This window comes from Desulfovibrio sp., from assembly GCF_018379785.1.
GTDB lineage: Bacteria > Desulfobacterota > Desulfovibrionia > Desulfovibrionales > Desulfovibrionaceae > Desulfovibrio.
The window spans coordinates 1-51,357 of sequence record NZ_JAGZUV010000016.1 but is presented as its reverse complement, the minus strand read 5'-3'; the positions used below and the strand labels follow the sequence as shown (position 1 = coordinate 51,357).

Sequence of the window (51,357 nt, the reverse complement as noted above, 5' to 3'; positions counted from 1 at the left end):
CTCGATATGACAAGCTGGATGTCATTTTCCTTGCTTTTATCGTTTTTGCTCTCATCGTCGAGGCTCTCAAATAGTGTTAACAGGCCCTAGAGCATTTCAACTTTGAAATAGTTGGAATGCGAGGCGGTGAGCAAACCGAGCCGCCCGCCGCAACGCGGCGTGGATTCAGTCGAAGACCGCATTCTTCGGCTGAATGAACCTTTGGAACGTGTAGCGTTTCAAAGGCAATCTGCTCCAGGTTCAGTCCCGCCGGTTTTTTCGAAACAGGGCCATGTATTCCTGATTTCCCTTGGGTCCTTTGACGGCGGCGGGCAGCACGCCCTCGCAGTCCAGATTCAGGTTGGCCGCGCAGAAGGCCAGAATTTTGTCCACCGCGCGCCGGCGGGCGGCTTCGTCGCGTACCACGCCCTTGACTGTTTCGCCGGGCCCCAGCTCGAACTGGGGCTTGATCAGCACAGCCGCCAGACCGCCGGGCTTCAGCCAGGTCATGCACGGCGGCAGCACCAGCGTCAGGGAAATAAAGGAGACATCCGCCACCACCAGATCCACGGCTTCGGGGATCAGTTCCGGCGGCGCGTGGCGCAGGTTCACGCCTTCCAGACTGATCACCCTGGCGTCGGCGCGCAGTTTTTCATGCAGCTGATTGCGGCCCACGTCCACGGCGTAGACCCGCGCGGCCCCGCGCTGGAGCAGGCAGTCCGTGAAGCCGCCGGTGGAGGCTCCGGCGTCCAGGCAGACCATATCCCTCACGTCCAGATGGAAGTGGTCGAGGATGGTCAGCAGCTTGTAGGCCCCACGGCTCACGTAGCGTTCGCTTTCCAGCAGGGCGAAGCGCGTTTCCGCGGGATAGGGGTGGCCGGGTTTGGGCACGCGCTGCGGCGGCGCGCCGGGCGGCAGCAGGGACTCGCCGTCCGGCCCCGTGGGCGAAAGGACGATCTGACCGGCCATGATCAGGCGGCGGGCCTGCTCCCGGCTTTCGGCCAGGCCCTGTTCAAAGGCCAGTTGGTCGGCGCGCTGACGCTTGTCTTTGGGCATGGGGCAGATATAGCCGCTCGGAGCCGCGCTGGCAATGGCGGTCCGCCCGCCTGATCCCGGCGCGCACGGCGCTTGCCAAGCGACGAAAAGAGGTCTATATATGTCGTCCCTGTCTGATATTCCCTTCAGGCAGAGTAAAAAAATTGCGCGGCGTCCGTAAAGGTCAGGCCCGTGCCGGTCCATTCCGGCAAGGCGGGCTGCTCGAAGCCGGGTCCGGCCGACTGCGACGAGGTTCTGTCATGAAAAAAGACATCCATCCCAAAGTGTTCATGGCCACCATTACCTGCGCCTGCGGCCACGAGGAGCAAGTGCTCTCCACCAAGGGCGAACAGGTGCATGTGGAAGTCTGCTCCGCCTGCCATCCTTTCTTCACCGGCAAGCAGCGCTTCCTGGATACGGCCGGCCGCATTGACCGCTTCCGTAAAAAGTACGCCAAGTTTGAGCAGAAGTAAGCGCGGACCGGCCGGACGCATGCGTTTCGCCCCGCCGCCGGGCCTTGTGCCCGGCCTGCTGGCCCTTTTGCCCTGCCTGACGGCCGACTGCCCCCCGGTGGGCGGTCAGGCCGTCATGGAGGGCGTGATGATGCGCAACGGCGATACCTATGGTCTTGCCGTGCGCCGTCTGGACGGCGTCATTCGCGCCCAGCGGCTGCCCTGGTTTTCCCTGACCCGCCATGCCTGGCTCAAGAAGCCCTTTGTGCGGGGTTTTCCGGTTCTGCTGGAAACCCTGGTCAACGGCATCCGGGCCCTGAACCGTTCGGTGGAAGCCGCGGCCCAGGGCGAGGAGGAAGAGCTTTCGGGCTGGCATCTGGCTTTGAGCCTGGGTCTGGCGCTGGTCATGGCCATCGCGCTTTTTGTGGTGGCCCCGCATCTGCTGTCGCTGATCATGCTCTGGCTGCATTTGGGCGGCGACGTGGAAGGGCTGTCCTTCCATCTCTGGGACGGCTTCTTCAAGTGTTGCATCTTCATGGGCTATATCCGGCTGATTTCCTATGTGCCGGATATCCGTCGCGTGTTCCAGTACCACGGGGCCGAGCACAAGACCATCCACGCCTTTGAGAGCGGGGGCGAGGTCAGCGCGGCCGGCGCCGCCCGCATGAGCCGCCTGCATCCGCGTTGCGGCACCACCTTTCTGCTCTTTGTGATCTGCATTTCGATCATTCTGCACGCGGTGCTGGTGCCCCTGCTGTTGATGATTTACACGCCCCAGAGCGCGGTTGCCAAGCACGCTCTGACCATCGTCTTCAAGCTGTTGCTCATGGTGCCCATCAGCGCCCTGGCCTACGAGCTGATCCGTTACGCGGCGCGCATGCCTGACGGCTTCTGGGCCACGCTGCTGCGCGCGCCGGGTCTGGCCCTGCAACGCCTGACCACCTACGAGCCGGACGAAGCCCAACTGGATGTGGCCGTGGTGGCCCTGCGCGAGGCCCTGGGGCCGGACGCCGGGGACAACATCCGCACCGCGCCGTATACGGAAGCCTGACTTCTCACCCGCGCCGGGATAGAGCAGATTGCCTTTGAAATGCTCTGATCCGGCGCGCGGACATTCCGGCCCTTTGCCGTGCGGGCCGTTGCCGCGCCCGCCAGGGGCCCGGCGGGGCGTATTTTGTTCTTTTTCATCTTTTTGCAGTGCGTGTTGGAGATCGTGTATGTTCGCCAAACTGGAAGGCCTTGAAAAGAAATATATGGAGCTGGAAGAAGCTCTGGCCCAGCCCGACGTGTTCAACGATCAGGAGCATTACCGCAAACTGACCAAGGCGCATGCCGATCTGCGTGAGATTGTGGATCTCTTTCGCAGCCACCGGGCCCTGCAGCAGGAAATGGCTGAAAACAAGCAACTGCTGCACGACGAGGATCCGGATATCCGGGATATGGCGCATGAGGAAATCCGCAGGGCTGAAAGCGAACTGCCCCGGATTGAGCAGGCCCTGAAAGTGGCCCTGCTGCCCACGGACCCTCTGGACGAAAAGAACACCATTCTGGAAATCCGGGCGGGCACCGGCGGCGAGGAGGCGGCCCTGTTTGCGGCGGATCTCTTCCGCATGTACACCCGCTATGCCGAGCTTCAGGGCTGGAAGGTGGAAATCATGAGCGAGTCGCCGTCCGAATCCGGCGGCTACAAGGAAGTCATCTGCCTGATCGCCGGCGACCGGGTCTACAGCCGACTTAAATTTGAAGCGGGCACACACCGGGTGCAGCGCGTGCCCGCCACCGAAACCCAGGGCCGCATCCACACCTCGGCGGCCACCGTGGCCGTGATGCCCGAAGCCGAGGAAGTGGACGTGGAGATCCGGCCCGAAGATCTGCGCATCGACATTTACCGCGCTTCCGGCGCGGGAGGCCAGCACGTCAACAAGACGGAATCCGCCGTGCGCATCACCCATCTGCCCACCAACACGGTGGTCACCTGCCAGGATGAGCGCTCCCAGCATAAAAACAAGGCACGGGCCATGAAGGTGCTGGCCTCGCGCATTCTGGCCGCCGAGCGTGAACGCCAGAATTCCGAGCTCTCCGCCGACCGCAAGGCCCAGGTGGGTTCGGGCGACCGCTCCGAACGCATCCGCACCTACAATTTCCCGCAGGGCCGCTGCACGGACCATCGCATCAACCTGACCCTGTATTCCCTGGACAGGATCATGGAAGGCGAGCTGACTCCGCTGTTCGATGCCCTGTCCACGGCGGCGCAGACCGAGGCGCTCAAGGCGCAGGCCGAAGACTAGTACCCAGTAACTCATAAAGTTACGGGGTACTGGCCGCCGGACGAAAGTCCGGCGCGCCGCCGCAGGCGGCATGAGCGAGCCGAAAACCGCGTTTTTCGACGCAGTGATCTGCACACAGAAAACGAAGTTTTATGTGTGACATGGTACTAGGCTCAGCCCTCATTAAAACGCCGTCCGCGAAAAGCCGCCTTTTATGTTGGGCCGCCGTTGCGCGGGGTTCATGCCGAAGGCCGTTGCTGCTCGCCGTCGCCATTGGCCAGGAGCTTCTCCAGCAGTTCCATGAGCTTGTCGTTTTCAAGCGGCTTGGCAAGATGGCCGTTCATGCCGTTGGCCAGCACCAGGTCCACGTCTTCCTTGAAGGCGTTGGCGGTCAGGGCGATGATCGGCACGCTTCGGGCATCGGGCCGGTCCATGGCGCGGATGGTTTTGGCTGCGGCGTAGCCGTCCATCCTGGGCATCTGCAGATCCATGAGAATCAGATCATAGAAGTTGACGGGCGAGCGCGCGAACATCGCCACGGCTTCCGTTCCGTCCACGGCCTCATCCATCCGCAGACCCAGGTTCGAAAGCTGTTCAATGACGATGATGCGATTTATCTCCACGTCATCCACGAGCAAAATGCGTTTCCCCGTCAAGGCCGCCGGGCTTTTGCCGGGGGCTTCCCGCTGTTGCGGGTTGTTGTCCGCTTCCTTGAGCCAGAGCGAGAATGAAAAGGCGCTGCCCTTGCCCGGCGTGCTTGTGACGGCAATGTCGCCGCCCATATGCCTGATGATGCTTTGGCTGATGGAGAGCCCGAGGCCCGTGCCGCCGTAGGCGCGGGCAATGTGGGTGCCGCCCTGCTCAAAGGGTTTGAACAGGGTCTTGAGCGTTTCCTCGGCAATGCCCACGCCGTTGTCCTGAACAAGGAAGGAAATCAGGCGCTCGCCCCGGCGTCTGTCTTCCTGGCGCACCCGGAAAAGAATTTCCCCGAGTTCCGGCGTGAACTTGGCCGCATTGCCCAGCAGGTTGATCAGCACTTGCCGCAAGCGCAGCGAGTCCGCCTTCAGATGCGTGGCTGCAATGCCTTCCATGGCAACCTTGAAGGTGATGTTTTTCTCCATGCAGCGGGGACGGATAATACTTTCCACGCTGCCCACGAGTTTGGGAAGCGCGAAATTGTCTTCGCTCAGTTCTATCTTGCCCGCCTCGATTTTGGAGATGTCCAGAATGTCGTTGAGCAGGCCCAGCAGATGGTGCGAGGAAACCTCTATCTGATTGGCGCAGTTCAGCAGTTCACCGGTGGGGCTGCCCGCGTGCAGTTTTTTTCTGGCGATGTTGGCCATGCCGATGATGGCGTTCATGGGCGTGCGTATTTCATGGCTCATTCGGGCCAGGAAAGCGCTCTTGGCCTCGTTGGCCCTGTTGGCCGTGGCGCAGGCCTCCTGCAATTCCGTCTGGATCCGGCGCAGTTCCTTCTCCACGGCGACCCGCTGCGAAACGTCGCGGGCTACGCCCAGCAGAGCCAGAACCTCGCCTCCGGCATTGAATTGGGGGATGCGCACCACATCCATATTTTCGCTGTGCCCGTCGGCGAAATGCACGGTTTCCTCGGTATACAGAGGCGCGCGCCCTTCGATGGCCGCCCGGAAATTCTCCTGCGAGCGGGCGGCGACCTCCGGCGGGAAGACGGCGGACGCGGGCAATCCGCGAATTTCCTCGGGCGTTTTATTCACCAGGGCCGCAAAGCGCGGGTTGACCGCCTGGTAGTTGCCCTCCTTGTCCTGGTACCAGAGGATGTCCGGTGAATTGACGAAAATGGTTTCCAGCAGGGCGCGTTGTCGCTCAATGTGTTTCTGCTCCTCGATAATGGCGGTAACGTCGGCGGTATGGACAAGATGGCCCGTGGCCACGCCCCGGCCGTCCGTCAGTGTTTCGGCCCGGCCCTGATAGTAGCGGCCTTCATGCAGGAGCACCTCCGGCTCTTTGCCGCGCGCCAGGCATGCCAGCGGGCAGAAGGAGGTGCCGGGAGGGAAGATGGTGTTTTCCGCATAGGGCTTGCCCACCACATCTTCCAGGGATTTGCCGATCAGGGCGAGCCCGGCCTCGTTCATGTACACCAGCCTGCCCGAGAGATCGACAATGCTGAGCGGGCCTTTGTCGCTGTTCACCAGGCTGTCGGCCAGGCCGTCGAAGGAGTCGGACAGGGCCCCCATTTCATCCTTGACAGGAGCGCGAAAACGGAATTGCCGCTCGCCCGCGCGGAAGCGGGAGATGCCCCGGACCATCTGCGCGATGCGTCTGGTAAAGACCGAGGCCATCCAGATGGCGATGAGAATGACCAGCACGGACATGAGCGTTGTGGAAACGGACAGGCTCGTGGCGGTCTGCCAGAGGTTTTCGCCGATGGCCCGGTAGGTGTCTTCGGAAACGGCGGAAAGTTCCTCATCCGTGGCGTTGACGAGGTCTTGCAGGGTGGCCTGCGTGGTCATGGCCGGGCGGTGGAATTCGTCCAGTCCCGCGCCCACGGCCACAAAGCCGAAGCCCCGGCGGCTGTTGCCGTACTGCCCGGTATAATAGGGAATGGCCGCCGCGGTGTTCAGCTTCCACAGGCCGCTCCATAAAATGCGGAAGGAGCCCGAGCCCCCGTCCTTGGTCAGGTCGAACCAGCCGGTACACTGCGGCGCGAAATTCAGGTAGCGGCAATCCAGGCCCACCAAGCCCCGGCGGGTCAGCTCGGCCGCTGGTTTCTTGCTGTTGGACTGGGCCTGGAAAGTGGGCACATCCTCGATGAATTCGGCATAGCTTTTGCCGCTGGCCTGCCATTCCTCATAAATATGCTCTTCAAGCCAGGGAACCTGCGGGTCGCCGGTTTCGGGATCATAACCGGCGATGGAGTGATGGCGGGGATGGCAGATGCTGCGGCCCTTGTGGTCCCAGATGAAGGCGTAATTGCCTTCAAAGGCGTCGGGCAGTTCCGTGTAGCGCTCAAGCGTGGGGGTCAGCCTGTCCACGAATTCCATGAGATGGTCATGGTCCAGAGCAAGGGTGACGTAGCCCGCAATCGCGCCGTCACGCACCACGGGCGTGGCCCAGCGCACCAGGCCCTTGAAGCGTATGCCGTTGGGATTTTCCTTGCCGGCGTAAGCCTGCTTTTCCGGGTCATAGGGGATATGGCGGGCCCTTGTATTGCCTGGCGTGTACATGCCGATGAAATTCGTGCCCACATATTGGCCGATGACGTCGGAAACGTAGATTTCGCCGGGTCTGAGTTTTTTGAGTTCCGCGAAATAACTTTCCGCCCTGACAAAGGTATTGCGCTTGTCGGCGATATTTTTGAGCGTTGGGGACAAAAGCGGCGAGGTGGTCACCTTGAGGCGCTCCATGCCGTCGAGGCCCACAAAGGTCATTTCAAGATACAGGGGGCGGGATTCACATTCAAAGCCGTCGGGCGGCCGGTAGTGGAAGCTGTAGTCGTTTTCCTCAATGGAGGAGGTGATCTGCGGCGCGGGCGGCGGCGGGTTTACCCGTTGCCAGGAGCGCCCGTTGGCCGCCAGCTCCCACTGGCCGGGCTTGACGAGGCGGCCCAGCCTTTGGGCCGTGAAGTTGCGGTACAGGGCTTCATCCGGCGGGAGAGTGGCGGCAAAAAGGATGTCCGCGTCGCGGTGATACAGAAAGTCGGCCACAGCGCGGGCCGTGTCGGTGGTCATGCGTTCTATCTCGGCGGTGGCCCGGTTGTCCAGGGCCCGCACCGTGTCGTTGACCGCGATTTTGCCGGTATGGTCAAGGGCCGCCACGGCCTTGCGCGAGATTTCCGCCGTGCGGGCTTTGAGCTCCTCGCCGAGCTCCTTGGATTGCATCCAGGCCAGGAGGGCGAGCAAAACCAGAGGCAAGACTTTGATGGCCGCAAACAGGCTGATAAGTTTAGCGCGCATGCCCACGCCGAGATCCGCCAGTTTTTTTTCAAGGCGTGTCATCAAAGGCAGTCGTTTCGGGTCCACTTCGGGAACCTCCATGTGGCGTCAACGGGTAATCAATGGAGAATACTGAGAAAATGCGTGAAGGGCGGAATAAGACAGAGGCGTGGCTAGAGGGTTGGCGCGGAGAGTTATTGTACCCTCATAGGCCGAAAGTTGTTTTTCCGCAAGAGATGCGGGAAAAGCCGGAGAGCAGTTGTTCTTGCCCGCTTTGAGCCGCCTTCAGGAGACTCGGTTGAGGCGGCCCGGAACGCGGACGCGCCGTGCCCGGTTGTGGCGGGCACGGCGCGCGGCGCGATAAAAGGATGTGAGAGGGAAGTTCAGTCGTCTTCGGCAATGACGGCGCTGCTCCTGACCGACGCAAGCCGCAGATCCTGGATGGCCCGATATTCTTCCGAGGCGAAGCAGGCCTCCAGCGCGGCTTTGCCCGGAAAACGGATCACAATCACCCGGTCCGGACGCCAGTCTCCGGCAAGGTGCGCAAGCCGTTCGGTCCGCACCAGATAGCGGCCGCCGTGACCCTCCACGATGGGCCTTACTTTCTCGATATAGGCGTCATAGAGCGGACGGGAGGCCGGATTGCCGAGCTGGATGCTGGCTATGAAAAATGCCGCCATGTCCGATTCCTCCCTGGCCTGCATACCTAATCAGGCATTGGTCTTCTTGGTTTCGGCGGACAGGCCCTGGCCCGGCTTGATGATCTTGGTCATGGTCGCCACCATGCCGGCGGCGTCGGCCACGTCGGCCGGGATGATCATGCTGTTGCCGGTCTTGGCCAGTTTGCCGAATTCGTTGATGTAGGCCTCGGCCAGCCGGAGTTGGGCCGCGGCCACGCCGTCGTTGCCCAATTGGTCGCCCACGATGCGGAGACCCTCGGCCGTGGCCGTGGCCACGGTGCGGATCTGGGCGGCCTCGCCCTCGGCCTGGTTGATGATGGCCTGCTTCTGGCCCTCGGACTGGGCGATGGCCGCCGCCTTGGCGCCTTCGGCCCGGTTGATCTGCGACTGCATTTCGCCTTCGGATTCGGCGATGGTGGCGCGCTTTTCACGTTCGGCGCGCATCTGCTTCTCCATGGCTTCCATGACCGTGGCCGGGGGCGTGATGTCGCGGATTTCATAGCGCAGCACCTTGACCCCCCAGGGCGCGGTGGCCGCGTCCAGGGCTTCCACCACTTCCTGGTTGATGCGGGTGCGCTCCTCAAAGGTCTTGTCCAGTTCCAGCTTGCCGATGACCGAGCGCAGCGAGGTCTGAGCCAGCTGGATGGCGCCCCATTCGTAATCGGAAATGCCGTAGGCGGACTTTTCCGGCGTGATGACCTGGAGGTAGAGCACGCCGTCAATGTCCACGCTGACGTTGTCGCGGGTGATGCAGGTCTGCTTGGGCACGTCCAGAACCTGCTCCTTGAGGCTGCGTTTGTAGGCCACCACATCCACAAAGGGCAGCAGCAGATGAAAGCCCGCGTAAAGCACCTTGTGGAATTTGCCCAGGCGTTCCACCACGTAGGCGGACTGGTTGGGCACCACCACGGCGGTTTTGATCAGAACGATGATGACCAGTACCGCCAGCAGGAACAGCCAGCCGAACTGGCCGAAGGATTCAAAGAGGGACATAGGCGCTCCGGAATGGTTGTACGTGAAGGGAAGGGCGGCAGGTCGCAGGGCAGGGGCCTCTGAACGTTAGTCTTCCGGCCTCTTATCCGCCGTGATGATTCGTCAAAACCAGCCTTTGCTCCGCTCCGGCGGAGTAAAGGCGGCGTTGTCAATGCCGGGAAGGGACGCCGCCATCAAAATTAACCTATTGAAACGACGTCAGGCAGATCACATTTTGATGGCATTTTTCAGAGCCTTTCAAAGGCAATCTGTTCTGGAGACGTCCGTCCCACGGCTGACCGGGTTTAGATTTACTCTCCCGAAGGGCCGTCGAAAGGGATCACCCGCAGCATCAGCGCATCGCCGGGCTGGGTGCCGAGCACGCGAACCGGGCGGCCCTCGTGGATTTCCGTTTCCGCCACGGCCCGCCAGAAGCTGCCGTCAATGCTCACTTCGCCCACTTCTCCGGGGCGCAGGGTCTTGCTGACCGTGCCCACGCGGTTCGCCAGGGGATGGGCCGGGGCATGGCCGCCCTGGTCATCAACCCGGTGGGCCCGGCCGCCGAACACGGCGCGCAAATGGCGGCGCAGAAAAAGCAGAGTGAACAGGGAGACAAAGATGAACGTCACCAGCTGCCAGTTCAGGGAGAGACCCAGCAGCGCGACGCAGGCCGTGACCCAGGCCCCGGCGCCGAAAAAGATCAGCACCAGGGTCGGGGCCATCAGCTCAATAAGCAGAAAAGCGAGACCCAGCAGGAACCAGAGCAGAGGCGCGCTCATGCCGCGCTTCCCTGGCCCGCGTCAACTTTGCGAATGTCAATTTTCAAAGTTAATCCGCTCTTGTTGATCCGTGGCCACGCGTCTACTGCTGCGGGCCCTGGTCGATATCGATGATCCGTGCCTGCAGCCAGACATAGGCGTCCACTTCCTGGCCTTTTTCGGGCTCAAAGTCGCCCAGCACCATTTTGGAGACATAGAGCGCCAGGCGCATGGGCTCGCGATTTTCAAAGGGGAAGCTCAGGTACAGGAGTTTGACCGGCATTTTTTCCAGCCGGCAGTCCTGGACTTCCTCAATGACGGCGCGCAGCTGATATTCGCAAAAGCGGCGGCCGGGCATGATCATGTGGCGGCCCGCCACCTTGACCTTGAGCGGCGGCACGTCCAGACGGGATGCGCCGGGGTTTTCGGCCAGCCAGGCTTCGGCGTAGGCTTCAAATTTCGGGCCCTGGGTGATGGTCACTTCGTCCAGCAGGGCCTTGCGCAGGCCGTAGGCCAGACCGGCCAGCAGAAACGTGTGGGTGATGCCGGGCGTGAGGTCGTCGCGGTCCCGCCCGTAGAGCGGGTCAAAGAACCACATGGGATTCTTGCCCTCGATCATGCTCACGGCCACGTTGGCGCCCAGCCCGTTTTCCCAGGGGTGGGCTTCTTCCACGGTCAGATCGTTGGGCAGGCCGTCCAGCAGGGGCACGGCGCTGACCGGGGCCAGCTTGCCGCCTTCCTCTCCGGCCACCAGCACCGAGGCGCGCACGGGCTGGTCCTGGGGCCAGGCCAGCAGGATGTGATCCCTGCCGCCGCGCTTCCACTGCCAGGCGGGGCGGGTGCCGCCCTCGTGCATGACCGTGGCCACCACCTGGGGCACCACCTCGGCCGGGTTCTGGCCGGTGAGCACGGCCCAGGCGTCGCCCAGGCCTTCGAAGTGCGTGCGGTTCTTGCCTTCGAGCATGGCTTCCATTTCTTCGGGCGTGGGCTCCCGTCCGCCGGGCGTTGCGCCGTCGGCCGGGCTCACCTGCACAAACTGCTCAGCGGCGGGCCGCTCGGCAGCCTCTTCGGGCATTGTTTCCTTGCTTTTTCTGGGCATGCGAAAAATCCCCATCTGTACGCCTCCGCCCTTCCGCCCACCCGAAAGGGGAAAGCGGAAGGGCGGGACTCGACGTTATGTTCAGCGGCGTCCGCCGCGATCACCACGGTCGCCGCGATCCCGGCCGCGTCCGCCGCGGTCATGCCGGTCGCCTCTGTCGCCGCGGTCGGAACGCGGCGGGCGGGCGGTTTCCTCGGGATTCCAGGGATGCCCCTGTTCTTCCAGGAGTACGGCCTTGCGGCTGGCACGGATGCGGTCGCCGTTGATCTCAATGACCTTGACCAGCATGTCTTCGCCCAGGCGCGCCACGTCGCCGGGCTGCTCGACGCGGTTCACGTCGAGCTGGGACACGTGGACCAGGGCTTCCACATTGGGCAACACCTCCACGATAGCCCCGATCTCCATGATCTTGCGCACCTTCGCCAGGTAGTTCTTGCCCAGATCCGGGCGCTGGTCGTAGTAGGCCACCATTTCACGGGCCTTTTCCAGGGCTTCGGCCGTGGGCGCGAAAATGGACACCCGGCCCGAGTCCTCAATGTCCACGGACGCTCCCGTGGCCGCTGTGATGGCCTTGATGTTCTTGCCGCCGGGGCCGATGATCAGGCGGATGATGTCCGGGTTCACAAAGACTTCGGCGTGCTGCGGCGCGAAGCGCGAAAGCTCTTTGCGCGGTTCGGCGATGGCCCTGGCCATTTCGGCCAGGATGTGCAGACGGCCTTCGCGGGCCTGCTGCATGGCGGCGCGCATGATGTCCGTGGTCAGGCCGGCGATCTTGATGTCCATCTGCACGCCGGTCACGCCGTCGGCCGTGCCCGCGATCTTGAAGTCCATGTCGCCCAGCGCGTCTTCATCGCCCAGAATGTCGGTGAGCACGATGAATTTGTCGCCTTCCTTGATCAGGCCCATGGCCACGCCGGCCACCGGCGCGCTGACCGGCACGCCCGCGTCCATCAGCGACAGGGAACCCCCGCAGACCGCGGCCATGGAGGAGGAGCCGTTGGATTCCATGGTTTCGGCCACCACCCGCAGGGTGAAGGGGAAGTCCGCGTCCGCCGGAAGGATGGGCCGCAAGGATTTTTCCGCCAGAGCGCCGTGGCCGATTTCGCGGCGGGACACGCGCACGGGCTTCACTTCGCCCACGCAGTAGGGCGGGAAGTTATAGTGCAGCATGAAGCGCTTGGTCACGTCGCCGGTGAGCGAGTCCATGCGCTGCTCGTCCGTGGAGGAACCCAGGGTGGTGATCACCAGGGATTTGGTCTCGCCCCGGCGGAACAGCGCCGAGCCGTGAGCCCGGGGCAGCACGCCGGCCTGAATCTGGATGGGGCGCACGCTCTTGGTGTCGCGGCCGTCGATGCGCGTGCCCTCGTTGACGATGCGGGCGCGCACCAGCTTCTTTTCCAGGTCGCCGATGATGTCGCCCACGCTTTTCAGCGCGGCTTCGTTCTCGGCCCAGACAGGATCGGCCCTGAGGGCCTCCATGACTTTTTCCTTCACGGCCTTGCGGGCGTCCTTGCGGGGCAGTTTGTCCGGCACGCGCAGGGCATCCTCGATGCCGGCCTCGCGGGCCAGTTCATGCACCCGCGCCAGCAGGGCGGGATCGTCCTCATGCGGGGTGAAGGCCATCTTGGCCTTGCCGCAGAGTTCGCGCAGCTGGAGCTGGGCGTCGATGAGCGGCTGGATTTCCTTGCGGCCCCAGTCCAGAGCCTCGATGATCACATCCTCGGACAGGAAGCGGGCGTCGCCTTCCACCATAGTCAGGGCGTCGCGCGAGGCCGCGAAGAGGATGTTCAGATCGCTCTGGGCCTGTTGTTCAAAGGAGGGATTGAGCACAAACTGGCCGTTGATCCGGCCGATGCGCCCGCCCGCCACCGGGCCCTCAAAGGGCAGGGGCGAAATCATCAGGGCCGCCGACGCGCCGGTCAGGGCCAGCACGTCGGACTCATTCTCCTGGTCGGCGGAAATCACGCTGGCCAGCACCTGCACGTCCTCGTTCAGTCCTTTGGGGAAGAGCGGGCGGATGGGCCGGTCGATGAGGCGGGAAACCAGGGTCTCACGCTCCGAGGGACGGCCGATCTCGCGCCGGAAGAAGCTGCCGGGAATGCGGCCGGCCGCGTACATTTTTTCGGAATATTCCACCGTGAGCGGGAAAAAGCCCTTGTCGAACTCCAGAGGCTGGGAGCAGACCGTGACCAGCACCACCGTGCCGCCGCACTGCATCCAGACCGCGCCGTGGGCCTGATTGGCCAGACGGCCGCATTCAAAAATAACTTCCTTGCCGCCCACCTGGGCCGTGACCCTGGTGGGATTGAAAATATCCTGCAACATAGGTGAATCCTTTGCTCGTGCGAAGGGGATTCCGGCAAAAGCGGGCAAATGAACGACGAATTTGCCTGATTTTCCCGGACCCCCCTTCTCTCGCGTTTGTGCCCTCGAAGGGCGTTCATGCAGCAGCATCCGCTTCGCGGACGAACCGCGAGCCGGATGCGGCAAGGGGGAGTCCGCGACTCCCCCTTTCAGCCAAAAAGTTTACTTGCGCAAGCCCAGCTTCTCGATAAGCGCGCGGTAGCGCTGAACATCTTTCTTTTTCAGATAGTTCAGGATCTTGCGGCGCTGACCCACCAGCTTGAGCAGGCCGGTACGGGAGTGGAAGTCCTTCTTGTGCACCTTGAAGTGCCCGGTCAGGCCTTCAATGCGCGCGGTGAGCAGCGCCACCTGGACTTCCGGGGAACCCGTGTCGCCTTCGTGCTTGGCGTGGGCGTCAATAACCGTCTTTTTCTGTTCCGCATCCATGACCACAGCAGTTCTCCTTGAGAGGATGAAGTTAGTTCCACAGTCCCCGCAACACGGCCCAGCAGAGCCCGCCCGGCGCATCCTCGCGCCGCGCCAGAGCCAGGGCTTCGCCCTGGACCAGCAACAACGCCAGGCCGTCCTCCGCCGCCGTCCCGTTACCGGACGGGGTTGCGGCGCAGGGCACGGCGATGCCGTTGCGGACCCGTGCGGCCTGTTCCGGCGTGAGCTCCACCCTGGGCCAGTGCGGCAGCGCCTCGGCGATGGGGCGCAGGCTGGAGGCCAGCAGGGCGGGGTCAGCCGTGAGGTCCCGCAGGTCGCGGGCCGCGTCAAGGCCGAAGGGGTGACTATACTCCCGGGTCAGTTCCGTGAGCACGGCTCCGCACCCAAGTCGCATCCCCAAGCTGTGGGCCAGGGAGCGTATGTAGGTGCCGGAACTGCAAGCGACCCGAAAGCGCACAAACGGCAGGCTCACATCGAGCGTGTCCGCCTGTGAAATTTCCATGTGTTTGACCTTGGCCGGAGCCGCCGCGCCCTTGCGGGCCAGCTTGTACAGAGGCTGGCCCTCGTGCTTGGCCGCCGAATAGGGCGGCACGGGCTGCTCGCGCGCTTCCCGCCAGAGGCTGATCTCACGCCGCACGTCGTCTCCGCTGACGTGTTCCCAAGGCGCTTCGGCCAGAACCTGGCCCTGGCTGTCCCAGGTATCCGTGGTCCGGCCCAGACGCAGGACGCCGCTGTAGATCTTGCCGCCGCCCGCCATCAGATGCGAGGAGAGTTTGGTGGCCTGCCCCAGCAAGACCAGCAGCACGCCCGACGCCAAGGGATCCAGCGTTCCGGCGTGGCCGATTTTTTTCTGCCCCAGACGCTTGAGCGCCGTCAGGCAGCGGGCCGATGTGGGGCCCGAGGGCTTGTTCAGCACCAGCACCCCGTGCAATTGGGGCAGCTGGGGCGGGCGCGTTTGCGGCGCGGCGGCGGTTTCCTCGTTGGTCATACGTAAGCATGCACCATAGCCGCAGAGCGGCGCGAAGTCAAAATGTTATCTGTTATCGACAGCGGATCAGATATTGTCTTCCCGGTCCAGTTGCGCGTTGACGGCCGCCAGCAGGGCTTCTTCGGCCCTGTCCGGCGTCATCCGCAAGGTGCCGCCCGCCGCGTTGAGGTGCCCGCCGCCGCCCAGGGCGGCCGCGGCCGCGCGCACGTCCGTGTCGCCGTAGGAGCGCAGGCTGAATTTGCACAGTTCCGGGCTGTCCTCGCGCAGCAGGGCGGCCGCGCGCACTCCGCCCAGACGCCGCAACTGCTCCACAAAGCCTTCCAGATCCTCTTTAAGAGCCCGGCATTGGCGCAGGTCTTCCAGGAGCACCCGGCAAAAAGCTATCTCGCCGTTGCGCTCCAGGCGGGCGCGGTCCATGAGCCGTCCCCAGAGGCGCATGCGGCCCATGCTCCAGGTGTTTTCCAGGCGCTCGCGCAGGCCGGTCAGGTCGCAGCCGTTGCGCACCAGGTGCGCGCAGAGGGAAAAGACGTCCGCGCTGGTATTGCCGTGGCAGAAGCCGCCCGTGTCCGTGATGATGCCCAAGGCCACGTCGCAGGCCAGTTCGTTTTCGAGCGGCAGGCCGGCGGCCAGGGCCACATAAGCCATGAGCTGAGCTGTGGCCGCCGCCCGGGGTTCCACCCAGTTTGCCAGACTGCCCATGCCGTTCCCGCCCAGATGGTGGTCGATGTTCACGCTGGCAAGGCGGGGCAGGCGCTCGGCCAGTTCACTGCCCAGGCGGTGGGGTTCGCCGCAGTCCAGCAGCAGGGCACAGCGGGGCGTGAAGGGAAGATGCGTCAGCTTGGTGCGCACCATGCCGGGCAGCGGGAAAAATTTCAGGTACTGGGGCAGGCCGGTGCTGCTGTAGAGCACGAATTCCTTGCCCATGGCGCGCAGGATATGCCCGGCAGCGGCCAGGGAGCCCACGGCGTCGCCGTCGGGATTGACGTGGCCGGATACCAGGACGCGGTCCACATCCCGCAGGGTTTGGGCCATGCGTTGCGCGCCGTCCCGGAAGAACGCGGGAATCAGTTCAGTCTGCGGCATAAATCTCCACCTGACTGTCCACCATTTCCTCGGGGCAGGCCGCTTCCATCATCAGGGCGCATTTGTCCATGCGGCTACGGAGGTGGGTTTCGCTGTTGGAAATGGAAACCACGGCCAGGCGCAGGCGGGTGAGGCTGTCCTCGGTGCCCGCTTCGGCGATGGCCACGTTGAATTTGTTGCGGGTTTTTTGTTTCAGGCTGTTGGCGACGCGGCGCTTGGCCTTGAGGTTGTCGTTGCCGTCCAGGCTGAATTCGACGGTCAGTACCGCCATGAACATGGGCATAAAAGCTGTGCCTTGGCTTGGGGCCGTTAATACGCCGTGATTATTTGACGAAAATCAGCCTGTTTCATGCTGTCCGCGTCAGCAAAAATGTATTGTTTCCTTTGATGCCGGGAGGGAGAATATTGGAGCGGATATCGCGTGCGGTGTTTATAGCGATGGTAGGCGGCAGCTTTTTTCAGCTTTGAGCGAAATCCCCTTGCTCCGCCGAAGCGGAGCGGAGGCGGATGGCCCGTGCCGGAGAATGCGGTAAAAATAAGAGTTTCTTTTGCCGGCAAGGAAGCGGCGCGGTTGGGATGCGCAACGTACTCAGGTACGTGTGCGTCCCAACCGCGCCGCTGACGCAGCCAGCGGAAGAAAAACCGTTTTTCGCCGTATAATCCGGCAATACAACCAGGCTGTAGCCCGGCTTCCCGCCTCTACAGCGTCGCCGCTTCCTCCACGGTCTCGAAGGCTTCAATAATGTCGCCGATCTTGACGTCGTTGAAGTTCTCCAGGCCCACGCCGCATTCATTGCCCTTGACCACTTCCTTGGCGTCATCCTTGAAACGCTTGAGGGACGAGATCTTGCCGGTGTAAACCACCACGCCGTCACGCAGCAGGCGCACCCCGGCATTGCGGGCGATCTTGCCGTCCGCCACATAGGAACCGGCAATGACGCCGACCTTGGGCACGCTGAAGGTCTCGCGCACCTCGGCCTGGCCCAGATAGACCTCGCGCTGCACCGGGGCCAGCAGACCGGCCATGGCGCTCTTGATGTCATCCACCAGCTTGTAGATGATATCATAGAAGCGGATGTCCACGTTCTCGTGCTCGGCCACGTCCTTGATCTTGGCCGTGGGACGCACGTTGAAGCCGATGATGATGGCCTTGGAGGCCGACGCCAGCAGAATGTCGGATTCCGTAATGGCGCCGGTGCCGCCGTGCACCACGTTGAGGCGCACTTTGTCCGTGCTCTGTTTGTTCAGGGCCTCGGTAATGGCTTCCAGGCTGCCCTGCACGTCGGCCTTGACCACCAGATTGAGGGTCAGGGTTTCCTGATCCGAAGCCCGCTGGGAGAGGAAGGTCTCCAGAGTGACTCGGGATTCGGAGGCCAGATCGCGCTCGCGCTGCTTGGCCGCGCGGGAATCGGCGATGCGGCGGGCCAGTTTTTCGTCGGCCACCACAAAGAATTCCTCGCCCGCCTCGGGCACGCCCTCAAAGCCCTGCACTTCCACGGGCAGGGAGGGCCCGGCTTCCTTGACTTTCTTGCCCTGGTCGCTGGTCAGGGCGCGCACGCGGCCCGAGAAGGGCCCGCAGACGAAGTTGTCGCCCTGCCGGAGCGTGCCTTCCTGAATCAGCACCGTGGCAATGGGGCCGCGGCCCTTGTCCAGCTTGGCTTCCACAATATGGCCGCGCGCGGGTTTGTCCGGATTGGCCTTGAGTTCCATGATTTCCGATTGCAGAGCCACCATTTCCAGCAGGTCGTCCAGGCCCAGGCGGGTTTTGGCCGAAACCTTGGCCACAATGGTGTCGCCGCCCCAATCCTCGGGCTGGAGACCCAGCTCGGCCAGTTCGCGCAGCACGCGGTCCGGATCGGCGCCGGGCTTGTCCATCTTGTTCACGGCCACCATGATGGGCACGTTGGCCGCGCGCGAGTGGTTGATGGCCTCGCGGGTCTGTTCCATGACGCCGTCGTCGGCGGCCACCACCAGGATGACCAGGTCCGTGACCTGCGCGCCGCGCGCCCGCATGGCCGTGAAGGCCTCGTGGCCCGGCGTGTCCAGAAAGACGATTTCGCCGCGCTTGGTCTTCACGTGATAGGCGCCGATGTGCTGGGTGATGCCGCCCGCTTCGCCGCTGGTCACGTTGGATTTGCGGATGGCGTCCAGCAGCGAGGTCTTGCCGTGGTCCACGTGACCCATGATGGTCACCACCGGCGGACGCTGCTTCAGGCTTTCGGGCGCGTCGGCCTCCTTGGGCAGGAGGTAGTCGTCCTCGGAGAAGCCCGCCTTTTCCACTTCATAGCCGAACTCGGCGGCCACCAGGGTGGCGGTGTCGATGTCCAGGGACTGGTTGATGGTCGCCATCACGCCCAGACCGAAAAGCACCTTGATGATTTCATTGGCCTTGAGGCCCATCTGATGGGCCATGTCCGCCACGCGGATGGCCTCCGTGACGCGGATTTTGCGCTTGGCCGCCTTCAGGGGCTGGGTGGCCTGGGGCAGATTCACGGGCTTGCCGCCCTTGCGGCGGCCCTTGCCCCGGTTCAGGCGCGGCGAATCGTCGTCGTCCTGGCGGCGGGCGAAATCTCCCTGCTGGAAGTCCACGGTACGGCGGCCCTTGAGCCGCTTTTTCTTGCTCTGGCCGTCGCGGCCGTCCGTGGGCTGGGCGGGCGCGGGCTGGCCGAAACCGCCGGGCCGCCCGGGACCACCGGGACGCGGGGCGCCCGGACCTCCCGGCCTCCCCGGCGCGCCGGGCCTGCCGGGGCCACTGGGGCCGCCGGGCCGGGGTGAACGCGGGCCGTCGCCGGGCCGTCCGGGACCGCCGGGCCGGAAGCCGGGCGCGGAGCGCGGAGCGGGGCGGCTGTCCTGCGAACCGGGCGCGGGACGGGAAATGATCCGCACCTGGGGCGCGGCAGGTTCGGGCCGGGATGCGCGGCGCGGCGCGGCTTCGCCGGCTTCGTCCGTGGCGGGCGCGGCATCGTCCGCCTGCCCGGCCTCGGAACGGGATTCGGCCGTACGCGGGAGCAGGCTGGGCGCGGAAGAGCCTTCGGGCACAGCCGAGGCGTCGGGCCGGGCCAGGCGGGAGGTTTTGGCGCTTTTTTCCGGGGCTTCGTCGGGGGGTTCGCTGGCCGGAGCCTCGGGAGCGGCTGCCTTTTCCTCCTCAACGGGCGCAACAGGAGCTTCGGGCGCGACCGGGCGCGCAGGCTCGTCGCCGGGGCGGCTGATAACGCGCGCGGCCGACACCACACGGGCGGTTTTCTGTGCTTTGGGCGCGGCAGTGGGCGTTTCCGCAACTTCCGGAGCGGCGGCCTCGGCGGCTTGGTCCGTGGCGGCTTCCGGCGCATCAGCGCGGGCGTCGGCCACCGGGGCCTCGGCTGCGGCTTTTTCGGCCGTGGCCGTGCTCACGGCGGCAACAGACGCGCTTTCCGTTTCAATTCCGGCCGCGGGAGCGACTTCGGCCTCGGAGGCCTTTTCTCCCGGCGCGGCAGCGGACGGCGCAACGGCCGGGCGCGCGGGTTCGGCGGGCGCGGCGTCCTTGCGGCGACGGCGCACGATGACATTGGGCTGGACCTCAGTGCGCTCCACGCCGCCCTGCTTCCGGCCGGCGAAATGGTCGCGCAGGCGCGCCGCGTCCTCCACGGACACGGAGCCAGCCGTGGTCTTGGCCGGAAGGCCAAGATCACGCAGAGCGCGCAGCATGTCCTTGGACTGCACGTCGAGCTCTCCGGCGAGATCCTTTATCTTAATTTTTTCTTCAGGCATGGTTACCCCCCTTATCAATGCTGTCGCCAACCGTAGCGCTGCTGTCCTTATCTGTAAGCGGTTGCGCCGCAACAGCTAAAGCAACGTTCTTTTTTCGCTTATCGGCTGCCGCATCGCTGCTGTCGGCATCCGTAACACTCGTTCCTCGTGCAACGGCTGCCGCGCGCCGTGTGCCGGGCCTGTATTTCGCGAATTTTCGCTCGCAGACAGGATCGGAACACACATACCAGCCCCTGCCCGGTCTGGTTTTTTCTACGTCAAGACTCAAATTCCCCTGCGGGGTCAGCACATGACGGTTCACGTCGGCCTTGGAAAAACGGCGGCGGCAGATCACGCACATCCGCACCGGGCCTTCCGGCCTTTTTCGTTGTTCCGGCGCTTCCGGACCGGATTCCCGCGCCGTTGCGGCGGCCTTATTTTTCCGCATCGCCGCTTCCGGCGTCTTCCGCTGTTTCGGGTGCTGCATCAGGCTCCGCCCCGTCTTCTTCGGGCCGGGCGTCCCCGTCTTCCGCTTCCTCTGTCCCGGCGGCCCTGCCCAGCTCCACGGCCGAGGACTCGGGCGTGCTCTCCACCACCGGCGCCAGGAAGTTGATGGCCGAGCGCAGGTCGGAAATGCGCGAAGCGCTGATGGTCAGCTTGTCGGCCAGTTCCTCGTCGCTGGCTTCACGCAGCGCGTCCAGCGAGGAATAGCCCGCTTCCAGCAGAGCTTCAATGGATACTTCCGCCACGCTGGCGACCTGCTCCAGGCCGTGGCCGATGGCATTGGCCTCGTTGTAGCGGGTTTCGGTAAAGATATCGACCTTCCAGCCCAGCAGGCGCGCGGCCAGTTTGACGTTCTGGCCCTTGCGGCCGATGGCGTTGGTGAGCTGGTCGTCAGGCACGATGACTTCCAGGAGGTTTTCCTCCTCGTCCACCACAATGCGCGAAACCAGGGCCGGGGCCAGGGCGTTGCGGGCGTAGGTGGCGATCTCCGGGCTCCAGACCACGATGTCGATACGCTCGCCGCGCAGTTCCTGCACGATGTTCTGGATGCGCGAGCCGCGCACGCCCACGCAGGCGCCCACCGGGTCCACGTCCCGTTCGCGCGAGAGCACGGCCACCTTGGCGCGGGAACCGGGATCGCGGGCCACGCCCATGATCTGCACCACGCCGTCGTCCACTTCCGGCACTTCGCGGCGGAACAGGGCGGCCATATAGTCGCGGTGCGCGCGGGAGATGACCACCTGCGGGCCGCGTCCTTCCTTGCGCACCTCGATGATCAGGGCCTGTACGCGGTCGCCGCGTTTGTAATGTTCACGCGGGATCTGTTCCTCACGGGGCAGGATGGCCTCGGTGCGGCCCAGGTTGACCACCCAGCCGCCCTTGTCCCGGCGCTGGATGATGCCGGAGACGATTTCGCCCACGCGGTCCTTGTATTCCTCGTAAATGATTTCCTGCTCGGCGTCGCGCATGCGCTGGATGATGACCTGTTTGGCGGACTGGGCCGCGATGCGTCCCAGATCCTCCACCTTGACCCGGAAGCCCATTTCGTCGTCCAGCTGTACGGAGGGATCGTGTTCGCGGGCGTCGGCCAGGGCAATCTGGGTGTCCTCGTTGGCCACGTCGTCGTCTTCCACCACGATTTTGAACTGGTATACCTCAATGTCGCCGGTGTCGTCATTGTAGGTCACTTCCACGTCCATATCCTCGCTGAAGCGGCGCAGCACCGAGGTGCGCACGGCGTCTTCCAGCGTGTCGATGAGCATGTCGCGGTCAAGGCCCTTGTCTTTGCTGATCTGATCGATGGCCTTTTTGAGTTCAAGATTCATGTCTGCCTCCGGCTGCCGCGCGTGGCGGCGTGAAATCGCTACTTCGCTTCAGGTGATGCCTCGCCGTGGGCGGGGACGGGACCGGCGCTTTTGCCGGGAGTTTTGCGGGAGCCCTTGCCTGACCCCTTGCCGGGGCCTTTGCCGGGCTTCACCGGCTGACGGAAAATATACATGCGGCTGGCCCGGCGCACAGCTGTCCAGGGCAGACGCACGGGCGGCAGATCCTCGGGGCTGGCCTCCCCTTCGGGAGAAAGCGCGGCGGGTTCCAGAACAAAGGCGTCCGCTTCGACGGCGGCGAGCCTGCCGCGCCAGAGGCGGCGGGGGACCGTGTCCGTCGCCGCGGCTGCTTCCGGGGCCACGGGAGCATGCAGCCGGGCTTCCACCATGTCGCCCAGATAGGGGCGCATCTGGTCAAGACTGAAAAAAAGGCGCGTGAGCCCGGGGGTGGATACTTCCAGCACATAGGCCGAGGGCACGGCGTCCTCCACTTCCAGGGCCAGGCCCAGATGACGGGAGATTTCCTCGCACTGGTCTATGCTGGCTGAAGAGGGGGCGGCGGAAGCTTCATTTTCCTCCCTGTCGGCGGCCTGAAGGCTTTCCGGCGCGCCGGGAGGAACGTCCACAAAGAGCCGTACCACCATGCGTCCGGCCTGGACCACTTCCACGCCCCAGATGACCAGTCCCAAGGAACGGACCACGGGTTCGGCCAGACGGATGACGGTTTCTTTGAGGGCGTTTTCGCTCATGTTTTCCTTACTGACGGCGGCTAAAGGCGAGGCCCGGAAAGAGCTCGGCTTTGCCGCAGGGACAAAAAAAAGGGGGCCTATTCAGGCCACCCCGTTGTGAACATACGTCCTGCATCAGGATGTGACGATATGCGCCGAAGCGTAAACCGTCTTGAATTGGGTTCAATTAGCGCATGCCGCAATGCTTGTCAAGTGGGATGGGCTGAAATAAGCGTGGAAAATAAATTGCATCGCAAGTTACGCAATGCAGACTAAAAGAAATCCGGTATGCGCCGTTAAGACTCGTGCGAGCGTAAAATAGCGCCGAGGCGTTCATTGCAGGGGGATGGAAGTATGACGCTTTTCCAAAAGTTTTCAGTAAGTTGCATTGCGGTGGCCGTGCTGACGTCGGTTCTGGCCTGGGCCGGGACGGCTTTTTGTCCCGCAGGCCTGGGAGCCGCGGCACTGGCCGGGGCCGTGCCGGCAGCGCTGTTCACGGCCTTTTGCCTGGGCCTGGGCGCGCGGCTGGTTTTTCTGCGGCCCTTGCAGGCTGTGGGACAAGGACTGCGCGATCTGGCCGAAGGCCGCCTGAACGCGGCCCAAACTTTCCGGACAGAGGATCTGCCCGCAATCCACGCGGGCCTGGAGGCCGCGCTACGGGCGCTGAAATTCGAGCGCGGCCTGGCGCGCGGCGTGTTTCAGGGCCTGCCCATGCCCTATCTGCTGGTGGACGCGCAAGAGCGCACCACCAGCACCAATCAGGCCTGCCTGGACATGCTGGAGATTGACGGCAGCGTGGAGTCCTGCCTGGGCAAAACCCTGGCGGAGCTCTTTTATAATGATCCCGCGCGTGAGACGGCGGTGGGCAAAAGCATCCGCAACGGCGAGTATTTCCGTAATCTGGATATCGTCATCACCGGCCACAAGGGGCGGAAAATCGACGTGCTGGCCAATATTTTCCCCATCTACGATGAGGACAAGGCCTGCATCGGCGGGCTCTGTCTTTATGTGGACATGACAGCCTTGAAGCAGGCCGAGCAGCTCATCATGGACAAGAACGAGCGCATGGCCTTGGTGGCGCGGTCCCTGGAAGAAGCCGTGGGCAGGATTTCCGGCATTTCCGGCGGCCTGTCGCGGGGCATCCAGCAATCGGACAGCGGCGCGGCCGTGTCCGCCCAGCGGCTTGCCGAAGCGGCGGCCTCCATGAACGAAATGAACGCCACTGTGCGCGAGGTGGCGAAAAACGCCGAGGCCGCTTCCGGCGCGTCGGCCCTGACCAGGGAAAAGGCCGAAGCCGGCGCGCGGGTCGTGGAACAGGCCGTGCACAGCATCAAGCAGGTGCACCAGCTCTCCCTGGACCTCAGAGAGGACATGGGCCAGCTGGATGAGCACGCCCGTTCCATCAACCGGATCATGAATGTTATATCGGATATCGCGGACCAGACCAACCTGCTGGCCCTCAACGCGGCCATTGAAGCGGCCAGAGCCGGGGACGCCGGGCGCGGCTTTGCCGTGGTGGCCGACGAGGTGCGCAACCTGGCCGAAAAAACCATGGCCTCCACACAGGATGTGGGCAACGCCATCCAGGCCATTCAGGACAGTACGTCCAAAAGCATGGCTTCCGTGGACAATGCCGTGGCCCGGATCGAGCAGGCCACGGATCTGGCGGGGCGGTCCGGCCGGGCATTGGAGGAGATAGTCACCACCGTGGAGCACACCGCCGGTCAGGTCAGCGCCATTGCCACGGCCAGCGAGCAGCAGTCCGCGGCCAGCGAGGAAATCAATCGCTCCATCGACCAGGTCAGCGGCATGGCCGCCGATACGGCCCAATCCATGACCGAGGCCCGCGAGGAAATGGATCGGCTGGTGGAACTGACCGGCACCTTGGAAGCGCTCATGGCCCGGCTTAAGGAATAACCGGGGCCGCGTTTCAGCGGAGCTGCTTCCAAAAACCAGGACAATCAAGGGCCGCGCCGGGATATGGCGCGGCCCTTGCGTTTAGCCGATCGGCAGGCGCGGTTGTCCGCCCGGCGCGAAAATCTGGTCCGCCAGTTTGCGGTGGGCGGCGGGCATGGCCAGATTTTCCAGTTCAACGGGCGTGACCCAGCGCCAGGCGCTGGCCGCCGTGAGGATGGGCGGGGCGGGCGGTTCCGCCGTCGCGGCTGTCGTGGTCGCCGCCAAGCTGAGGGCGAAGCAGTGCAGGGTGATCCTGTAGGTGGTGTAGCCGTGGCGGATGATGCCGTAGCTCCGGTCCACGGCCACGCCGAAGCCGGTTTCCTCGCCGAATTCGCGCACGACGGCCTGTTCCGGGCTCTCACCCGGCTCCACCCGTCCGCCGGGGAATTCCCAGAGATTGCCCCAGACCCCGGAGGCCAGGCGCTTTTGCACGAAAACCCGGCCCGTGTGGCGCAACACGCCGGTGACCACTTCAATAGGCGTGATCGCCGCCCGTTTGCCGGGCACCGGGCGCTGGTCCACAATGCCCAGATGCAGACTGACGCAGAAGGCGGCCAGGGGGCAGAGCGCGCAGCGCGGCTTTTTGCCGCAGACCAGCGCGCCCAGCTCCATCATGGCCTGGTTGTGCTCGCGGGCCTTGCCTTCGGGCACCAGGCGCAGCGCCCAGGCACGCACGGCCGAGGCCGCCGGTTCCTGTTTGACCGGGCCGTCCAGATCAAAGACGCGGGCCACCACCCGTTCCACATTGGCGTCCACGCAAGGCAGCTTTTCACCAAAGGCGATGCTGGCGATGGCCCCGGCCGTGTATGGCCCCACGCCGGGCAGGGCGCGGATGTCCTCCAGGCCCGAAGGGAAGACGCCCTTGTGCTTTTCCATGACCAGCCGGGCGGCGGCCAGCACGTGGCGGGCGCGCGAATAGTAGCCCAGGCCCTCCCAGAGGCGCAGCACTTCCTCTTCCGAGGCGGCGGCCAGCGCGGCCACGTCCGGAAAGCGGGCCATCCAGCGCGTGAAATAGCTCACCCCGCGTTCCATCTGGGTCTGCTGAAGCATGACCTCTGAAATCCAGACTTCATAGGGCGTGTAGTTGATGCGCCAGGGCAGCGGACGCTGGTGCGCGGCGAACCAGGCCAGCAGAGCTTCCCGCAATTGCGGCAGATGCGCGGCGGGCGGCAGGTGGCGCGGCGGGGCGGCTCGGGGCGCGGCCTCCAGGCCGGGCAGCATCGCCGGGGCGACTCCCGGCCGCGCTGCGGGCTGCTTGGGAGAGGTTTTCTTCATTCCGGGCATAGCTGGCAGTGTATACCCCGGCCCCGGCATTGTCATCCGGCCCGGCCTGGCCTATATTTCAAAAACGGCCCGTGCCGGGCCGAATATCCCCAATTTTTAAGGAGCAGGCATGGCTGACAATCCCACCGTGTTGCTGGAAACCTCGTCCGGCGACATCCTGATTGAACTCTTCCCGGACAAGGCCCCCCAGACCGTCGCCAACTTTTTGCAGTACGTGGACGACGGCTTTTATGAAAATACCATCTTCCACCGCGTGATCCCCGGCTTCATGATCCAGGGCGGCGGCCTGGGCGCCCGCATGGATGAAAAGGACACCCGCGAACCCGTGCAGAACGAGGCTGACAACGGCCTGAAAAACGAGCGCGGCACTCTCGCCATGGCCCGCACCCGCGATCCGCACAGCGCCACGGCCCAGTTTTTCATCAATCTGGTGGACAATGATTTTCTGGACCACAGCCAGCCCACGCTCGACGGCTGGGGTTACTGCGTGTTCGGCAAAGTCACCGAAGGTATGGACGTGGTGGACAAGATCGCCAAGGTCAAGACCAAGAGCATGGGCATGCACGAGAATGTGCCCGTGGACATGGTGCTGATCACCGGCGCGAGCCGTTTTGAGTAACAACGTCAAGGAGGCGTGTGTATGTCCCGCGAAATCGTTATGGCGGCCCAGGGGCCGTTTCTGCACGCCTGGGGACTGCTCGAGGCCTATGTGGACGTCTGCCCGGATGAAATCTGGGTGGAAAAAAACGGCGGCTGGCCCGTCTGGCAGCAGCTCGCCCACGCGATCATGGTACTGGATTTCCTTGTGCTCGGCGGGGATGAGCAACTGCTGCCCGTACCCTGCGACATGGACACGCTCATGCTCAGGGCGCAGGATGCTCCGGCGCTGGGCAAGGCGGCCCTGACGGACTATGCTGCCACGGTCAAAGCCCGCGTGGACAACTGGATCGCCGGGCTGGAAGACGCGGACCTGGCCCGGACCAACGCCGTGCTGAGCGCGAAGCTGGGCCGTGAGACGTCCTACGCGGCCACCCTGGTCATGCTGGCCTCGCATACCGACTATCATATCGGCTCCTGCGACGCGGCCTTGAGGAATCATGGTTTGCCGGGCGTGTTTTAGCTGAGACGGCTTGGCCTGTTTTCGCTGTGCTGTTCTGAAAAGGCGGCGGCATGTTTTACCGGGAGGCCCCGGCCGAGCATGTCGCCGCCGTATGTTTGCCGGCGGGAAAGGCCGCGCCGGTGAAGGGGGATTGACTTTGAAAACGAAGCCCGCAAGCGGGGAAGCGGCGGTGCGGCAATTGCTGCATGAATATGGCGAACGGAACCGGGATGGAATTCTGGAACTCCTCACGGACGATGTGATCTGGATCGGCACGGCGGCACATGAGCAGATTTTCGGCAAACACGCGGTGGCCCGCTTGCTGGACGACGATCTGCGAACAGACGCGACGCCGTATGACGTGGAGCTCACGGACGTTAAAGAAATTGCTCTCGGACCGGCCGTGGCGACATTGTTCGTGCAGACCAGAGCATCCCTGCGGGGAAGAACGGATTTCGCCCTGGAATGCCGCAACACCTATACCTGCTGCGACAAGGGCGACGGCTTCAGGATTTGTTCGTGGCATTGCTCCACAGCGACGGCCCTGCAGAATGAGGATGAATATTTTCCGATTTCCTTTGCGGAAAATATCATGAAAAAAGCCACCCTGGATCCGGTGACGCAGATCATGAACCGGGCCAGCTTTGAGGAATCCGTACAGCTTTATCTCAAAGAGCGGCGCGGCAATTACGCGCTGGCCCTCATTGACCTGGATGATTTCAAGGGCGTCAACGACAGGTACGGGCATCATTGCGGCGACAAGGTGCTGGCCTTTGTCGCGCAACGTCTGAAAAGGGCTTTTGCGGAAACAGACCTTGTGGCGCGCCTGGGCGGAGATGAACTCGTGGCCTTTGTGCCTTCGCTGACCGGCGAGGAAGAGCTGCGGGCCAAGATTGGAACCTTTTTCAGCGGCATCTCCCGAGCATTGGACCTTGATTCCCGGGCCTATACGCCCTCGGCAAGCGTGGGCGTGTGCATTTGCCTGGAAAAGCGGGGAATGAGCTACGAACAGTGTTACAAGGCGGCGGACGCCGCCATGTACCAGGCCAAGCACAGCGGCAAAAACGCATGGCGCTTCAAGCGCTTCTGAGAAGGAAAATCTTTTCGGGAAACAAAAATCCGCCGCTGCCCCAGGGCAGCGGCGGATCGTCATTTTTGAAGAGCGGTCGGCCTTACTTGATCTTGCAGTTTCCGTCCTTGCAGTCCGGGGTGGGTTCCACGGGCGTGGCCTGGAAAAGCGCCACCTGCTCCTGGCCGTTGTTGTTGGCCAGCACCATGGTGAAGCGCATCAGCCCCTGGGGCAGAGCCGGCACGGCCGTACCCTTGAAGTAGCCGTTGGCCGTAAGCATCCTGGTGTTCCCGACCTTGGTGTCGCGCACGTTGGTGAGCGTCAGGCGGTCCACGACCAGTTCCTTATTTTTGATGCCGGCGATGAAGTGCTCCTTGTCCTGGATATGGCCGTTGGAGCTGACGTGCCAGTAGTTGGGCGCCAGCAGCTTTTGCAGGGCGGCCACATCGCCGGTCATGACAGCTTCAGTATACAAAGCCACGGTATCGGCCTTGGCATGAGCCACACCGCCTGCCAGACAAAGAGCCAGAGCCAGAAGAAGCGGCACCAACTGTACAAATTTCATGACATTTCCTCCATAAAATCACAGGCTTGTTACCGGGCAACGCCCGACTCCGCGCCGATGGGACGCTTTCTTTACGGCGACTTGTCGCGCCTGTCAAGAGGCTGGTGGAACTATTTGCCAAGCGGCGCGCTTTCCTCTACTCTTATCTAAGAAATATCCGTAAAAAGTAAATGCCGGTACCGCTTCCGGAACCGGCTTTTTTTGAGCGCGGCAAACGCGAGAGTATATAACGCGAGGCTATGGATTATGTTGACCACTGTTTTACAGGCCATCGGCAATACGCCCATGCTTCGTCTGGACCTTTCCCGCGAGCTGCCGGGCACGGTCTGGCTGAAGCTGGAAAACCGCAATCCCGGCGGCTCCATCAAGGATCGCGTGGCCTTTTATCTGATTGAGCGCGCCTTGGAAAACGGCGAACTGGAGCCCGGCGGCGTGCTGGTGGAGGCCACCAGCGGCAATATGGGCATCGGCATGGCCCTGGTCTCGGCCGTGCGCGGCCTGCGTTGCGTGCTTGCCATGCCGGAATCCATGAGCCTGGAGCGCCGTAATCTGCTCAAGGCCCTGGGCGCGGAGCTCAAACTCACGCCCGCGGACAAGGGCATGGGCGCGGCCGTGCAGGAGGCGCACCGCATCGCTCAGACCACGGGCGGGCATATTCTCGGCCAGTTCACCAATCCCGGGGCCGTGGAGGCCCATTATCAGAGCACCGGGCCGGAAATCCACAAAGACAGCGCGGGCAAGATGGACGTGCTGGTGGCCGGTGTGGGCTCGGGTTCGTCCATCACCGGCACGGGCCGTTTTCTGAAGGAACGCATCCCCGGCTTCAAGGTCATGGCCGTGGAGCCCGCGGCTTCGCCCGTGCTCTCCGGCGGCAAGCCGGGGCCGCATCTGATCCAGGGCATCGGGGCGGGTTTTGTGCCGGAAGTCCTGGACCGCGCCCTGCTGGACGAGATTATTCAGGTGGACGGCCGGGAGGCCATTGACATGGCCCGCAAGCTCATGCGCACCCAGGGCGTGTGCGCGGGCATCTCCACCGGGGCCAACGTGCTGGCCGCGCTGGGCGTGGCGGCCCGGCCCGAAATGCGGGACAAGAACATTGTCACCTTTGCCTGCGACACCGGCGAACGCTATATGTCCACGGCCCTGTTCCAGGATCAGGACTGAAATTTTCAGCGGCACGCAGGCGGCGGTCCGGTATATTTGCCGGGCCGCCGCTAATCTTTTTCAGCCGTTGTCCGATAAGAGAACGCAACGGCACAGACAGGCGCGGATGACGGTGCGCCGACGTTTTCTCCGGTCGGACCGACATTCGGAACTTTTTTACCTATCCGCGCGGCGTCCCCCGCACATGGAGCAGCTATGGCGCAGACCAATATTTTGCTGGAAACCGGCACCAATGAGCTGGAAATCGTGGAATTTTACGTCAACCAGGACGGCTACGAAGCCCACTACGGCCTGAATGTGGCCAAGGTGGTGGAAATCGGGCGGCGGCAGACCGTCACGGCCATGCCGGAAATGCGCCACAAAGCCCTGCTGGGGGCCTTTCCCCATCGCAACGGCCGCATTGTGCCGCTCATCGACATGGCCCAGTTCCTGGGCAGCGGCCCCATCACCAATGAGGACGCCAAAGTCATTGTGACCGAGTTCAACACGGTCTGCACGGGCTTTCTGGTGTCGGGCGTCAATCGCATCTACCGCCTGAGCTGGACGGATGTGGAAGCGCCGGGCAATTTCCTGCAGAATGTCAGCCGCAGTTCCGTGACCGGCGTGGTACGCCTGGAGGAGCGGGTCATTTTCCTCCTGGATCTGGAGGCCATTGTGGCTGAACTGCACCCGGCCATGGCCATCAGTTTTGACGGCGCGGCCATGGATGACTCCGACGGCAAGACCTACAATATCCTGCATGTGGATGATTCCAGCAGTATCCGTTCCCTGGTGCTGGATCTGCTCAACAAGGAAGGCCGCTTCAACGTGGTGCAGCACGTCAACGGCCAGGAGGCCTGGGATTACCTCCAGCGCCTGCGCGCCCGCAGCGAAGAGGAAGGCAAGCCCATTTCCTCCTATGTGCAGGGCATCATCAGCGATATTGAAATGCCGTCCATGGACGGCTTGGCCCTGTGCAAGCGGATCAAGACGGATCCGATGCTCAAACAGGTGCCGGTGGCCATTTTCTCCTCCATGATCAACGAAAGCCTGGCCCGCAAATGCGCCAGCGTGGGCGCGGACGCCCAGTACACCAAGCCGGACCTCAAGGCCCTTTCGGTGAAGCTGCACGACCTGATCACCAGGGCCTGGGCGTAACAAACCGCTCCGCCGGACCATTCCCGTCCCGCCGCCGAGATCGCTCCCGGCGGCGGGACATTTTTTATTCAGTTCAGGAGCAGCAGAGATATTTGCGGCATAACCGCCAATATGACCAGCGCCAGAAACATGGCCAGCAAAAAGGGCAGCACGGCCAGGCTGAGTTTCTCAATGCTCATCTTGCTGATGCCGCAGGCCACAAAAAGGTTCACGCCCACCGGCGGCGTCAGAAAACCTAGGGCCGCCGAGGTGATCAGCACAATGCCGAAATGCACCGGGTCGATGCCCGCGTTCTTGATCACCGGGAACATCAGCGGCGCCAGGATGATGATGTTTGCCAGGGCTTCCATGAACGTGCCCGCGATGAGCATGATGAGAATGATCACAGCCAGCAGCAAATATTTGTTGTGAGCCACGCCGGCCAGCAGGCCGCTGACGGCGTCGGGCACGTTGTAGATCAGCAACAGCTGTCCCAGGGCGCAGGCCACGCACATGATGATGAAGATGGTGGCGTTGGTGATGGCCGCGCCTTTGAGCACCTCCCAGGTTTTGCTCCAGGTCAGGGAGCGCAACAGCAGGCCTTCCACCACAAAGGCGTAGAGCACGGCCACGGCTCCGGCTTCGGTGGGCGTGAAGATGCCGCCGTAAATGCCGCCCAGCACGATGACCGGCACCAGCAGGGCGTGCTTGGCCTCCCAGACGGCGCGCAGGGTTTCGCGCCGCGTGGCTCTGCGGGTGGCGACGTTGATGCCGCGCCGCCGTACCAGGGTCCAGGCCGTGAACATCAGTACGATGCCCACGAAAATGCCGGGCAGAATGCCCGCGATGAACAGATCGCTCACTGACACGCCCACCGTGGTGCCGTAGATGATCAGAGGCACGCTGGGCGGAATCATCACGCCCAGGCAGCCCGCCGAGGTGTTCACCGCGGCGGAGAAATCACGCGGATAGCCCTCCTTTTCCATGGCCGGGATCATGATGCCGCCCACAGCGGCCACCGTGGCCGGGCTGGAACCGGACAGCGCGCCGTAGAACATGCAGGTCAGAATACTCACGTGGGCCATGCCGCCGGTGATGTGCCCCACCAGGCAGCGGGAGACGCGCAGCAGTGCGTCGGCCATGCTGCCTTTCTGCATGATCTCGCCCGCCAGGATGAAAAAGGGCACGGCCAGCAGCGGAAAACTGTCCAGAGAGGAAAAAACCTTCTGCATCATGAATTCCGGAGGCAGATCGCCCGCGATCATGCCCACCATGACCCCGAGGCCCAGGGCGGCGGCAATGGGCACGCTCAGGATCAGCAGCAGCACAATGGTCACGGCCGTCAGAAGAATGGGGAGTTCCATACAACCTCACAGATATGACGGAGGTAAAAAGGAAACGCGGGGTCGTCACCAGGATTTGGACATCTCGGACAGGGCGTTTTCCTCGTGGGATTTTCCGGGGTCGGCGGCTCCGTTCTTTGGGCCGCGCGATTTGCGCAGGACCGTCAGGGTATGGTTCAGGCTGCGCAGAAACATGCAGGCCATGCCCAAAGGCACCACCAGATAGATACTATACATGGGCATGGCGACCGAGGCGGCCACCTGTTCCGACTCAGCCACGAACAGGACCATACGCACACCCCAGATCGCCATAACGACACAGAAAAGCAAGGTGAAGACCGTGGAGATCACGGTCAACGCGTAGTGCACGCGCGGCCCAAAGCAATGCTTGCAGACGCTGATTTCCAGGTGCCTGCCTTCCTGAGCGGCCAGACTCGCGCCCAGAAAAACGGCGCAGATAAAGGCGTAGCGGGCGATTTCCTCGGGCCATTCCAGGGCATTGTCCAGAACGTAACGGAAAAAAACCTGGATAGCGATGCAGATGAACATGACCACCAAGGCGGCCACGCCCGCATAGCCTTCCAGTCTGGCACAGAATTTCAGCATAGTGTCCTCCAGACAGCAGGTGACCCCGCCGTACAGACGGCGCGTGGGCGGAGCCGCCTCATGCCGTTCCTTTTTAGTGATAATCGGCGGGGTGCAGCCCAGGCGGGTAGAGACCCGCGTTTCTGATGGTCGTGATAACGCTCCGCACCAGTTCCGTGGGCACCGCCTGCCGGAATTCCAGGGGCACGTCATGGGCGGCGTCCATCCAGCGGCGCAGCTCCTGCGGCGGCAGTTCGATGATCTCCATACCCTGTTCGCTCTTCAGGCGCACGATGAAATCTTCTTCATTGGCACGGCTTTTGGCCCGCTCAAAGGCAATGGCTTCGTCCATAACTGTTGTAACCAGGGCTTGTTCCTCGGTGGAAAGGCTCTTCCAGAAGCGTTTGGAAATCAGCACCAGATGCGGGGTGTAAAAATGGCGGCTGAGGGTCAGATAGCGGGTGATTTCCGGAAAACGCCAGAACCAGCCCAGATTGAGGTCCACGTCAATGCCGTCGATAGTCTTCTGTTGCAGGGCCGTGTAGACCTCCCCCCAGGCCATGGGCGTGGGGCTCATACCCAGGGAGCGCAGAATGGCGATATGTGCCTTGGAAGGCGTGGCGCGGATCTTCAGGCCCTTGTTGTCCGTCAGAGAGCGCACGGGCCGGATGCTGAAGACCTGACGAAAGCCCAGTTCCATGTAGCCCAGGCCCAGGCAGCCGTTTTTTTCCAGCCCGGCGGCCAGTTTTTTGCCGATGGGGCCGTCCAGAATCAGGTCCGCCGCCGTGTAGCTGGGGATAAGATAGGGCATGTCAAAGAGCATCAGGCGCGGGTCGAAGACCGAAAAATTGCTGGTGGATTCGGCCCCGATCTGCAGAACGCCCATCTGCAGGCCCTGGACGATGGATTCCGGATTCCCGAATTTGCCGGAGCCGATGAGTTCCACCTTGAATGCGCCGTTGGAGCGGGCCTCCAACTCTTTTTTGAACAAGGCGAAGGCCTGGCCCTGCGGATGCTCGGGAAAGTTGGTGAAGGCGATCTTGATGACCTTGGGCCCGGCCTGGGCTGCCGGGCAGAGCGGGCCCAGCGCCAGAATCAGCGACAGACCCAGCAACAGGCCGCCGCAGATGAGGCCCGCAAGCAGGCTGCCGAACAGGCTGGAAATCCTTTTCATGTTCATCTCCTTTAGTTGTGGGTCATAGTTCCACAAGCTGGCCGCCGCAGATGTTGACGGCCTGGCCGGTAATGAACGAGGAGGCCGCGGAGGCCAGAAAGGCGGCCAGAGCGCCGATATCCCCCGGAACGCCCATTTTTCCCGCCGGGATGCTCGTGACCATCCGGCGGATGCGCTCTTCACAGGAAATATCCTGGTCGGCCGCCTCGCGTTCGAAGCGCCGCAGATTCAACTCGGTCAGCACCTGGCCGGGACAGATGGCATTGGCGCGCAGGCCCGTGTGGGCGTACTCCACGGCCAGACATTTGGTCAGCATGATCAGCCCGGCTTTGCTCACGGAGTAGGAGCTGTGCCCCGGCGCGGGCCGCTTGCCCGCGCGCGAGGCGATGTTGATGACGGCGCCGTCCGTGGCCAGCAGGGGCAGGCAGGCCCGGACCATGCGGAATGCCCCGAAGAGATTGATTTCCATGACTGTGCGCCAAAGGTCCGGGTCCGCTTCTCCCAGGGGTGACTGCGGGGGCATGATGCCCGCATTATTGATCAGGACATGCAGTTCCGGAGCCATCCGGCGGATGTCAGCCACGGCCTGCTCCACGCAGTGTGGTCCGCCCGTGGCGCTGAGATCCAGGGGGAGCGGCCAAGCCCGCACGCCGTATTTGCGGCGCAGAGCCGCGACGCAGCCCCGCAGACTGTTGTTTTCCACTTCTTCCTGATTGTCCGGAGGCGCGGGAATATCCGCCAGAATGCAGTTCATGCCGTTGGCGGCCAGACTTTCGGCAATGCCGAAGCCGATGCCGGTGGGCCGCCCAGCGCCGGTAATTAGCGCTGTTTTTCCGTGCAGGTCCGGATACATGGCTCCTCCTCTTGCGTATCTGAAACTATTTGCCGTAGCCCAATGCGTGCGGCAACCAGATAGAGATGGCGGGGATGAAGGTGATCAGCAGCACGCAGCAGAGCAGGGCCGCGAGATAGGGCAGCACGCCTCTGGCTACGGATTCCACCGGCACATGGGCGATGCGGGAGGAAACGAACAGGTTTACGCCCACGGGCGGCGTGAGCAACGCCACCTCATTGGTCACCACCAGAATCACGCCGAAGTGGATGGGGTCCACTCCCAGCCCGGTGACCACGGGCAGCAGCACCGGCGCCAGGATGATGATGGTGGCCAGGGTTTCCAGAAACATGCCGAGAATCAGCAACAGGCCGATGATCAACAACAGGATGACGGCCTTGTTTTCCGAAATGCTCAGAAAGAGGTTGGTCATCTGCATGGGGGCCTGTTCAATGGTCAGCAGTTTGCCGAACAGGGTTGACGCGCCCACGATCAGCAGCACCACGCCGCAGATCATGGCGCCTTCCAGGAGCGAATTGTAAATATCTCTGCAGCTCAGGTGCCGGTTGACAACAAAACCCACGAACAGAGCCCAGGCCACAGCCACCACCGAGGCCTCCACCGGCGTGCAGATGCCGGAATAGATGGAACCCAGGATGATAAAGGGCGTGAGCAGGGCGAAGCTGTTTTTCAGGCAGGTCCGGATGAAGACGCACGCATTGAAGGGCGGCTGCGTGGCGTCTCCGCTGAAGCCCTGCCGCCTGGCTGAAATCCAGGCCGTAAAGGCCAGGGCCGCCGCGATGATGAAACCCGGGATGAAGCCTGCGGTGAACAGGCCGGTGATGGAGATATTACCCACAATGCCGTAGATGATCATGGGATTGCTGGGCGGGATCAGAATGCCGATGGTGCCGCCGGAAGAGGCTACCGAGGCCGCGTAGCGGGAACTGTAGCCGTTGCGGACCATGGCCGGAATCAGCAGCGTGCCGATGGCGGCCACGGTGCCCGGTCCGGAGCCGGAAATGGCCGCGAAAAAGGCGCAGGCCAGCACTGTGGTGATGCCCAGGCCGCCGTGCATTCTGCCGAAGATCTGTTTGACCACTTCAATGATCTGATTGGTGATGTTGCCTTTTTCCATGAGGGTTCCGGCCACCACAAAACAGGGAATAGCCAGCAGAGGGAAGGAATTGAGGCCGTCGAACAGGGAATTCTGGATGACCGTTGTGGAAAGATCTCCGCTGATCAACAAGGCGATGATCGTGGATGCGATCAGGGACATGAAGATGGGCACGCCCAGCAGGAAGAGCAGCAGCAGGATGGTCATGACGCAGAGCAGGGTGTTCATTCCGCAATCTCCGCCGCCGCTATTCCTTCCGCCCCTTGCGAAGACCCGGCCAATTCGGCCAAAGTGCCCGCGCGCAACCGGCGGGCATAGTCTTCGATGACGCGCCAGGTGCTCAGCAGAAAACTCGCGGGTACGATCAACTCCACATCCGCGCGCACAATGCCGAGAGTGGGGGAAAATTCCGGGAATCTGTAGCTGTCCCGGATGACCTCAAAGCAGTACCAGGCGATCAGCAGATTGAAGACCACGCAGAAAAGATCCGCCAGAACCCGGAAGGCCAGACGGACGCGCAAAGGCGTTTTAGCGAACTGCGCACTTATCCGGACATGCGCCAGACGCTTGGTGGCCAGGGACATGCCCAGATAGACCGTCCAGATGAAGCAGAAGCGGCTCAGTTCCTCGGTCCAGGCCAGAGCCGAGCCGGTGATCAGGCGCAGCCCCACCTGGATGAGCAGGCAGGCGATCATCACACCGCATAACAGCACACAGGCGTATTCTTCAAAGTTGTCATAGCATTTGCGGAACACGACAGCCTCCCGTTTCGGGCAAGGGGGGGCGGCGCGGGGCACCCGGTTTCATATCGTCCGCGCCCCGCGCGGCGGCCTTATTGCCCCATGATGGCGAGAGCTTTATCAATCCGGTCTTTGCCGCCCACGGCCTCGTAATAGGCGGGCCAGATGGCGCGGGCCTTTTCCTTCCAGAGCTCTTCGTCCGTCACGGCATTGATGCTCATGCCGTTGTCCAGGCAGGCGCGCAGGGCCTTGCTTTCGTCCTCCGCGGCCCATTGCCACTCGTAACGGGCGGCCTCCTGCGCCGCGCGGTCAAAAAGCGCTCGGGTCTGCGGGTCAAGTCGGGCATACCAGCGTTCGCTGACCAGAATCGGCGCCACCCAGAGCATGTAATGGATATCGGAGATATACTTCTGCACTTCCCAGAACTTGGTGTCCCGGTTGATCTGGTGCGGATTTTCCTGGCCGTCGATGACGCCCTGCTGGAGCCCGTTGAACGTCTCGGACCAGGACAGGGGGTGCGGCTCCACGCCCCAGGCGCGGAATGCCTCCAGTTGCAGCTTCACCGGCGGCACGCGCAGCTTGAGGCCCTGCATGTCGGCCATGCTCCGGATAGGTTTTTTGGAGTTGGTCAGTACACGGTAGCCGCCGATGAGCCAGGCCAGGGGCCGGGTGTTGCTCTGTTGGGCAATGGCGTTGTTAAGCTCCTGCATGAAGGGCGCGTCGCTGAAAAGCGCGCAGGCGTTTTCCCTGGTGGGGAACATATAGGGCAGGATGAGCAGCGTGGCCTTGGGCGCGAAGGGCGTCAGGTTGCCCGCCGCAAGTATGCCGATCTGGATTTCATTGCCGCGCAATTGCTTGACCACGGTCTGTTCGTCGCCCAGAACCCCGCCGGGGAAGAACTCGCACCTGATCTTGCCGCCGGATTCTCGCTCCACGATTTCAATCATTTTTTCCAGAGGGACCGCCTGGATGGAAGTCCCCTTAGGCGTGGAGCAGGCGATGCGGACTTTCATGGACGGATAGTCCGCCGCGCGCGCCTGCCCGCAGAGGCAGGACAGAAACAGGGGAAGCAGGATCAGGACAGAGAATTTTCTCATGCTGTTCTCCTTGTGGTAGAAAGGCTGGTCATAAAATGCGCCGGCAGCCTCTAGTCGATCTTATAGGCCCCCAGCTGCCCCAAAGCGATGCTGGCCGGGCTGATGACCGAGGGGTCCACCATCACATTGACGCAGGCCACGGTATTGGCGGCAAAGGCCGCTTCAATGGCCGGGCGGATGTCCTGCGGGCGTTCCACGTAAAAGCCTTTGCCGCCCGCTGCTTCCACCATTTTTTCGTAGGGCGTGGGGCCGAGCCATGTCACGGAGTCCAAGGTGTAGCCCAGGCGCAGTTGCTGGCTGTGCCGGATCATGCCCCAGCTCTGGTCGTTGGCTACCACGATGACCAGGGACAGGCCCTTGCGCAGCGCTGTGGTCACTTCCATGAAATTGAAGCCGAAGGAACCGTCGCCGGTGACCAGCATGACCCGGCTTTCGGGATAGACCAGCCGGGCCGCAATGGCGTCCGCGATGCCGCCGCCGATGCACCAGTACTGCCCGTGGTCCAGAATTCTGTACGGCGTGCGGGCCGTGCGGCCGATATGCACCCAGGTCAGGGTATCGCCGCCGTCGGCCAGCACCACGTCGTCGTCCCGGTCCATGAACCGATCCACTTCATGGACCAGACGCTGAGGATGGATGGGCACGGCGTCGCTGGTCTGCATGGGCAGCATGGCTTCGGCGCAACGCTGTTGTTCCGCGCGCAGTTCCTCCACCCAATCCGCGTAGCGGCGTCCCAGGCCGTCCGATCCGACCCCGGAGAGACCCAGGGCGTCCAGGCGGCTGTTGGTCAGTTCCAGGAAGGCGCGCACATCGCTGATGACGGGCAGATCAATGGCCCGGTTGCGTCCCAGTTCCTCTCCGGCCACGTCCACCTGGATCAGCGTGGCCTTTTTATTGTAGGCGGCCCCGAAAAAATGGTTGAGGCTGATGCGGTTTCCCAGGATCAGGGCCAGATCCGCTTCCGCATACGCTTTCTTGGCCGCCAGCGGGCGGTGCGGCCCGGCCAGCCCGAAGCAGAGCGGGTGCAGGTCCGAAACAAGGCCGCGTCCCATGTTGCAGGTAAAGACCGGGATGCCGCATTTTTCCACAAAGGCGCGCAGTTCCTCTCCGGCCCCGGCGTAACCGGCGCCGCTGCCCGCCACCACAATGGGCCGTTCAGCCTCGCGCAGCAGGGCGATGGTTTTTTCCACCCCGCGCGGGTCCACGGGCCTGGACTCCATCACTGTCTTGTGCCAGGGGCATTCCCCGCCCGGCATGGCCTTGCCCAGCACGTCACAGGGCAGTTCCAGAAAAACCGGGCCGGGCCGGCCGGCCAGGGTCATGCGGAAGGCTGTTTCCACGTATTCGGCCACCCGCTCGGTCTGGGTGCAGACATAGGCAGCCTTGACGATGGGTGCGGCGATGGCCGCCTGAGGCGCGTCCTGAAGGTCCATCTTGTCCCGGTAGTCCGTGCCTGAGGCCCCGGCGATGACCAGCAGGGGCGTGCAATTGGTGGCCGCCTGCTGCAAGGGCGAAATGCAGTTGGTGAAGCCCGGCCCGGCGGTGAGCATGGCCACGCCGGGCTTGCCCGTCATGCGGGCGTAGGCGTCGGCCATGAAGGTGGCCGCCTGTTCGTGCCGCGTATCCACCAGGCGGACCGGGCTCTTTTCCAATATCTGGTGGATATGATTGAGATGCCCACCGGTCAGGGTGAACACAAATTCCACACCCAGGTCGATCAGGGCGCGGGCGGCGGCTTCGCCTCCATTGGCAGCTTGCATAATTTTCTCCTTTGCTGGGGTCGGGACGTGGCGGCGTGATGAATGTCCGCTTTGTCCGGAGATAGCAAGGGGCGTGCCTCAATGTAGGGGGATGGAGATTGTTTTGTATTTCAAATGGATGCATGTCGTGGCCGAAGAAAACGGGCGGAGAGTGCGGGATTTTTTGTAAAGTTTTCTTAATCGTTGTACAGAGTGGCTGTAAGGGAATATTTACAGATCGATTGCAGCCGTGTCGGCGTCAGAGTGCCGGATGCCGTATTTTTTCAGCTTGGCGTAGAGGGTCACACGCGAGATGCCCAACTGCCGGGCCGTGAGCGTGACGTTGCCTTGATTTTCCTGCAGGGCCGCGGTCAGAAAGCTCGCCTCCTGCGCGCTCAGCCAGGCGGCGAGATCATGGTGGCGTTGCGGGGGCGAGTGGCGTTCGGGAATCTGAACGCCGCCCGTGACCTCGTGGGGCAGATCGCGCGCGTCGATGCGTTCGCCGCTCTGATGCAGGGTGGCGTGCACCAGGGTGTTGAACAGCTGGCGCACATTGCCGGGCCAGGCATAGGCCTCCATGGCGCGCACGGCCTCGTCCGTGAAGTTCGCCGTGGGGCAGCCGATCTTGGAGAGAATATGCCGGGCCAGAGGCAGAATGTCTTCCGGGCGGGCGCGCAGGGGCGGCAGTCGGATGGTCAGGGTGTTGATGCGGTAATAGAGGTCTTCGCGGAAGTTTCCCTGGCTGATCATGTCCTGCAAATCGCGGTTGGTGGCGGTGATCAGCCGGAAGTCCACTTCCCGGCCGGAAACGTCTCCCAGGCGGGTGATGCGTTTTTCCTCCAGCACGCGCAGCAGCTTGACTTGGGCGTGCAGCGGGATGTCGCCGATCTCGTCCAGGAAGAGCGTGCCCGTGTTGGCCAGTTCGATCTGGCCGATCTTGCCTTCCTTGCGCGCGTCGGAAAAGGCGCCCGGCGCATAGCCGAACAATTCGGCCTCGAAAAGCTCTTTGGGAATGGCCGCGCAGTTGATGCTGACAAAAGGACCGGCGGCACGGTTGCTGCGCACGTGCAGGGCGTGCGCCGTCAGTTCTTTGCCCGTGCCGGTCCTGCCCAGAATCAGCACGGGATGGGCGTCGGCGGCATAGTTTTGGATGAGTTTTTTCACTGCCCGCATGGGCGCGCTGTCGCCGATGATGCTTCCAATATCGTAATGGGCGTTGTGTTCCGACTTGAGGCTGCGGTTGTAATGCTTCAGCTTTTTTGCCAGAAAGTCGATTTTGCGGTTCAGCTCGCGCAGTTCCGCCGGATCCGTGAAAAGAATATGCGAAACCATGCCTGTGACCGCGCCGTCGCTGTCGCGCACCGGGATTCTGTTGACCACGAATTTGTAGTTGTCGCCGAAGAGCGGCAGGGTACAGAGATCGCCCATTTCCGGGCGGCCGTTTTTGATGACCACCGGCGCGCGGGTCAGGGGATTCAGGTCCGGCAGCGGCCTGCCCAGAATGGTTTTGACGTCGCCGCCCAGCAGGGAGGCATAGCACTGGTTGACTTTGCGGACGATGTAATTGGCGTCGCAGTAAAGGATGCCCTCGGGCAGGGCATCCAGCACGCTCTGATAGAGCAGTTCGGAACTGTTCCACTCCTCCGGCATACGCCCTCCATCGGCTCCCTCGGGAAGGGGGGAGCCTGCGCGGCCGCTGTGGCGGCATTTTCGCCAGTTGTATTCTTGTAACATAGGCGGGGGCGTTGTAAATAATTCCTGTTAATAAAATTATTTATATTTAATATACTATACATGGTCGGAAAATGCAACGGCCCGGCATTGCCGGGCCGTTATGCTCATCCTTGCGGGATTAAAACAAAAGCGGATTGCGGCTTTTCGCGCCGCCGGAGAATCAGAATCCTTCTTCCAGCGGCGGCCAGACCAGCCACGGGCCGTCGGGCCGGACGGCAGGCCGGGCGGGCGAGACGGCCGGGTCCAGGTGCACCTGGCGGCCCCGCGTGCTGATGCGGCCTTCGGCGAACCATTGCAGGGCCTGGGGATAGATGCGGTGTTCCATGGCGTGGATGCGCCGCATCAGGCCGTCCGGATCTTCCCCGGCGTTGACCGGCACGGCGGCCTGGATGATCACCGGGCCGCTGTCCACCTTTTCCTCCACGAAATGCACGGTGCAGCCGGAAATTTTGACCCCGTAAGCCTGGGCGTCGGCCCCGCCGTGCACGCCGGGAAAGCTGGGCAGCAACGCCGGGTGGATGTTGACGACCCGCCCGGCAAAAGCCTCCAGAAAGGCGGAACTGAGCAGGCGCATGTATCCGGCCAGGACGATGAGTTCCGCGCCGCTTTCCCGCAGCACGGCGATGAGCTTCCGGTCGTAGCTCTCCCGGTCCGGAAAGAGGGTGTGGTCCAGAGCCGGATGGGGCAGCCCGGCCTTGCGGGCGCGCTCCAGCACGCCCGCGCCCGGCCGGTTGCTGAGGATCATGCGGATGTCCACATCCAGAATGCCGGCGGCGGACTTGTCGATCATGGCCTGGGCGTTGGTGCCGCTGCCCGAGGCCAGTATGGCGATTTTCAGGGGCATAGTGTCCTCAACGGGCGGCTCCGGCCCGCGTAAAGTGTTGCGTAATGGCGTCCACCAGGGCCGGAATGGTGTATTCCCCGGGCTGGATATGGCAGTTCAGCCCGTGCTTGCGCAGCGTCGCCGCCGTTACCGGCCCGATGGCAGCCAGCAGGGTTTCCGGATGAGCTTTGAGCTTTTCCGCCGGGATCAGGCTGAGGAAGTTTTCCACCGTGGAGGAGGAGCCGAAGGTCACGCAGGACAGCGAGCCCTCTTCCAGACGCGCCAGCACCTCGTCCTTGCGCCCGGCGGCGGGCACGGTTTCATAGGCCGGGATGACGTCCACCACAGCCCCGGCCTTGCCTAACTCCACGGGCAGCACGTCGCGGGCTTTGGCCGCGCGCGGCAGCAGCATGCGCGTGCCCGCCAGTTTGCCGCCTTCACGCGCCAGCAGGCCTTCCACCACGCCCTCGGCCACATAGCGCTCGGGCACGAAATCGGGCCGGATGCCGCGCTCATACAGGGCGTCCGCCGTGGCCGGGCCGATGGCCGCCACCTTGCAGGCCCCCAGGGCCCGGCTGTCTTTGCCCGCGGCGTCCAGCCGCCGCCAGAAATGGCGCACCCCGTTCACCGAGGTGAAAATCAGCCAGCCGTAGTCCGCCAGCCGGGCCACGGCCGCGTCCAGCTCCGTGGAGTCGGGCAGGGCGCGGATTTCAATGGTGGGGCACTGGATGACCTCGGCCCCGAGCCCCGCCAGGCTGCGGGCCAGACCGCTGGCCTGTTCCCGTGCGCGGGTGACCACAATGCTTTTGCCCAGCAGGGGCTTTTGCTCGAACCAGTTCAACTTGCCGTGCAGGCTCGCCACCTTGCCTACCACGATCACCGCGGGATTGGTGAAACGCGCGTCGACGGCGGCCTGGGGCAGCTCCCGCAGGGTGGCGACCAGGCTGCGCTGGCGCGGCGTGGTGCCCCGGTAGATCAGGGCCGCCGGGGTCCGCGGGTCCAGCCCCGCGTCCAGCAGATTGCGGGCGATGTCCGGCAGGTTCTTCATGCCCATGACAAAGACCAGGGTCGAGGCGCTTTGGGCCAGAGCCTGCCAGTTATGCACAGAGCCGGGCTTGTCCGGGTTTTCGTGGCCGGTGATGATGGTCACCGAGGAGGCGAAATCGCGGTGGGTCAGGGGAATGCCCGCGTAAGCCGGGGCCGCGATGGTGCTGCTGATGCCCGGCACTTCCTCAAAGGGCACGCCCGCCGCCAGCAATTCCTCGGCCTCCTCGCCGCCGCGCCCGAAAATGTAAGGGTCGCCGCCCTTGAGCCGGGCCACCACGTTGCCCTCTTTGGCCTTGCGCACCAGCAGGGCGTTGATCTCGTGCTGGGGCAGGGCGTGGTTGCCCGCCACCTTGCCCACGTAGATCAGCTCGGCCTCGGGCCGGGCGTGCCCCAGCAGGCTGTCGTTGGCCAGGGCGTCGTAGACCACCACGTCCGCCGCGGCCAGGACGTCCCTGGCCTTGAGGGTCAGCAGGCCCGGATCGCCGGGGCCCGCTCCCAGAAGATAGACTTTCATTGCACGCCTCCACGGGCCAGCTCCAGCAGAGTGCGCGCGCCGAAGCCCGACGCGCCCGCCGGACAGAGCGGCGTTTTTTTGGCGTTCCAGTCCACGCCCGCGATGTCCAGGTGGGCCCAGCGCACGCCCTCGCGCACGAAATGTTTCAGGAACAGCGCGGCGTTGATGGCCCCGCCTTCGCGCGGCCCGGTGTGGCAGATGTCCGCCACTTCGCTTTTGAGCTGTTCCGCGTAAGGTTGCCAGAGCGGCAGCCGCCAGTAATTTTCGCCGCCCACGCCCCCCGCGGCGCGGATGCGTTCGGCCAGATCCGTATCGTCGCAGAACAGACCGGCGAGTTCCGTGCCCAGGGCCACGGCGCACGCGCCCGTGAGCGTGGCGATGTCCACCATGGCCGCCGGGGTCCACTGCTTCTGGGCGTAGGCCAGGGCGTCGCAGAGAACCAGGCGGCCCTCGGCGTCGGTATTGGTGATTTCCACCGTATCGCCGCCGGCCGCGCGCACCACGTCGCCCGGACGCGTGGCCTTGCCGTCGGGCATGTTCTCGGCGCAGGCCAGCAGGCCCACCACCCGACGGGGCGCGTCCTCCTCGGCCAGGGCCGCGATGGCGGCCAGCACGTCCGCCGCGCCGGTCATGTCGCATTTCATCTGTTGCATGTTGGCCGCCGGTTTGAGGCTGATGCCGCCGGAGTCAAAGGTGATGCCCTTGCCCACCAGGATCAGCGGCTTGTCCTGCTCGTGGCCCTCGGGGGCATGCTCCAGCACGACCAGGCGGGGCGGCCGGGCCGACCCCTGGCCCACGGCCAGCAGCGCGCCCATGCCTTCCCCGGCCAGGGCGGTTTCGTCCAGCACCGTGCAGGTGAAGCCCAGTTCTTTGCCCAGTTCCACAGCGCGCTGGGCCAGGCTTTCGGGATAGAGCAGGTTGCCCGGCATGTTGGCCAGATCCCGGGCCAGAGCCACGGCTCGGGCCGCGCGCTCGCCCCGGCGGGCAGCCGCGTGCGCGCCGTCGGGCACGGATTGTCCGTCAAAGCCCAAGGCCAGCCATTGCGGATCGGCTGGTTCGTCTTCCTGAGGTTTTTTCAGGGCCGTAAAACGGTAGAGGGCCAGCTGAGCGGCGTAGACGCACTCCTCCACCAGGCGTTCCCGCCCGCCGGGCAGGCGGGACAATGCCGGTTCGGGCAGCAGGATGGAATTCAGGCTCAGGCCGCGGCAGCGTTGCACGGCGGCGGCTATGGCCGCGCGCAGTCTGGCGGCATCCACTTTTTCGCGCGGTCCCAGGCCCACGGCCAGGACGCGCGGAACGGGAAGCTCCGGATGACCATGCAGCAGGGCCAGCTCGCCGTCCTTACCCTTGAAGTCGCGCATGGCCGGAGCTACGGTCAGCCAGGGCGCGGCCTTGTCCAGTTCCGGGCACTCGCGTAAGATGTCTTCGCCTTCGCAGGCCGGGGCCAGCATGATCTCGGCTTTCCACTGCTCGGGTCCGAGGTTCTGGAAGCGTATATCCATAAACGGGGTCTCCTCGTGGGTGCGGACGCCGCTACGGCGGCGCGCTTGAAATCTGGAGCGGAGTAACTTTTCAAAGTTACTTTGCTCTAAGCGCCTCAATATACGTCGGGCCGTCTTTTTTGCCAAGCGCGGCGGGCCGTGGCGGCGCGCGGTTTCCAGCCGGGCATGATCCTTGCAACTTTTAAAACCGACTGCCATTTTTTTGCCAACGGAAAATTCATGCTCGTCTATATCCACGTTCCCTTCTGCCGCACGCGCTGCCGCTACTGCGCCTTTCATTCCATCCCGCTGGGCCGGGGCGTCGAGCCCGCCGCGTCGCCCCTGCTGCGCGACTATCTGGACACCCTGCTGCTGGAGCTGGCCCATTGGGGCGACCGCCTGGGCGGAACCGAGGTGCAGACCGTCTTTTTCGGCGGGGGCACGCCCAGCCTGCTGCCGCCGCGCATTGTAGGCATTGTGCTGGAGCGTCTGGCCCGCTGTTTCACGCTCAGCCCCAAAGCTGAAATCACCCTGGAGGCCAATCCCGAATCCCTGCGGGGAACCCAGAGTGTGCCGCAGTATCTGGCGGCGGGCGTGAACCGTTTGTCCATCGGCATCCAGAGCCTGGATGAAAGCATGCTGCGTCTGCTGGGACGGCCGCACAAGGCCCGGGACAGTCTGCACGCGGTGTTCGCGGCGCGTGAGGCGGGTTGCGCCAACATCAACATGGATCTGATGTGGGGCCTGCCCGGCCAGAGCGTGCGCCAGTGGCTGCAAACCCTCAAGGACGCCGTGCGTATGAGCCCGGACCATATTTCCGCCTACGGCCTGACTCTGGAGCCGGGCACGGCGCTGGAGCTGGACTGCGAGGAAGGACGCCTGGCCCTGCCGCCCGAGCGGGATCAGAACATCATGTTCATGGAGGGCGCGGCTTTTCTGGAAGCCAGCGGCTATCTGCACTACGAAATTTCCAATTTCGCGCGCATGGGCTTCCAGTGCCGCCACAATCTGGGCTACTGGGAGGGAGCGGATTATCTGGGGCTGGGCCCGTCGGCCACCTCCACCATCGCGGGGCGGCGCTGGACCAATCCGGCCGGTCAGCGGGCCTGGGACGCCCGTACCCGCGAGGGCTCATTGGGCGCGGAAGTGGAAAGCCTGACCCCGACCGTGCGCGTGCTCGAACTGATCATGCTGCGCCTGCGCACCTCGCGGGGCATGCGTCTCAAAGCCTACCGGGAAATGACGGGGCGCGATTTTCTGCGCGATCATCAGCGCCTGATCCAGGCTTTGCACGAAAACGGCCTGATCCGCATCCGCAACGGCTATCTGCGCCTGACCCGCAGCGGCATGCTGGTTTCCAATTCCATTCTTTCCAACCTGTTTGAGCGCACCGAAACCGTGCTGGCCCAGCCCCTGCCGCCCGGCGCGGGCACACGGCTGCCCCCGGCCCCGGCGGCGGGGGACAAAGAACCGGAAGTGCGGGCCGTGGTCTGGCCGTCGGCCTGAAAAAGAGCGGCGTGGAAAGGGAAAGCCCGTTGTCGATACGGCCCGGAGCATTTCAGTCTTGATCTGCTCCGCGTGCTGAACCGGCCGGCAGGAGTTCATGCCCGAAGCATATGCCGCTGCCTCCGGATTTTTTAATCTGGTACATGGCTTGATCGGCTTTGTTCAAAAGCTCTTCCGCCGTGGACCCGTCCTCCGGATAACAGGCCACGCCGATACTGGCGTTGCAAAAGACATCGCCCTTTTTCAACACCCAGGGTTTCTTGAAGCGCTCATGTATGAAATGGGCTAAATTGCGGATATTGGCCTCAGTTACGTCTCCGTCAAGAAGAGCGACGAACTCGTCGCCGCCGTTACGGTAACTGGAGCCCGCAAGCATGGGAATGCCGGAAAAAAACTCGCCCAGCCGCACCAGGAACTCGTCTCCCGCGTCATGCCCGAAACTGTCATTGATCGCCTTGAAGCCGTCGATGTCAAAAAACAGCAGATAGCCTTTTCCCGCTCCTTTGGCCCGCGTGATGCGGCGCTCGCATTCGCTGATCAGCATCCTGCGGTTGGGGAGCTTGGTCAGGGCGTCGTAGTTGGCCATATAGTGGATAAGTTCCTCGTTCCGCTTGTTTTCGGTGATGTCCGCGCTGCTGACCACATGCGCCAGACGTCCGTCCACCCAACGGAAAGCGGCGCTGAAGACCCTGAACCACGCTCCGTCAAAAGGCCGCTGATAATCCCAGGAATACACCTTGGTGGGATTGCCGTGCTCGTCGATAAGTTTTTTCTGAGGGCAGAACTCACAGGGCCCGCATTGCCCGGGAAAGAGCACTTCCCAGCATTTATGGCCCAGAAATCTGGAAATTCCCCCGTACGGAGCGGTCATGGACTTATTGGCATACAAGATATCATGGTTGAAAAAATCGTTTACATAAATGTCTATTCCCATGTTGTCCAGGATGCTTTCCAAAGTCGTTCGAGCGAAGGACAGCTTGTTCTGGTATATCCTTATGCCGATATATTTTCCCAGGAGATGGAGCAGGGCGGACGCTGTCTTCATTTCCGCGTCGGGAATTTTTTCTTTCCGCTGTGTGTTCAGCAGGACAATGAACCCGCAGATACGATAGTTTGCGTCAACCATGGAAACGGCAAGCAGTGACGTTGCAAAAAATAATTCAAGAAATTTCAGCTCATTACTGCTGGCATGCGGGCTTTTTGCCATGTGGGATAGTGTTTCTTTCGCCAGATGCTCGCGGTATTGCGGATTGATCTCCTCGGTGCGGAAACTTTCCCGGATGTTTGTATCCTGCGAAACACAGCATTCTTTCAGATGAAAGCAGTTATCCTGGTCACTCTCATAAATCAGTCCGGAATCAAAAGAATAAAACTTGCAGATACGCGTCAGCGCGTCGCGGACGATGCAGGTATCGACCTGCTTTCCGACCAGCATTTCAGACAGCTTCAAAACGAATGCAGCAGCGGATTCGGTGCTCATGGCATACCCTATGGCAGCGCTCTAGGCGCAGGAAGAGTGGAGGGCCAGCAACTGCACGGCGGCCAGATGTTCCAGCTCCTCGCTCATGCACAGGGCGTCGGCCAGGCTCGGGCCCCAGCAGCAGAGGCCGTGTCCGGCCATCCAGACCGCGGCCCCGGCGGGCTTGTCCGCGCCTACTGCGCGCCCGGCGTCGGCAACGGCCAGAGCCAGTTCCGCGCCGCCCGGCGGCAGGGCGGGCGCAAAGCCCAGGCGTGCCCGCCAGACATCGGCCTCGAACAGGGGCAGGCGCAGGAAATCCTCCTGATCAGCCACAACCAGACTCAGGGCCAGCAGGCGGCGGGGATGACTGTGCAGTACGGCCCCGCAATGGGGCAGAGCACGGTACAGTTCCAGATGCATGCCCAGTTCCGAGGAAGCCGGGCCGCCGCTCAGGGCTTCGCTGCTGAGTCCTTCGCCGGTCCGCGCGTCCACCAGGCAGCAGTCCCGCGCCGTCAGGCGGCCCTTGGCCGCGCCCGAGCGGGTCACGCAGAGCAGGCCGTCGCCGGGCACGGGCAGACGGCGGCTGGCGTTGCCGTTGCAGCCCGACAACAGCCCCTCCCGCCAGGCGTCGCGGCAGACGGAACGCAGATCCTCCACACAGACATCCAGGTCCTCAGGATTCGGATTCATACTCGCTTGCTCCTTGCCGCCATGCGCTCAAGTCCAGGCGGGACAGCTCACCCGACGCGTCCACCTCGACGGTTCGGGCCAGGGTGTTCAGCAGCTTCTGCACCGGCCGGTAGGCGGGATTCAGCGCAAAGGAAATGCGGCCTTCCTTTTCCACCGGCAGGTATTTACGGATCATCCGCAACGGCAGCAGGCCTTCGTCAAACAGCAGCAGATTGAGATAATAGGCAATGTCGCCGGAAAGGCGGGACTGGTTGCTCGTTTTTTTGCCGCGCTCGATGTCCGCGTCCACCATGCCCTCGGCATAGCCCAGATGGCGCACCATGCCTTTTGTCGCGACCGAAGCCAGCGCATAGCCCGCTTTCCGCACCCGCCAGCTGTAATCCTGATCCTCATGCCCGTATCTGCCGTAGCCTTCATTCCAGAAGCCCAGGCGCTCATGCGTCGCACGGGGAATGCAGACGCAGCCCCCGCCGCAGACCGTGGTCAGTTCCGCTTCGCCGCCGTCGCGTAGCTCAAGGGGTTGGTGCGACGACTCATGCCAATCGCAGAATTTATAGGATGTCATGCCGACCTGCGGACGCTCTTCCAGCGGGGAGATGAGCCGCGCCAGCCAGAGTGGATCCAGAATTTCTATGTCGTTGTCCAACTTGACGTAATACTCGGCGTCCGCCGCATTGTCCCAGGCCAGGTTGGCGGCTACGCAAAGACCCATGTTGCGGGAAAGCAGCTTCAGGCGGATATGCGCATGGGCGGCGGCCAGGCTTTGCAGATATTCCCGGCTGCCGTCCTCGCTGCCGTTGTCTACAATGGTCAGCGTATAGCCCGGCGGGGTCCGGGCCAGCAGACTCTCAAGGCAGATACGGGTAAGCGCGAGCCTGTTCCAGGTGACGACGGCCAGGTGAGCGCGCATCAGTCGGCCTCGACGTCTCTTCGATCGCCGCTTTCAAAGTGGTCAAAGCCGTGCAGGCAGTCCAGGGGTTCGTTGTTGCAGGTAATGCCGCCGCCGGCCGTGACCGTGCCGATGCTGCAAAAGCCGGGGATGGCCGCGTGCAGGGAAGGCAGCATGTCCGGCGCGCAGGAACCCAGCAGGGCGTAATCCTCGCCGCCCAGCAGGGCTTCGTGGACCGGATTTTTTCCCTGCTCCCGGGCGCAGCGCAGCACTTCGGCGTGCAGCAGGCCCTGGGGCAGCAATATGGCCGCGCCCAGGCCGTGATTGCCCCGGCCTTTTTCGGCTCCGGCGCGCAGCTCGCCGCTCAGGCCCAGCAGACGGGGCAGATCGCGGATGATGCCGTCGGAAAGGTCCATAAGCGCGGGCGGCCGGGCGTTGTAGCCCGCGCGCGCCAGCATCAGGCCCGCGTCCACCTGGGGTTCGGGCCGCAAATGGGCGGCGCAGGCCTCGGGCCAGTCCCGCAGGGCGTCGCGGCCGCAAGTCTCCAGCATCTGCAGGCCCACCCGCGCCAGGCCCACGCGGCCCACCACAAAGAGGCTGTCGCCGGGCATGCTGCCGCCGCGCGCCAGAAAACCGCCGGGCTCGGCGGTTTCGCCCCAGACCGTCACGCTGATGTGCAGCTGTTGGCAACGGGAGAGATCCCCCCCGGCCAGGGCCATGCGCTGCTGTCCGGCCAGGGCGGCCATGCCGCTGAAAAAGGCTTCCAGCCAGGCCATGTCCACCCAGTCCGGCAGGCCCAGGCAGAGGGTGAAGCCCAGAGGCCGGGCCCCGCAGGCGGCCAGATCGCTGACGTTGACGGCCAGAGCCTTGTGCCCCGTGTCCTCGGGGCTGAAATAGGAGCGCCGGAAGTGGATGTCCTCCAGAAAGAGGTCGCTGCTCACGCACAGGGGCCGCCCGGCCTTGAGCACCGCGCAGTCGTCGCCCCGGCCCAGCAGCAGGGAGGCATGCGTCTGTGGAAAATGGCGGGCGAGGCAGGCCAGAATGCCGTCCTCGGAAAAGGGGAAAGCGGAAGGGGATGGCGGGGCCGGAACCATGTCAGTTCTCCATGAGCAGATATTCGGTCAGAATGACTTTCAGCCCGAAACCGGGGAAATTCACTTGCACCTTGTCCGGAGGCAAGTGCTTGATGATCTTGCCCCGACCGAAAATGCGGTGGCGGCAGTGGCAGAGTCGGGCCGTGCCGGTGGTGGAAGCGGCGGAAGGCATGGCGTCATCCGCGCGCGGCATATCCCGAACCTCGGTCTGAACCGAAGGCAAGGAGTCGCTTTCAGGCCGGAGCTGGCAGTCGTCAAAGGCCGCGCCTTCTTCGGCGGGGCCGGGAAAAGCGGAAACCGCCTGACGCGCGGGGGGCAGCAGGCGGTTGCGCGCGCCGCCCGCGCCGGAAAAACAACTTCCGCGGCGGCTGAGTATCCCGCCGAAGCCTTCCACCCATTCCTCGGTCAGGCCCGGGGACAGTTCGCGCACAAAGGGGCTCTGGCTGACGTGCAGGCTGCCGCGCTCGGCCCGGCTGTAAATGGCCGCCGGGGCGTACAGCTCCAGATCCTGACGGGCGCGGGTGCAGGCCACGTACATCAGGCGGCGCTCCTCCTCGAAATCCTCGGGCCGGGCCAGGGCGTGGCGGGAGGGAAAGCGGTCCTCCACCAGATCAATGATCAGCACGGCGTTCCATTCCAGGCCCTTGGCCGAATGCACGGTGGACAATGTGATGCGGCCCTCGCCGTCGCGGATGTAGAGCGGATAGATCGGACCGACGGCCGTCGTATAAGCGAAAACGTTGCCCGACGAGTTACCGGCGCCGCTGTCGTCGATCTGGTTGTAGCGGAAATGCGTGTAGTTGGCATTGGCGCTGAACTTGAGCCACTTCTTGGCCTGATAGTCCACGCGCAGACGGGCCGTATAACGATCCATGTCCGAGTTGTAGGCGATACCTTCGTTGTTCAAATAGCCGAACGATCCGTAGATCGAGGCGTTTCCGGTCTG

At 63.4% G+C, this 51,357-nt stretch carries 44 protein-coding genes; 10 read left to right on the top strand and 34 right to left on the bottom strand.

Annotated features, from left to right (window positions below; all coding sequences use genetic code 11):
• Window positions 1-240: 240 nt before the first annotated feature.
• Window positions 241-1,035: a TlyA family RNA methyltransferase gene (locus KH208_RS05105; RefSeq protein ID WP_291434405.1), complete on the bottom strand. Its 795-nt coding sequence runs from the start codon at window positions 1,033-1,035 to the stop codon at window positions 241-243.
• Between the two features lie 239 nt (window positions 1,036-1,274).
• Between KH208_RS05105 and rpmE the strand changes: the two genes are divergently transcribed.
• From rpmE to prfA, 3 genes are all read left to right on the top strand, one after another.
• On the top strand, window positions 1,275-1,487 hold the full coding sequence (gene rpmE / locus KH208_RS05100; RefSeq protein ID WP_008683132.1) for a 50S ribosomal protein L31: 213 nt from the start codon (window positions 1,275-1,277) through the stop codon (window positions 1,485-1,487).
• Between the two features lie 19 nt (window positions 1,488-1,506).
• Window positions 1,507-2,517: a DUF1385 domain-containing protein gene (locus KH208_RS05095; RefSeq protein WP_367114940.1), complete on the top strand. Its 1,011-nt coding sequence runs from the start codon at window positions 1,507-1,509 to the stop codon at window positions 2,515-2,517.
• Window positions 2,518-2,683: 166 nt separating this feature from the next.
• Window positions 2,684-3,754 carry a peptide chain release factor 1 gene (gene prfA / locus KH208_RS05090; RefSeq protein ID WP_291434402.1) on the top strand — a complete coding sequence of 357 codons (1,071 nt, stop codon included), beginning with the start codon at window positions 2,684-2,686 and terminating at the stop codon, window positions 3,752-3,754.
• A 218-nt stretch (window positions 3,755-3,972) separates the two neighbouring features.
• Here prfA and KH208_RS05085 read toward each other — a convergent pair whose 3' ends face one another.
• The 14 genes from KH208_RS05085 to KH208_RS05020 form a co-directional block, all read right to left on the bottom strand.
• Window positions 3,973-7,707, bottom strand: a complete 3,735-nt coding sequence (locus tag KH208_RS05085) for an ATP-binding protein (protein WP_291434400.1) — start codon at window positions 7,705-7,707, stop codon at window positions 3,973-3,975.
• A 320-nt stretch (window positions 7,708-8,027) separates the two neighbouring features.
• Complete coding sequence (locus KH208_RS05080; protein WP_291434398.1) at window positions 8,028-8,324, bottom strand: DUF1330 domain-containing protein; 297 nt, start codon at window positions 8,322-8,324, stop codon at window positions 8,028-8,030.
• A gap of 30 nt (window positions 8,325-8,354) precedes the next feature.
• Window positions 8,355-9,317, bottom strand: a complete 963-nt coding sequence (locus tag KH208_RS05075) for a stomatin-like protein (RefSeq protein WP_291434396.1) — start codon at window positions 9,315-9,317, stop codon at window positions 8,355-8,357.
• Window positions 9,318-9,607: 290 nt separating this feature from the next.
• Window positions 9,608-10,075 (bottom strand): NfeD family protein, encoded by a 468-nt coding sequence (locus KH208_RS05070; protein WP_291434394.1) that lies wholly within the window; start codon window positions 10,073-10,075, stop codon window positions 9,608-9,610.
• An 82-nt stretch (window positions 10,076-10,157) separates the two neighbouring features.
• Window positions 10,158-11,153, bottom strand: coding sequence for a hypothetical protein (locus KH208_RS05065; RefSeq protein ID WP_291434392.1), 996 nt, complete (start codon window positions 11,151-11,153; stop codon window positions 10,158-10,160).
• 81 nt (window positions 11,154-11,234) lie between these two features.
• Window positions 11,235-13,475 carry a polyribonucleotide nucleotidyltransferase gene (pnp, locus tag KH208_RS05060; protein WP_291434409.1) on the bottom strand — a complete coding sequence of 747 codons (2,241 nt, stop codon included), beginning with the start codon at window positions 13,473-13,475 and terminating at the stop codon, window positions 11,235-11,237.
• Between the two features lie 204 nt (window positions 13,476-13,679).
• Complete coding sequence (rpsO, locus tag KH208_RS05055; protein WP_008683142.1) at window positions 13,680-13,949, bottom strand: 30S ribosomal protein S15; 270 nt, start codon at window positions 13,947-13,949, stop codon at window positions 13,680-13,682.
• A 25-nt stretch (window positions 13,950-13,974) separates the two neighbouring features.
• Complete coding sequence (truB, locus tag KH208_RS05050; protein ID WP_291434388.1) at window positions 13,975-14,931, bottom strand: tRNA pseudouridine(55) synthase TruB; 957 nt, start codon at window positions 14,929-14,931, stop codon at window positions 13,975-13,977.
• Between the two features lie 66 nt (window positions 14,932-14,997).
• Window positions 14,998-16,014, bottom strand: coding sequence for a DHH family phosphoesterase (locus KH208_RS05045; protein WP_291434386.1), 1,017 nt, complete (start codon window positions 16,012-16,014; stop codon window positions 14,998-15,000).
• Window positions 16,001-16,291, bottom strand: a complete 291-nt coding sequence (locus KH208_RS05040) for a DUF503 domain-containing protein (protein ID WP_291434407.1) — start codon at window positions 16,289-16,291, stop codon at window positions 16,001-16,003. The genes KH208_RS05045 and KH208_RS05040 overlap by 14 nt, the downstream gene beginning before the upstream one ends.
• 422 nt (window positions 16,292-16,713) lie before the next feature.
• Window positions 16,714-19,761: a translation initiation factor IF-2 gene (infB, locus tag KH208_RS05035; RefSeq protein ID WP_291434384.1), complete on the bottom strand. Its 3,048-nt coding sequence runs from the start codon at window positions 19,759-19,761 to the stop codon at window positions 16,714-16,716.
• Window positions 19,754-20,188, bottom strand: coding sequence for a YlxR family protein (locus KH208_RS15510; RefSeq protein WP_367114939.1), 435 nt, complete (start codon window positions 20,186-20,188; stop codon window positions 19,754-19,756). Before KH208_RS15510 ends, infB begins: the two co-directional genes overlap by 8 nt.
• On the bottom strand, window positions 20,175-21,569 hold the full coding sequence (gene nusA, locus KH208_RS05025) for a transcription termination factor NusA (protein WP_062253863.1): 1,395 nt from the start codon (window positions 21,567-21,569) through the stop codon (window positions 20,175-20,177). The genes KH208_RS15510 and nusA overlap by 14 nt, the downstream gene beginning before the upstream one ends.
• 38 nt (window positions 21,570-21,607) lie before the next feature.
• Entirely contained in the window at window positions 21,608-22,315 is a 708-nt protein-coding gene (locus KH208_RS05020) for a ribosome maturation factor RimP (protein ID WP_291434381.1), read from the bottom strand.
• A 333-nt stretch (window positions 22,316-22,648) separates the two neighbouring features.
• Between KH208_RS05020 and KH208_RS05015 the strand changes: the two genes are divergently transcribed.
• A complete protein-coding gene (locus tag KH208_RS05015) occupies window positions 22,649-24,211 on the top strand; it encodes a methyl-accepting chemotaxis protein (RefSeq protein WP_291434379.1) in 1,563 nt (520 codons plus the stop codon).
• 81 nt (window positions 24,212-24,292) lie between these two features.
• Here KH208_RS05015 and mutY read toward each other — a convergent pair whose 3' ends face one another.
• On the bottom strand, window positions 24,293-25,525 hold the full coding sequence (mutY, locus tag KH208_RS05010; RefSeq protein WP_291434377.1) for an A/G-specific adenine glycosylase: 1,233 nt from the start codon (window positions 25,523-25,525) through the stop codon (window positions 24,293-24,295).
• Window positions 25,526-25,643: 118 nt separating this feature from the next.
• Between mutY and KH208_RS05005 the strand changes: the two genes are divergently transcribed.
• The 3 genes from KH208_RS05005 (at window position 25,644) to KH208_RS04995 (ending at window position 27,723) form a co-directional block, all read left to right on the top strand.
• The gene (locus KH208_RS05005; protein ID WP_291434376.1) at window positions 25,644-26,153 is read left to right on the top strand and encodes a peptidylprolyl isomerase; all 510 of its coding nucleotides are present in this window, start codon (window positions 25,644-25,646) and stop codon (window positions 26,151-26,153) included.
• Between the two features lie 21 nt (window positions 26,154-26,174).
• Complete coding sequence (locus tag KH208_RS05000; protein WP_291434374.1) at window positions 26,175-26,654, top strand: DinB family protein; 480 nt, start codon at window positions 26,175-26,177, stop codon at window positions 26,652-26,654.
• 136 nt (window positions 26,655-26,790) lie between these two features.
• Window positions 26,791-27,723, top strand: coding sequence for a diguanylate cyclase (locus KH208_RS04995; RefSeq protein ID WP_291434372.1), 933 nt, complete (start codon window positions 26,791-26,793; stop codon window positions 27,721-27,723).
• 82 nt (window positions 27,724-27,805) lie between these two features.
• Here the strand turns inward: KH208_RS04995 and KH208_RS04990 are convergent, their stop codons facing one another.
• On the bottom strand, window positions 27,806-28,267 hold the full coding sequence (locus KH208_RS04990) for a nuclear transport factor 2 family protein (RefSeq protein WP_291434370.1): 462 nt from the start codon (window positions 28,265-28,267) through the stop codon (window positions 27,806-27,808).
• Window positions 28,268-28,513: 246 nt separating this feature from the next.
• Between KH208_RS04990 and cysK the strand changes: the two genes are divergently transcribed.
• Both cysK and KH208_RS04980 read left to right on the top strand, forming a co-directional pair.
• Complete coding sequence (gene cysK / locus KH208_RS04985) at window positions 28,514-29,431, top strand: cysteine synthase A (RefSeq protein ID WP_291434368.1); 918 nt, start codon at window positions 28,514-28,516, stop codon at window positions 29,429-29,431.
• A 195-nt stretch (window positions 29,432-29,626) separates the two neighbouring features.
• The gene (locus tag KH208_RS04980; protein ID WP_291434366.1) at window positions 29,627-30,568 is read left to right on the top strand and encodes a chemotaxis protein; all 942 of its coding nucleotides are present in this window, start codon (window positions 29,627-29,629) and stop codon (window positions 30,566-30,568) included.
• Between the two features lie 68 nt (window positions 30,569-30,636).
• Here KH208_RS04980 and KH208_RS04975 read toward each other — a convergent pair whose 3' ends face one another.
• The 12 genes from KH208_RS04975 to KH208_RS04920 all read right to left on the bottom strand — a co-directional run bounded on the left by KH208_RS04975 (window position 30,637) and on the right by KH208_RS04920 (window position 44,794).
• Entirely contained in the window at window positions 30,637-31,911 is a 1,275-nt protein-coding gene (locus KH208_RS04975) for a TRAP transporter large permease (protein ID WP_291434364.1), read from the bottom strand.
• A gap of 45 nt (window positions 31,912-31,956) precedes the next feature.
• Window positions 31,957-32,496: a TRAP transporter small permease gene (locus KH208_RS04970; RefSeq protein ID WP_291434362.1), complete on the bottom strand. Its 540-nt coding sequence runs from the start codon at window positions 32,494-32,496 to the stop codon at window positions 31,957-31,959.
• 73 nt (window positions 32,497-32,569) lie between these two features.
• Complete coding sequence (locus tag KH208_RS04965; protein WP_291434360.1) at window positions 32,570-33,649, bottom strand: TRAP transporter substrate-binding protein; 1,080 nt, start codon at window positions 33,647-33,649, stop codon at window positions 32,570-32,572.
• A gap of 22 nt (window positions 33,650-33,671) precedes the next feature.
• Entirely contained in the window at window positions 33,672-34,502 is an 831-nt protein-coding gene (locus KH208_RS04960) for an SDR family NAD(P)-dependent oxidoreductase (RefSeq protein ID WP_291434358.1), read from the bottom strand.
• A 25-nt stretch (window positions 34,503-34,527) separates the two neighbouring features.
• On the bottom strand, window positions 34,528-35,826 hold the full coding sequence (locus KH208_RS04955) for a TRAP transporter large permease (protein WP_291434356.1): 1,299 nt from the start codon (window positions 35,824-35,826) through the stop codon (window positions 34,528-34,530).
• Window positions 35,823-36,353, bottom strand: a complete 531-nt coding sequence (locus KH208_RS04950) for a TRAP transporter small permease (protein WP_291434354.1) — start codon at window positions 36,351-36,353, stop codon at window positions 35,823-35,825. The genes KH208_RS04955 and KH208_RS04950 overlap by 4 nt, the downstream gene beginning before the upstream one ends.
• Before the next feature lie 77 nt (window positions 36,354-36,430).
• Window positions 36,431-37,435: a TRAP transporter substrate-binding protein gene (locus KH208_RS04945; RefSeq protein WP_291434352.1), complete on the bottom strand. Its 1,005-nt coding sequence runs from the start codon at window positions 37,433-37,435 to the stop codon at window positions 36,431-36,433.
• A 50-nt stretch (window positions 37,436-37,485) separates the two neighbouring features.
• Complete coding sequence (locus KH208_RS04940; RefSeq protein WP_291434350.1) at window positions 37,486-39,195, bottom strand: thiamine pyrophosphate-binding protein; 1,710 nt, start codon at window positions 39,193-39,195, stop codon at window positions 37,486-37,488.
• Between the two features lie 210 nt (window positions 39,196-39,405).
• Window positions 39,406-40,824, bottom strand: coding sequence for a sigma 54-interacting transcriptional regulator (locus KH208_RS04935; protein ID WP_291434348.1), 1,419 nt, complete (start codon window positions 40,822-40,824; stop codon window positions 39,406-39,408).
• 244 nt (window positions 40,825-41,068) lie between these two features.
• Window positions 41,069-41,752 carry a phosphoribosylglycinamide formyltransferase gene (purN, locus tag KH208_RS04930; protein ID WP_291434346.1) on the bottom strand — a complete coding sequence of 228 codons (684 nt, stop codon included), beginning with the start codon at window positions 41,750-41,752 and terminating at the stop codon, window positions 41,069-41,071.
• 7 nt (window positions 41,753-41,759) lie between these two features.
• Window positions 41,760-43,292 (bottom strand): uroporphyrinogen-III C-methyltransferase, encoded by a 1,533-nt coding sequence (gene cobA, locus KH208_RS04925; protein ID WP_291434344.1) that lies wholly within the window; start codon window positions 43,290-43,292, stop codon window positions 41,760-41,762.
• On the bottom strand, window positions 43,289-44,794 hold the full coding sequence (locus KH208_RS04920) for a leucyl aminopeptidase (protein WP_291434342.1): 1,506 nt from the start codon (window positions 44,792-44,794) through the stop codon (window positions 43,289-43,291). Before KH208_RS04920 ends, cobA begins: the two co-directional genes overlap by 4 nt.
• Window positions 44,795-45,013: 219 nt before the next feature.
• Between KH208_RS04920 and hemW the strand changes: the two genes are divergently transcribed.
• On the top strand, window positions 45,014-46,279 hold the full coding sequence (gene hemW / locus KH208_RS04915) for a radical SAM family heme chaperone HemW (protein WP_291434341.1): 1,266 nt from the start codon (window positions 45,014-45,016) through the stop codon (window positions 46,277-46,279).
• A 52-nt stretch (window positions 46,280-46,331) separates the two neighbouring features.
• Here the strand turns inward: hemW and KH208_RS04910 are convergent, their stop codons facing one another.
• The 5 genes from KH208_RS04910 to KH208_RS04890 all read right to left on the bottom strand — a co-directional run.
• Window positions 46,332-47,759 (bottom strand): GGDEF domain-containing protein, encoded by a 1,428-nt coding sequence (locus tag KH208_RS04910; protein ID WP_291434340.1) that lies wholly within the window; start codon window positions 47,757-47,759, stop codon window positions 46,332-46,334.
• Window positions 47,760-47,780: 21 nt separating this feature from the next.
• Entirely contained in the window at window positions 47,781-48,428 is a 648-nt protein-coding gene (locus KH208_RS04905) for a class II aldolase/adducin family protein (protein WP_291434338.1), read from the bottom strand.
• Window positions 48,412-49,338 (bottom strand): glycosyltransferase family 2 protein, encoded by a 927-nt coding sequence (locus tag KH208_RS04900; protein WP_291434336.1) that lies wholly within the window; start codon window positions 49,336-49,338, stop codon window positions 48,412-48,414. The genes KH208_RS04905 and KH208_RS04900 overlap by 17 nt, the downstream gene beginning before the upstream one ends.
• Window positions 49,338-50,411 carry a thiamine-phosphate kinase gene (gene thiL / locus KH208_RS04895; protein ID WP_291434334.1) on the bottom strand — a complete coding sequence of 358 codons (1,074 nt, stop codon included), beginning with the start codon at window positions 50,409-50,411 and terminating at the stop codon, window positions 49,338-49,340. Before thiL ends, KH208_RS04900 begins: the two co-directional genes overlap by 1 nt.
• A 1-nt stretch (window position 50,412) precedes the next feature.
• Window positions 50,413-51,357: 3'-5' exonuclease (locus KH208_RS04890; protein ID WP_291434333.1), on the bottom strand; the 945-nt coding region annotated here is incomplete at its 5' end.

Coding starts and splice junctions, on each gene's coding strand:
- KH208_RS05105 (WP_291434405.1), bottom strand. CDS start 1,035: ATGCCCAAAGACAAGCGTCAGCGCGCCGACCAACTGGCCTTTGAACAG.
- rpmE (WP_008683132.1), top strand. CDS start 1,275: ATGAAAAAAGACATCCATCCCAAAGTGTTCATGGCCACCATTACCTGC.
- KH208_RS05095 (WP_367114940.1), top strand. CDS start 1,507: ATGCGTTTCGCCCCGCCGCCGGGCCTTGTGCCCGGCCTGCTGGCCCTT.
- prfA (WP_291434402.1), top strand. CDS start 2,684: ATGTTCGCCAAACTGGAAGGCCTTGAAAAGAAATATATGGAGCTGGAA.
- KH208_RS05085 (WP_291434400.1), bottom strand. CDS start 7,707: ATGACACGCCTTGAAAAAAAACTGGCGGATCTCGGCGTGGGCATGCGC.
- KH208_RS05080 (WP_291434398.1), bottom strand. CDS start 8,324: ATGGCGGCATTTTTCATAGCCAGCATCCAGCTCGGCAATCCGGCCTCC.
- KH208_RS05075 (WP_291434396.1), bottom strand. CDS start 9,317: ATGTCCCTCTTTGAATCCTTCGGCCAGTTCGGCTGGCTGTTCCTGCTG.
- KH208_RS05070 (WP_291434394.1), bottom strand. CDS start 10,075: ATGAGCGCGCCTCTGCTCTGGTTCCTGCTGGGTCTCGCTTTTCTGCTT.
- KH208_RS05065 (WP_291434392.1), bottom strand. CDS start 11,153: ATGCCCAGAAAAAGCAAGGAAACAATGCCCGAAGAGGCTGCCGAGCGG.
- truB (WP_291434388.1), bottom strand. CDS start 14,931: ATGACCAACGAGGAAACCGCCGCCGCGCCGCAAACGCGCCCGCCCCAG.
- KH208_RS05045 (WP_291434386.1), bottom strand. CDS start 16,014: ATGCCGCAGACTGAACTGATTCCCGCGTTCTTCCGGGACGGCGCGCAA.
- KH208_RS05040 (WP_291434407.1), bottom strand. CDS start 16,291: ATGTTCATGGCGGTACTGACCGTCGAATTCAGCCTGGACGGCAACGAC.
- infB (WP_291434384.1), bottom strand. CDS start 19,761: ATGCCTGAAGAAAAAATTAAGATAAAGGATCTCGCCGGAGAGCTCGAC.
- KH208_RS15510 (WP_367114939.1), bottom strand. CDS start 20,188: ATGCGGAAAAATAAGGCCGCCGCAACGGCGCGGGAATCCGGTCCGGAA.
- nusA (WP_062253863.1), bottom strand. CDS start 21,569: ATGAATCTTGAACTCAAAAAGGCCATCGATCAGATCAGCAAAGACAAG.
- KH208_RS05020 (WP_291434381.1), bottom strand. CDS start 22,315: ATGAGCGAAAACGCCCTCAAAGAAACCGTCATCCGTCTGGCCGAACCC.
- KH208_RS05015 (WP_291434379.1), top strand. CDS start 22,649: ATGACGCTTTTCCAAAAGTTTTCAGTAAGTTGCATTGCGGTGGCCGTG.
- mutY (WP_291434377.1), bottom strand. CDS start 25,525: ATGAAGAAAACCTCTCCCAAGCAGCCCGCAGCGCGGCCGGGAGTCGCC.
- KH208_RS05005 (WP_291434376.1), top strand. CDS start 25,644: ATGGCTGACAATCCCACCGTGTTGCTGGAAACCTCGTCCGGCGACATC.
- KH208_RS05000 (WP_291434374.1), top strand. CDS start 26,175: ATGTCCCGCGAAATCGTTATGGCGGCCCAGGGGCCGTTTCTGCACGCC.
- KH208_RS04990 (WP_291434370.1), bottom strand. CDS start 28,267: ATGAAATTTGTACAGTTGGTGCCGCTTCTTCTGGCTCTGGCTCTTTGT.
- cysK (WP_291434368.1), top strand. CDS start 28,514: ATGTTGACCACTGTTTTACAGGCCATCGGCAATACGCCCATGCTTCGT.
- KH208_RS04980 (WP_291434366.1), top strand. CDS start 29,627: ATGGCGCAGACCAATATTTTGCTGGAAACCGGCACCAATGAGCTGGAA.
- KH208_RS04975 (WP_291434364.1), bottom strand. CDS start 31,911: ATGGAACTCCCCATTCTTCTGACGGCCGTGACCATTGTGCTGCTGCTG.
- KH208_RS04970 (WP_291434362.1), bottom strand. CDS start 32,496: ATGCTGAAATTCTGTGCCAGACTGGAAGGCTATGCGGGCGTGGCCGCC.
- KH208_RS04965 (WP_291434360.1), bottom strand. CDS start 33,649: ATGAAAAGGATTTCCAGCCTGTTCGGCAGCCTGCTTGCGGGCCTCATC.
- KH208_RS04960 (WP_291434358.1), bottom strand. CDS start 34,502: ATGTATCCGGACCTGCACGGAAAAACAGCGCTAATTACCGGCGCTGGG.
- KH208_RS04955 (WP_291434356.1), bottom strand. CDS start 35,826: ATGAACACCCTGCTCTGCGTCATGACCATCCTGCTGCTGCTCTTCCTG.
- KH208_RS04945 (WP_291434352.1), bottom strand. CDS start 37,435: ATGAGAAAATTCTCTGTCCTGATCCTGCTTCCCCTGTTTCTGTCCTGC.
- KH208_RS04940 (WP_291434350.1), bottom strand. CDS start 39,195: ATGCAAGCTGCCAATGGAGGCGAAGCCGCCGCCCGCGCCCTGATCGAC.
- KH208_RS04935 (WP_291434348.1), bottom strand. CDS start 40,824: ATGCCGGAGGAGTGGAACAGTTCCGAACTGCTCTATCAGAGCGTGCTG.
- purN (WP_291434346.1), bottom strand. CDS start 41,752: ATGCCCCTGAAAATCGCCATACTGGCCTCGGGCAGCGGCACCAACGCC.
- cobA (WP_291434344.1), bottom strand. CDS start 43,292: ATGAAAGTCTATCTTCTGGGAGCGGGCCCCGGCGATCCGGGCCTGCTG.
- KH208_RS04920 (WP_291434342.1), bottom strand. CDS start 44,794: ATGGATATACGCTTCCAGAACCTCGGACCCGAGCAGTGGAAAGCCGAG.
- hemW (WP_291434341.1), top strand. CDS start 45,014: ATGCTCGTCTATATCCACGTTCCCTTCTGCCGCACGCGCTGCCGCTAC.
- KH208_RS04910 (WP_291434340.1), bottom strand. CDS start 47,759: ATGAGCACCGAATCCGCTGCTGCATTCGTTTTGAAGCTGTCTGAAATG.
- KH208_RS04905 (WP_291434338.1), bottom strand. CDS start 48,428: ATGAATCCGAATCCTGAGGACCTGGATGTCTGTGTGGAGGATCTGCGT.
- KH208_RS04900 (WP_291434336.1), bottom strand. CDS start 49,338: ATGCGCGCTCACCTGGCCGTCGTCACCTGGAACAGGCTCGCGCTTACC.
- thiL (WP_291434334.1), bottom strand. CDS start 50,411: ATGGTTCCGGCCCCGCCATCCCCTTCCGCTTTCCCCTTTTCCGAGGAC.